General features: G+C 58.5%; 47 protein-coding genes and 2 pseudogenes. 14 read left to right on the top strand and 35 right to left on the bottom strand.

What is annotated here, in order from left to right:
• Positions 1-433: pseudogene (locus tag KMP13_RS20535) on the bottom strand (IS481 family transposase); the annotation flags it as partial.
• Positions 434-780: 347 nt separating this feature from the next.
• On the opposite strand from KMP13_RS20535, the gene KMP13_RS12865 reads away from it, so the two are divergent.
• Positions 781-1,971, top strand: a complete 1,191-nt coding sequence (locus tag KMP13_RS12865) for a 50S ribosomal protein L11 methyltransferase (RefSeq protein WP_215266250.1) — start codon at positions 781-783, stop codon at positions 1,969-1,971.
• A gap of 75 nt (positions 1,972-2,046) precedes the next feature.
• Here the strand turns inward: KMP13_RS12865 and KMP13_RS12860 are convergent, their stop codons facing one another.
• Positions 2,047-2,955, bottom strand: coding sequence for a hydrogen peroxide-inducible genes activator (locus KMP13_RS12860; RefSeq protein WP_215266246.1), 909 nt, complete (start codon positions 2,953-2,955; stop codon positions 2,047-2,049).
• A 136-nt stretch (positions 2,956-3,091) separates the two neighbouring features.
• Here KMP13_RS12860 and katG point away from each other — a divergent pair, with 136 nt between their 5' ends.
• Entirely contained in the window at positions 3,092-5,260 is a 2,169-nt protein-coding gene (katG, locus tag KMP13_RS12855; RefSeq protein ID WP_215266245.1) for a catalase/peroxidase HPI, read from the top strand.
• 74 nt (positions 5,261-5,334) lie between these two features.
• Here the strand turns inward: katG and KMP13_RS12850 are convergent, their stop codons facing one another.
• From KMP13_RS12850 to KMP13_RS12825, 6 genes are all read right to left on the bottom strand, one after another.
• Positions 5,335-5,811, bottom strand: coding sequence for a GNAT family N-acetyltransferase (locus KMP13_RS12850; RefSeq protein WP_215266244.1), 477 nt, complete (start codon positions 5,809-5,811; stop codon positions 5,335-5,337).
• 251 nt (positions 5,812-6,062) lie between these two features.
• Positions 6,063-6,527 carry a globin family protein gene (locus tag KMP13_RS12845; RefSeq protein ID WP_215266243.1) on the bottom strand — a complete coding sequence of 155 codons (465 nt, stop codon included), beginning with the start codon at positions 6,525-6,527 and terminating at the stop codon, positions 6,063-6,065.
• Between the two features lie 44 nt (positions 6,528-6,571).
• Positions 6,572-6,871: a c-type cytochrome gene (locus tag KMP13_RS12840; RefSeq protein WP_215266242.1), complete on the bottom strand. Its 300-nt coding sequence runs from the start codon at positions 6,869-6,871 to the stop codon at positions 6,572-6,574.
• 158 nt (positions 6,872-7,029) lie between these two features.
• Positions 7,030-7,602, bottom strand: a complete 573-nt coding sequence (locus KMP13_RS12835; RefSeq protein ID WP_215266241.1) for a Tll0287-like domain-containing protein — start codon at positions 7,600-7,602, stop codon at positions 7,030-7,032.
• A 51-nt stretch (positions 7,603-7,653) separates the two neighbouring features.
• A complete protein-coding gene (locus tag KMP13_RS12830) occupies positions 7,654-9,144 on the bottom strand; it encodes an ammonia-forming cytochrome c nitrite reductase subunit c552 (RefSeq protein ID WP_215266240.1) in 1,491 nt (496 codons plus the stop codon).
• A 10-nt stretch (positions 9,145-9,154) separates the two neighbouring features.
• Positions 9,155-11,158: an FAD-dependent oxidoreductase gene (locus KMP13_RS12825; RefSeq protein WP_215266239.1), complete on the bottom strand. Its 2,004-nt coding sequence runs from the start codon at positions 11,156-11,158 to the stop codon at positions 9,155-9,157.
• Between the two features lie 57 nt (positions 11,159-11,215).
• Here KMP13_RS12825 and KMP13_RS12820 point away from each other — a divergent pair, with 57 nt between their 5' ends.
• A complete protein-coding gene (locus KMP13_RS12820) occupies positions 11,216-11,449 on the top strand; it encodes a hypothetical protein (protein WP_215266238.1) in 234 nt (77 codons plus the stop codon).
• Positions 11,450-11,462: 13 nt separating this feature from the next.
• Here KMP13_RS12820 and KMP13_RS12815 read toward each other — a convergent pair whose 3' ends face one another.
• From KMP13_RS12815 to KMP13_RS12780, 8 genes are all read right to left on the bottom strand, one after another.
• Positions 11,463-12,287 (bottom strand): Pnap_2097 family protein, encoded by an 825-nt coding sequence (locus KMP13_RS12815; protein ID WP_215266237.1) that lies wholly within the window; start codon positions 12,285-12,287, stop codon positions 11,463-11,465.
• Positions 12,287-13,543 (bottom strand): MSMEG_0569 family flavin-dependent oxidoreductase, encoded by a 1,257-nt coding sequence (locus KMP13_RS12810; protein ID WP_215266236.1) that lies wholly within the window; start codon positions 13,541-13,543, stop codon positions 12,287-12,289. The genes KMP13_RS12815 and KMP13_RS12810 overlap by 1 nt, the downstream gene beginning before the upstream one ends.
• 11 nt (positions 13,544-13,554) lie before the next feature.
• Positions 13,555-13,833: an MSMEG_0570 family nitrogen starvation response protein gene (locus KMP13_RS12805; protein ID WP_215266235.1), complete on the bottom strand. Its 279-nt coding sequence runs from the start codon at positions 13,831-13,833 to the stop codon at positions 13,555-13,557.
• Positions 13,826-14,809, bottom strand: coding sequence for a sll0787 family AIR synthase-like protein (locus KMP13_RS12800; protein ID WP_251363839.1), 984 nt, complete (start codon positions 14,807-14,809; stop codon positions 13,826-13,828). The genes KMP13_RS12805 and KMP13_RS12800 overlap by 8 nt, the downstream gene beginning before the upstream one ends.
• Complete coding sequence (locus tag KMP13_RS12795; protein WP_215266234.1) at positions 14,809-15,360, bottom strand: MSMEG_0567/Sll0786 family nitrogen starvation N-acetyltransferase; 552 nt, start codon at positions 15,358-15,360, stop codon at positions 14,809-14,811. The genes KMP13_RS12800 and KMP13_RS12795 overlap by 1 nt, the downstream gene beginning before the upstream one ends.
• The gene (locus KMP13_RS12790; RefSeq protein ID WP_215266233.1) at positions 15,357-16,487 is read right to left on the bottom strand and encodes an MSMEG_0568 family radical SAM protein; all 1,131 of its coding nucleotides are present in this window, start codon (positions 16,485-16,487) and stop codon (positions 15,357-15,359) included. Before KMP13_RS12790 ends, KMP13_RS12795 begins: the two co-directional genes overlap by 4 nt.
• Positions 16,480-17,466, bottom strand: coding sequence for a Nit6803 family nitrilase (locus KMP13_RS12785; protein WP_215266232.1), 987 nt, complete (start codon positions 17,464-17,466; stop codon positions 16,480-16,482). The genes KMP13_RS12790 and KMP13_RS12785 overlap by 8 nt, the downstream gene beginning before the upstream one ends.
• A 132-nt stretch (positions 17,467-17,598) precedes the next feature.
• Positions 17,599-18,081, bottom strand: coding sequence for an MSMEG_0572/Sll0783 family nitrogen starvation response protein (locus tag KMP13_RS12780; RefSeq protein ID WP_215266231.1), 483 nt, complete (start codon positions 18,079-18,081; stop codon positions 17,599-17,601).
• 270 nt (positions 18,082-18,351) lie between these two features.
• Between KMP13_RS12780 and KMP13_RS12775 the strand changes: the two genes are divergently transcribed.
• A complete protein-coding gene (locus tag KMP13_RS12775; protein ID WP_215266230.1) occupies positions 18,352-19,728 on the top strand; it encodes a PLP-dependent aminotransferase family protein in 1,377 nt (458 codons plus the stop codon).
• 187 nt (positions 19,729-19,915) lie between these two features.
• Positions 19,916-20,455 carry a hypothetical protein gene (locus tag KMP13_RS12770; protein WP_215266229.1) on the top strand — a complete coding sequence of 180 codons (540 nt, stop codon included), beginning with the start codon at positions 19,916-19,918 and terminating at the stop codon, positions 20,453-20,455.
• Position 20,456: 1 nt separating this feature from the next.
• Here the strand turns inward: KMP13_RS12770 and KMP13_RS12765 are convergent, their stop codons facing one another.
• The 4 genes from KMP13_RS12765 to KMP13_RS12750 form a co-directional block, all read right to left on the bottom strand.
• The gene (locus KMP13_RS12765; RefSeq protein WP_215266228.1) at positions 20,457-21,398 is read right to left on the bottom strand and encodes an MYG1 family protein; all 942 of its coding nucleotides are present in this window, start codon (positions 21,396-21,398) and stop codon (positions 20,457-20,459) included.
• Between the two features lie 135 nt (positions 21,399-21,533).
• Positions 21,534-22,157, bottom strand: coding sequence for a ferric reductase-like transmembrane domain-containing protein (locus KMP13_RS12760; RefSeq protein WP_251363838.1), 624 nt, complete (start codon positions 22,155-22,157; stop codon positions 21,534-21,536).
• The gene (locus KMP13_RS12755) at positions 22,154-22,651 is read right to left on the bottom strand and encodes a twin-arginine translocation signal domain-containing protein (protein WP_215266227.1); all 498 of its coding nucleotides are present in this window, start codon (positions 22,649-22,651) and stop codon (positions 22,154-22,156) included. Before KMP13_RS12755 ends, KMP13_RS12760 begins: the two co-directional genes overlap by 4 nt.
• A 249-nt stretch (positions 22,652-22,900) precedes the next feature.
• Complete coding sequence (locus KMP13_RS12750) at positions 22,901-23,212, bottom strand: ETC complex I subunit (RefSeq protein WP_215266226.1); 312 nt, start codon at positions 23,210-23,212, stop codon at positions 22,901-22,903.
• 228 nt (positions 23,213-23,440) lie between these two features.
• Here KMP13_RS12750 and uvrB point away from each other — a divergent pair, with 228 nt between their 5' ends.
• Entirely contained in the window at positions 23,441-25,633 is a 2,193-nt protein-coding gene (gene uvrB, locus KMP13_RS12745) for an excinuclease ABC subunit UvrB (protein WP_215266225.1), read from the top strand.
• 45 nt (positions 25,634-25,678) lie between these two features.
• Here the strand turns inward: uvrB and KMP13_RS12740 are convergent, their stop codons facing one another.
• Positions 25,679-26,455, bottom strand: a complete 777-nt coding sequence (locus KMP13_RS12740) for a hypothetical protein (RefSeq protein ID WP_215266224.1) — start codon at positions 26,453-26,455, stop codon at positions 25,679-25,681.
• A gap of 301 nt (positions 26,456-26,756) precedes the next feature.
• On the opposite strand from KMP13_RS12740, the gene KMP13_RS12735 reads away from it, so the two are divergent.
• Together KMP13_RS12735 and KMP13_RS12730 are read left to right on the top strand one after the other, a co-directional pair.
• Entirely contained in the window at positions 26,757-27,068 is a 312-nt protein-coding gene (locus KMP13_RS12735; RefSeq protein WP_215266223.1) for a hypothetical protein, read from the top strand.
• A gap of 114 nt (positions 27,069-27,182) precedes the next feature.
• On the top strand, positions 27,183-27,821 hold the full coding sequence (locus KMP13_RS12730) for a hypothetical protein (protein WP_215266222.1): 639 nt from the start codon (positions 27,183-27,185) through the stop codon (positions 27,819-27,821).
• A 25-nt stretch (positions 27,822-27,846) separates the two neighbouring features.
• On the opposite strand, the gene KMP13_RS12725 is transcribed toward KMP13_RS12730, so the two are convergent.
• Positions 27,847-28,167: an antibiotic biosynthesis monooxygenase family protein gene (locus KMP13_RS12725; RefSeq protein WP_215266221.1), complete on the bottom strand. Its 321-nt coding sequence runs from the start codon at positions 28,165-28,167 to the stop codon at positions 27,847-27,849.
• Between the two features lie 201 nt (positions 28,168-28,368).
• On the bottom strand, positions 28,369-28,947 hold the full coding sequence (locus tag KMP13_RS12720; protein ID WP_215266220.1) for a 2OG-Fe(II) oxygenase: 579 nt from the start codon (positions 28,945-28,947) through the stop codon (positions 28,369-28,371).
• A 374-nt stretch (positions 28,948-29,321) separates the two neighbouring features.
• Here KMP13_RS12720 and KMP13_RS12715 point away from each other — a divergent pair, with 374 nt between their 5' ends.
• Positions 29,322-29,801, top strand: coding sequence for a HugZ family protein (locus tag KMP13_RS12715; protein WP_215266219.1), 480 nt, complete (start codon positions 29,322-29,324; stop codon positions 29,799-29,801).
• Between the two features lie 3 nt (positions 29,802-29,804).
• On the opposite strand, the gene KMP13_RS12710 is transcribed toward KMP13_RS12715, so the two are convergent.
• Both KMP13_RS12710 and KMP13_RS12705 read right to left on the bottom strand, forming a co-directional pair.
• Positions 29,805-32,090: a glycosyl hydrolase family 28-related protein gene (locus KMP13_RS12710; protein ID WP_215266218.1), complete on the bottom strand. Its 2,286-nt coding sequence runs from the start codon at positions 32,088-32,090 to the stop codon at positions 29,805-29,807.
• Between the two features lie 372 nt (positions 32,091-32,462).
• Positions 32,463-34,106 carry a lysine--tRNA ligase gene (locus KMP13_RS12705; RefSeq protein WP_215266217.1) on the bottom strand — a complete coding sequence of 548 codons (1,644 nt, stop codon included), beginning with the start codon at positions 34,104-34,106 and terminating at the stop codon, positions 32,463-32,465.
• Positions 34,107-34,370: 264 nt separating this feature from the next.
• Here KMP13_RS12705 and KMP13_RS12700 point away from each other — a divergent pair, with 264 nt between their 5' ends.
• Together KMP13_RS12700 and KMP13_RS12695 are read left to right on the top strand one after the other, a co-directional pair.
• Entirely contained in the window at positions 34,371-34,793 is a 423-nt protein-coding gene (locus tag KMP13_RS12700; protein WP_215266216.1) for a tellurite resistance TerB family protein, read from the top strand.
• Positions 34,774-35,451, top strand: coding sequence for a GntR family transcriptional regulator (locus KMP13_RS12695; protein ID WP_215266215.1), 678 nt, complete (start codon positions 34,774-34,776; stop codon positions 35,449-35,451). The genes KMP13_RS12700 and KMP13_RS12695 overlap by 20 nt, the downstream gene beginning before the upstream one ends.
• A gap of 41 nt (positions 35,452-35,492) precedes the next feature.
• On the opposite strand, the gene KMP13_RS12690 is transcribed toward KMP13_RS12695, so the two are convergent.
• From KMP13_RS12690 to KMP13_RS12675, 4 genes are all read right to left on the bottom strand, one after another.
• The gene (locus KMP13_RS12690; protein WP_215266214.1) at positions 35,493-36,308 is read right to left on the bottom strand and encodes a sulfite exporter TauE/SafE family protein; all 816 of its coding nucleotides are present in this window, start codon (positions 36,306-36,308) and stop codon (positions 35,493-35,495) included.
• A 1-nt stretch (position 36,309) separates the two neighbouring features.
• Positions 36,310-37,629 carry a TRAP transporter large permease gene (locus tag KMP13_RS12685; protein ID WP_215266213.1) on the bottom strand — a complete coding sequence of 440 codons (1,320 nt, stop codon included), beginning with the start codon at positions 37,627-37,629 and terminating at the stop codon, positions 36,310-36,312.
• 3 nt (positions 37,630-37,632) lie between these two features.
• A complete protein-coding gene (locus KMP13_RS12680; protein WP_215266212.1) occupies positions 37,633-38,142 on the bottom strand; it encodes a TRAP transporter small permease subunit in 510 nt (169 codons plus the stop codon).
• A gap of 83 nt (positions 38,143-38,225) precedes the next feature.
• Positions 38,226-39,305 carry a TRAP transporter substrate-binding protein gene (locus tag KMP13_RS12675; RefSeq protein ID WP_215266211.1) on the bottom strand — a complete coding sequence of 360 codons (1,080 nt, stop codon included), beginning with the start codon at positions 39,303-39,305 and terminating at the stop codon, positions 38,226-38,228.
• A gap of 244 nt (positions 39,306-39,549) precedes the next feature.
• Here KMP13_RS12675 and KMP13_RS12670 point away from each other — a divergent pair, with 244 nt between their 5' ends.
• Complete coding sequence (locus KMP13_RS12670) at positions 39,550-40,428, top strand: polysaccharide deacetylase family protein (protein WP_215266210.1); 879 nt, start codon at positions 39,550-39,552, stop codon at positions 40,426-40,428.
• A gap of 7 nt (positions 40,429-40,435) precedes the next feature.
• Here the strand turns inward: KMP13_RS12670 and KMP13_RS12665 are convergent, their stop codons facing one another.
• From KMP13_RS12665 to KMP13_RS12655, 3 genes are all read right to left on the bottom strand, one after another.
• Entirely contained in the window at positions 40,436-42,010 is a 1,575-nt protein-coding gene (locus tag KMP13_RS12665) for a gamma-glutamyltransferase family protein (RefSeq protein ID WP_215266209.1), read from the bottom strand.
• A 136-nt stretch (positions 42,011-42,146) separates the two neighbouring features.
• Positions 42,147-43,637 (bottom strand): D-alanyl-D-alanine carboxypeptidase/D-alanyl-D-alanine endopeptidase, encoded by a 1,491-nt coding sequence (gene dacB / locus KMP13_RS12660; RefSeq protein WP_215266208.1) that lies wholly within the window; start codon positions 43,635-43,637, stop codon positions 42,147-42,149.
• A gap of 61 nt (positions 43,638-43,698) precedes the next feature.
• A complete protein-coding gene (locus KMP13_RS12655; protein ID WP_353055712.1) occupies positions 43,699-44,343 on the bottom strand; it encodes a nicotinate-nucleotide adenylyltransferase in 645 nt (214 codons plus the stop codon).
• A 117-nt stretch (positions 44,344-44,460) separates the two neighbouring features.
• Between KMP13_RS12655 and KMP13_RS12650 the strand changes: the two genes are divergently transcribed.
• Entirely contained in the window at positions 44,461-45,336 is an 876-nt protein-coding gene (locus KMP13_RS12650; RefSeq protein WP_215266207.1) for a bifunctional helix-turn-helix transcriptional regulator/GNAT family N-acetyltransferase, read from the top strand.
• Positions 45,337-45,427: 91 nt separating this feature from the next.
• Here KMP13_RS12650 and KMP13_RS12645 read toward each other — a convergent pair whose 3' ends face one another.
• Entirely contained in the window at positions 45,428-45,895 is a 468-nt protein-coding gene (locus tag KMP13_RS12645) for a DUF1203 domain-containing protein (RefSeq protein WP_215266206.1), read from the bottom strand.
• A 56-nt stretch (positions 45,896-45,951) separates the two neighbouring features.
• Positions 45,952-46,821, bottom strand: coding sequence for a hypothetical protein (locus KMP13_RS12640; protein ID WP_215266205.1), 870 nt, complete (start codon positions 46,819-46,821; stop codon positions 45,952-45,954).
• Positions 46,822-47,003: 182 nt separating this feature from the next.
• Between KMP13_RS12640 and ettA the strand changes: the two genes are divergently transcribed.
• Entirely contained in the window at positions 47,004-48,671 is a 1,668-nt protein-coding gene (gene ettA, locus KMP13_RS12635; RefSeq protein ID WP_215266204.1) for an energy-dependent translational throttle protein EttA, read from the top strand.
• A 227-nt stretch (positions 48,672-48,898) separates the two neighbouring features.
• Here ettA and KMP13_RS12630 read toward each other — a convergent pair.
• A pseudogene (locus KMP13_RS12630) lies at positions 48,899-49,485 on the bottom strand (IS5 family transposase); the annotation flags it as partial.
• Positions 49,486-49,651 lie beyond the last annotated feature (166 nt).

Here is a 49,651-nt window from a genome sequence, read left to right as displayed (position 1 = left end):
AGATACAGCTTACCCTCCGCAGTCTGCACCTCGGCAATATCGATATGAAAAATCCGATCGGGTAGCGCTTGAACTGCTGCCGCTTAGGCTTGTCGCCCTCGACATCCGGCAAGCGCGAGATGCTATGCCGCTGAAGACACCGACGCAGCGCTGACCGCGTCAGATGCGGGATCGAGGGCCGGAGCGTATAGAGGCAATCATCCAACGGCAGCAGCCTATGCCGCCGAAATGCGACGATCATTGCCTCCTCGGCTTGGCTGAGAGTGGTTGAGCGCGGCTCTTTCGGGCCTGTTTTGCGATCCTCAACGGTCTCGCGCTTTCGCCACTTGGCAACCGTCTTCGGGGTGATCCCGGGTTCCGTGCTCAGCGCCGCGATCAAAGCTTGCGATCGCTGTATTGCTGCTCTGACCGCGTGCGTGCCCTCCCGGCAGATTTGCGGTGCAAATCGCCTGCCGGGCAACAGTGCGTGGCACGCCCGTGAAGCACTTGTCCCACAATGCTTCCTTCGATTCCAAAAACAGATCGCACCATCAAATTATGGGATCAAACACCTAATCTCGGGTGAATGGTTCTGTCGTTTCTTAATTTCGGATCGCTTCTTTCGTCATGCGATCCACCTTAACAATTGACCGAATTTCCGCGACCACCTCTGTCAATGTTTCTGGACCAAGCTTTACCGTTTCTTAGAAGGGGATCCGCAATATGCGCCTTAAATGTATTTTCTTAAAATGAGGAAGATCCGAATTGTTCGAAGAACATTCCCCTAAGGACGCAGCCAAGATCTCCGCCCTCCCCACGTTTGACGAACAGGCGGAATCAGATAAACAAAAGGCACAAAAGCTCGTCGCCCTTGCAGAAGCCGCGCCGTTGACGGACGGCGGATTGCGCACGGGTGAGCTTTTGTCAGAGGCGCTTGCGCTTGACCCGACCAACCATCAGGCGCAGATTTTTCGCGAACGCCTCTATCAAACCTTTGTCCCGCGGTGGCACTTTCCGATGTTGGCCGATACCGCGCGCAACACCGCCTATGCGCGCGCGATCGAGGCCAAGGTGCAGCCTGGCGACATTGTTTTGGACATTGGTTGCGGCGCGGGTCTGACCGCCATGCTGGCCGCACGCGCTGGGGCCAAACATGTCTATACCTGCGAGTGCCAACCTTTGATCGCTGAGGCCGCCAAACAGGTGATTGCCGACAATGGATTGAGCGATCGCATCACCGTCATTTCAAAGTGGTCGCATGACATCGTTGTGGGCGTTGATATCCCGGAGGCGGCTGATCTTGTGGTGTCGGAAATCGTCGATGCCATGCTGCTCGGCGAAGGCGCGCTTGCGACGCTGACCCATGCGATGAAGGCTCTGGCCAAGCCTGATGCCCGTGCGATCCCGGAACGCGGCACGCTGATGGCGCAGCTGGTCCAAAGCGACAAATTGCTGGAAATCTGGCACCCGGAACAGGCCGAAGGCTTTGATTTGAAATCCTTTCACCGGCTGGCGAATATTGCACAAGTGACGCCGAATGATCTGACGGCCTGTGGCATGCAGCCCCTCGGCCCGACCCAAGATCTGTTCGACTTTGACTTCACCAATCCAAACATAAACCCCGCGCATACGGTTGAGCAGCTCACTTGTACGACAACCGGAACACTGCATGCGGTGTTTGTCAGTTTCGAGATGGATTTGGCCGACGGCATCAAGGTCGACAATGAAATTCATTCCGGCGGCCATTGGGGTCGGTCGGCCTTTATGTTGGAGCGTCCCTGTGTGGTCACGCCTGGCGAGCAATGGACGATCACTGCGCAGCATGACGCTTCACGGCTGAGCGTGCATGTTCATGACGAACAACCGCCGGCAGCCAAATCGTCCTGGGTGGCTGATACATGGGCCCCAACTGCCGCCAAGGAAGAGCCCGCGCCTCTTCCACAGGCAGCGATCGCCAAACAGGGCCCGACACAGACGCACCGTCTGCACTGACCTCGTTTTGAAACGGTTCTGGCGTCGGGGTCCCAGATCGCGCGGCGCCAGAGCAGCTCCAGCAATCAGGCAGCGTTACCGGCCGTCTGGCTTTACGCAGTCCAGAATATCGGCAATATCCGCCGCCAGCCCGGCCAATTTGTCGCCCATCGGATTGGTCCTGCGCCAGACCATTCCGATTTTACGGCTGGGGCGTAGGCTGACGAAACGCGCGATGGAGACATCGGCAGAACGGGTTTCCACCGGCACCGCCATTTCTGGCAATAGTGTCACACCCAGGCCTGCGTTCACCATCTGCACCAACGTCGACAAGGAAGACCCATCCATCACCTCGCGCGACTGGCTCGGACGCAGTTCGCAAAAGCTGAGCGCCTGATCGCGAAAGCAATGCCCCTCTTCCAGCAGCAACAGCTGCATTTCGCGCAGGCTCTCCTGGCTGGGCACCGGGTTTTTGGCGTCCGAGACAGGGCGCACCAGAACGAAATCCTCATCAAACAGCGGGTGTTCGACAAACCCTGTCTCTCCTACGGGCAGCGCCATGATCGCAGTGTCCAACTGACAATCTTTGATCGCGCGGGTCAGGTGTTGGGTCTGGGTCTCGCGGATACGGAACTCAAGCTGCGGATAGCGCGCGCCCAATCCGGTCACCACCTGGGGCAGCAAATAAGGGGCCACGGTGGGAATCACACCCAGACGCAAGCGCCCGGCCAGCCCCTGTTTCGCAGCCCGCGCCAGATCTCCCAACTCATCCACCGCGCGCAGGATCTCTTGGGCACGGGTGCGGAATTCTTCTCCAAAGCTGGTGAGCTGCACGGACCGCGCGGTGCGTTCAAACAGCGACATGCCCAAATTGGCCTCTAACTCTTTGATCTGAACTGAAAGAGCGGGCTGGGACACATTCGCGGCATCAGCCGCACGGCCAAAGTGACCCTGTTGGGCAAGGGCTTCGAAATACTTCAACTGGCGTAGGGTAATGTTCATCATAATCTTTTCCTATTCCATTGATCACTTAATGCAACTTAAAATTATCAATTACCCCTGCTACCACTAAGGAAGGAGAGCGCCGGTCCATGTCGACCTGGCCAAGACACAGCCAATCCAATGTGAGGAGACGACAGCTATGGACGGAAATAAATCAGCGCAGGCAACAGGTTGCCCGGTGATGCACGGGGCCAACACCGGCGATCAGCCCTCGGTAACCGCATGGTGGCCCAAGACGTTGAACCTGGACATTCTGCACCAGCACGACCGCAAAACCGATCCACTGGGCGAAGAATTTGACTATCGCGAAGTGGTCAGATCCCTAGACGTGGACGCGGTGAAATCCGACATCACAGCGCTTTTGTCCGACAGCCAATCCTGGTGGCCTGCGGATTGGGGCCATTATGGTCCGTTTATGATCCGCATGGCGTGGCACTCGGCCGGGACCTATCGCACCGCTGATGGTCGCGGGGGTGGTAACACCGGCAACCAACGGTTTGCGCCGCTGAATTCCTGGCCCGATAACGTCAACCTCGACAAGGCGCGCCGCCTGTTGTGGCCGATCAAAAAGAAATACGGCAATGCGCTGTCCTGGGCCGATCTGATGCTGCTTGCCGGCAACGTGGCCTATGAAAGCATGGGGCTCAAGACCTTTGGCTTTTCCTTTGGGCGCGAAGACATCTGGCACCCCGAAAAAGACGTCTATTGGGGATCCGAGAAAGAGTGGCTGACCTCGACCCGCTATGACGAAGACGAGGATCGCGCCAGCCTGGACAACCCATTGGCCGCGGTTGTGATGGGTCTGATCTATGTCAATCCCGAAGGGGTGAACGGGAAATCCGACCCGCTGCGCACCGCGCAAGATATGCGCGTCACATTCTCGCGCATGGGTATGAACGACGCAGAGACCGTGGCGCTGGTCGCAGGCGGGCACACCGTTGGAAAATCCCACGGCAACGGCGACGCAGCCCTGCTGGAAGCGGACCCCGAAGGCGCGGACATCCACGAACAAGGGTTGGGTTGGAACAACCACACCACCCGCTCGGTTGGTCGCAACACTGTATCGTCGGGCCTTGAGGGCGCGTGGACAACCGATCCGACCAAATGGGACAATGGCTTCTTCAAACTGCTGTTCAAATACGACTGGGAACTGGTCAAATCTCCGGCGGGCGCGACCCAATGGGAACCGATCAACATCGCCGAAGAGGACAAGCCCGTCGACGTCGAAGACGCCTTGATCCGCAACAACCCGATGATGACGGACGCGGATATGGCGTTGAAGGTCGATCCCGGTTTCCGTGAGATCTCTGAACGGTTTGCCAATGACCAGGAGGCATTCTCGGACGCATTTGCCCGCGCTTGGTTCAAACTGTTGCACCGCGATATGGGACCCAACGGCCGCTACATCGGCCCGGAAGCACCTTCCGAGACCCTGATCTGGCAAGATCCCGTTGATGCAGGCCCACAGGATTATGACGTCGACGCGGTAAAGGCCAAGATCGCCGCATCCGGTCTGTCGGTCGCTGATATGGTGTCGACCGCCTGGAACAGTGCACGTACCTTCCGTGGGTCCGACCTGCGCGGTGGTGCCAATGGCGCCCGGATCCGCCTGGCCCCGCAAAAGGACTGGGAGGGCAACGAACCTGACCGTCTGGCGCATGTTCTGTCCGTGCTCGAACCGATTGCCGCCGATGCAGGTGTCAGCGTTGCGGATGTGATTGTTCTGGCCGGGAACCTTGGTGTGGAACAGGCGGCCAAAGCGGCTGGCTTTGACCTCGCCCTGCCCTTTGCACCGGGTCGCGGCGACGCAACCGATGCGCAGACCGATGCCGAAAGCTTTGACGTGCTGGAGCCGCTCGCAGATGGGTTCAGCAACTGGCAAAAGGAACACTATGCCGTTGGTCCCGAAGAGATGCTGCTGGATCGTGCACAGCTGATGGGTCTGACCGCGCCTGAAATGACCGTTCTGATTGGTGGTTTGCGGGTGATCGGTGCCAACCACGGCGGCAGCGCCCATGGTGTATTCACCGACCGTGTTGGACAGTTGAGCAACGACTTCTTTGTCACCCTGACCGATATGGGTTTTGCCTGGGAGCCGACTGGTCGCAACAGCTATGACATCAAAGACCGCACGTCGGGCGATGTGAAATACACCGCCACCCGTGTTGATCTGGTGTTTGGCTCGAACTCGATCCTGCGCTCTTATGCCGAGGTCTATGCTCAGGACGACAATGCCGCGAAATTCGTAACCGACTTTGCGGCGGCCTGGACCAAAGTGATGAACGCGGATCGCTTTGATCTGGACTGATCGGACCGATAAAACACACAAAAGGCGGCTCCCTATGGGCCGCCTTTTTTCGTTTCGGTCTGTCGCGCCGAGATTTACGCCGCTTTGCGCAATGGCAGGCACATAAAGGTGCTGCTTGGGTCGGCGCTATAGTCGCCAAACGGTTCGCAATATTGATAGCCAAGCGATTCATAGAGCCCGCGCGCCGCGTCATAGCCGGGGCATTGCGATGATCCCGTCTCCAGCAACAGTGACATGTGGCCTGCTGCCATCGCCTCTTCTGCCAGATGGATCATGATCTGACGCGCCAAACCGCGCCCGCGCATGTCCTGCAGCACATGCACCGATTTCACCTCGGCCGAGCCATCAGCCAGCACCGAAAGCGCACCACAGCCCACCGCGCGTTCCTCGTGAAAGGCCACCCAGAACTGTAGCCCTTTGTCCCGCATGGCGTGTGGATCAAGCGTATGGTTGCACTCTTCCGGGCTGTTTTCGGCGGAATAGCGTACATGCGCTGCCAACAGGTCCTGCAATTCCGGCGCGACTGGATCAGCCAAGCGAATATCTATCATTTTGTCCGGTCTCCCCCATTGCACACCCCGAGTATGAAGTCGCAAATCTACCATCGAACCGAGCTGTTCTGCTCGCGTTGACCGTGTACCACCGGTCGTAGCTCGTGTCCTATCAGTTTTACGAAAATACCGGGTTTTTCCAGAAGACTTGCAATAAATACGTAAACTTACGCGGCATCTCTGAACAAAATAAGGGCGGTGCATCCCCCTGACGCACCGCCCTATCCGAGCCTGCTGTCACCGTCAGCAGATCAGGCCCAGAATTTCCAAAATGGCTTTTTGCCGCCACCAGCTGCCATGGCGACCGGTGGATAGGCTGCGTCTTTCATGACACCGGCCAATGTGGTGTAGGCTGTGGTCCAGGCCTCAGCGACCTCGGGCGTCCAGGCCTCACCCAGACCTTTTTCCAGGGTGCGCAGCAAGGAGCCGCCAACCTTGTCATAATCCTCGGCCTTTACGCCGTAACCCACGTGGCCAATCGCCAGCTTCTGGGCAACCGGCACGATCTTGTCGAGGTCGCGCAGACCGTTCACCACAACGCCCAACGTCGCCATCAGTTTCGAGCCTTGTTCGCTCATGTCGGTATTGGCGAAATAGGGCTTCACCTCGGGCGCGGTTTCAAACAGATCGTTGTAAAAGATCTCAGCGGCCGCGTCTTTGATGGGCACCACTTTGGCAAAGCTGTCCTGGATCAGAGTGATTTGATTGCTATCCATGTTTTCAGTCCTCCTGTCGGGGTTCGTATATGTGTTTTGCTGCGTTATTCAGTTGCCAGCGTGTCACCGCCGCTGGCCCAGACCATAAAGCGCACCGCTGCCTGAACCTGCGCATCGCTCAGGTCCTCATTGCTGCCGCGCGGTGGCATCTGGGTGTATTTGGGTCCGGTAAATCCGTTGATGGCATGGTCAAACAGCACCGCCAGCCCCTGCTCGATCCGGGGGCTCCATGCATCTGTTGCGGTGATTTTGGGCGCACCGGTCAACCGGTTGCCGCCGTGGCAGGCCTGGCAGGTGTCTTCCCAAACGACGCGTCCGTCTTGCAACACCGCGTCCTGGGGCATGGGCAAACGCTCAACCGAGACAAAGCCCTCGATCCCTTTTGGGGCCAGGAGATCTGCAGGAAAAGGCTCTGCCTGCAGTGGAGTGGCCGCCGCGAAAAACGCGACAGCCCCCACCAGCGGCCAGAGCCGAGATTTATGTGTCGACCCACGCACGGCGATCAGTTGACCGGGATACGGATCACAACACCGCCCATCACGTCGCCGCCTTCAAAGTCGGTACGTGGGCTGTCTTTGTGCTCGTTGTGGCAGGTGTAGCAGGCCGGAGCGACCGCAACATCTGCGTAAACAGCGGTGAAATACTCGTCGCCGCCCAGCTCTTCGACACCATAGAAGTTTTCGCCTGGGTTATCGTTGATATACTGCAGGCCTTCTTCTTCCATTGGGGTCGTTGGTGCGTTCTGCTTGTTGATCGGCCACAGCGACAGCAAGGAGTATGAGAACTCATCGGTGTTCTCTGCCACCATCTCTGCCCCAAAGCGGAACATCTGTGCCGGCAGAACCAGCGCCTTGTCGTCGACAAAGTGTTCAGACGCGGTGATCACGCCTTCTTCATTGGCCAAACGGTTCACAACCATGCGGGTGTAAACCGTACGATCCGAGCTCATGACCAGGTGCAGAAGGTCCGCAACTGTCTCAAACTCCATACCATCGGCCATAGCGCTGGTCGCTGTGGTGCCCATCAGGGCTGCGCCCAGAATTGAGGCTTTGATTTTTCCTATTTTATTTCCCATATGTAAGGTCTCCTGTGCCTTTCGCGGGTTGCAGGGTGCGTGACCAGCCGGTCATTGGTTGGCGCCTTCGGTCGGCTGGGTCACGCGTTTCAACGCCCAATCGAGGCTCTCGATGTGGCGATTTGGCTGGCCCGTAAAGTTGCGGTTCACCAGCTCCGGATCCGCCAAAGCATCGATGGCAAATTCCAGACTGTGGCATTCCAGACAGGTCGGGCGGATCATTTTCTCGTTTGGACGCAGGGTGTCGTTCTGGTTGTGATTGGTGGTGATTACACCGCGTCTCTCGGTTTTGGGCATATGGCAGGTCGCGCAGGTCACGCCGGATCCCGGCGGCAGGTCTCCTGCCAGCTCCCTTTGCCACAGGGCAAAGTGGGGGCTTTGGGTGAAATTCTGACTGTGCTCATCCGCGTGACACGACAGGCAAGCGCCCACGGCTGCAAATTGCAGATCCTGTTCATGCGGGTCGTGACAGGTGGAACAGGTCAGCTCTTCGCCGTGGGCATCCGGCAGCAATGGCACGCGGGCCTCAGCGGTGCTCATCAACGGGGCCGGGGTTGGGTCAACCAAATAGGCCTCAAGGAATGCAATCGCGCCATCTGACGGATCGGACCAGCCCAGACGTTTCAGCATCCGTTTGGCAGGGCGCGGATTGGACACTTCGGGGTGGCGGCGCATGCCGTGACGCCCCAGCGCAAAGGTCTTGGCCTCATCCTTGTGGCAACTGGCGCAGACTTTCTCTTCGGGGTGTTCGATCCACTGGGCGGTAACCTCTTCTTCGGTCTCAGCCTTGGGCGCGTGGCAGCTGGCGCAATTCACATCCGCCAACGCATGGGCAGATCCCGCCCAATGGGCTTCGACCCCTTGATCACGCGCCGAGACAGGGGCCGAGACTTCGGCCAGATAGGCTTCGATATCTGCGATCTCGGGACGGGGTTTCTCGCGTGCAGCGGCCTCTATCGAATGGGTAGGATCTTCCTGCAACCAGGGTTGATCCGAATGTTTCACCAGGAAATCTTCGTACAGCGCGCGGTTGTCGTGGAAATTATGGCAGCCGGCCGTTGCACAGGTTTCAAAGCCCAAACCTTCATGGCTTTCGCGGTTGACCCGCACGTCTTGGTCGCCTTCGCTGTGACAGGCGACGCAGAAATCGCCCGGCTGGGTTACCAGACCTGCTGATGTAATCTCGGGCCGGTGTTCGCTGTGACACGAGGTGCAGAACCGCGCGTCGATCTCATCCCAATAGGCCGCCATACGGGGTGGTTTGAACTTTTTTATCGGGTGGCTGTCGTCCGAGGCCTTCAGCTCATCCTTGTGGCAATTCACACAGGTCTTGTTGATGTCCTTGCGGATTTTCTTTTGTCCGGCAAAGGGTTTGGACGTGTGGCAGGTCTCACAGGCCAGCTCGATCTGGTGGTGCACACCTGCGGTCTGTCCGGGCAACAGATCGGTCCGGTCGCCAGTCACATAGATGCGTGCAAGCCCAACCCCTGCCAGCGCAAAGGTGCCAATTCCCCAGGCCATCCAAAGGAATTTGGTCTTCATCCGCCCACCCTCAAAACGCGTAAGAGGCCAGCACGTGCAGCAAAATCAGCACAGGCAAAGGCCAGATAGTGAGGATATGAACCCAAGTGGGCAGTTTACGCGGAGGGTTGCGGCTGTTGCCAATGCGGCGCGCGCGCAGCTCGTGATCGCCGCCAGTGGTCAGACCGGCAATCGCCCCAAAGGCCGCGGTCAGAATAAAGCCAAGCCCCAGCGCCATGTTTAGATTACTGCCCAGCCGGAACCCGGTATGGGCGACAAAGCCGATGATCGCGGCAATGCCGATCCCCAGATGCACCAGCCGCCAGGCATCAAAACTGCCCAAGCGATCTGTCCAGCGGATCCGTTTGCGCAGACCGATCACCATGGCCGAGACAAACAGCCCCAGCAGGATAAACCCGCTCCATTGTTTGACGATATTGTCACGCCACAACCAGACCCGCAGGCTGTCCGCGTCATAGCTGGTCGGCAGCGGAACATGTCCGGCCAACAGCGGATACAACGCGCCAAGAGCCGCCACGCAGGAAAACCCCAGAACCGGCTTCCACAAAGGCATCGGCTGCGGTTTGCCGCCCACATCGATCAGATCCTCGACCAGCGGACGGCAGGTGCCGCATACGGTGCTGGCCCCGGTTTCAAAGCTGACCTCATCCACTGTGCCGCAGCCATTGTTGATCGCTTTGCGGATCGCGCCACAGGTCACGCCGGTGCAATTGCACACAGTCGCCGTGTCCGGCATCGCATCTACGGCCTGTTCGCCTTCCAACCACAGCTGGCCGGTCTTGCGGAACCGATGCAGCATCCAAGGGTAGACCGTGATCTGTTGTTCAACCCCGTCCTGCAGGCGGCTTGCTTGCGGACAGGGGCCAACGGCAATGGCCCCCACCAGCTTGCCCCGATCCAGAAAGATCCGGCGATAGCCCAGATTGTCTTCCCAGACGTGGCTCTTGATTGCGGCGGAGGCATCAAGCTGTTCGACCGCTCCGGCAGAAAACACGTCTGCGCCAATGACTTTGAGCTTGGTTGCCGGGGTCTGGCCGACAAAGCGCGTGCCCTCTCCGGCTATCTCGGCTGCGGCGACCTCGGCCTGGGCATAGCCCGGTCCCACCAGACCATACATCTGCCCCTGATGCTCGCAGCATTCCCCGACGGCAAAGATATCGGGATCGCTGGTCTGCATCTGGTCGTTGACAACCACACCGCGGCCAAAGGCCAGTTTGGCCTCTTGCGCCAGTGTGATATTGGCGCGCACGCCGGTGCAGACGATCACCGTGTCGCAGGAGATTGTGCTGCCATCGGACAGGGTCAGCCCCGCGACGCGGAACTCTCCATCAATGGTTTTCACCGCGATCCCGGTGCGCACCGCAACGCCGATGTCTTCGATCTGCAAGGCAAGCCGTGCGCCGCCACCGCTGTCCAACTGGCGCGGCATCAGGCGAGCTTCGTGTTCGATCACCGTGACCTCACAGCCACGCGCACGCATCCCCTTGGCCGCTTCCAACCCCAAAAGACCGCCGCCGATGACCGCCACTTTGCGCGCCGACAAGGACCGCGCCAGCAGGGCCGCAGCGTCATCCGCCGTGCGGAACGTAAACACGCCTGGCAGTTCGACACCCGGAATACGCGGCACAAAGGCGTTGGAGCCGGTCGCCACCACCAATTTATCAAAGGGCCATGTGCCGCCATCTGCGGTCACAACCTGTTGCGCATCACGGTCGATCGCCACCACGCGCATGCCTTCGACCAGGGTAAACCCCTCGCCCAGGTTCTCAAGATCCGGCAGAATGATGTCGCCAAATTGCACATCACCCGACAACAGCGGCGTCAGACGCACGCGATTATAGGGAGTGACGGCCTCACCGCTTAGAACTGTGACCTGTTGTCCACGTTGCACCAGCTCTTGTGCGGCACGAATGCCGACAGGACCGCCACCGATCACCACAACCTTCTGGGCTGTTGGTGTCTCGGGGCCTGAAAGATCCGGTCCTGGCGAAGTAAGCTGAGCTTCCGGTTGCAACGTATTTCCCACCTGTCAAAGGGTCACGCACCCCAAATTGATGGGATGCCCTAAGCGATGAGCGACATTGCTCGAAACTGGGTGCCTGCCAAACTTTGGCGGTACCAAATTGATCCATGGACGCCATTGTCCACGATTGTGTTGCCAAAAGCTCATCACCTTGGAGCGCTGCGGTGCAAATCCCCGGCCCGGCTCACGGAAAGTTTTTTAACAAAAGCTCAACAAATGGGCGGCTTTTTCGCCGTTTGCATAGCCGCACCGCAGAAAATGAGCAAAAGGGCAAAAAAATAAAAGCCTATTTTTCCTATCCCTTTTGCTCGTGACGTTGAGAATCACAGGTCGCAAGCAGCCCACCGCCGGTGTTCAGGAGGGCCAGATTGGCGGTCGTTTTGCAGGTCTCAGACCGCACCGCGGACCGAATACCCTCACCGATTTCCACATTTCCGAAGTAGAGCATCAGCCGTGACCGCACTGGTCCCAATCTTTGGCCGTGCGCCGCCTCGGCCTCTGCTGCGATCCGGGTGAAGCTGGGGAAATACAGCAGGCCTACCGCGTTGAAATCCAGGTCCGGCAGCGGCATATGGTGTGCGAGATTTTGCCCATTCAGACCCTGCTCGCGATGGATCGCACGCAATTGGCGGGCCTTTTGCGCGGCCTCTTCGGCAAAATCATCCGGCGCGGCAGGCAGGACCGGTATAATCGCAGGCGGCACCCGGAACACCGATTTATTCACCCCGGCCTCCCCATGGGTCACAAAGGTCGACACCATCCGCAGGCGCAGGACCAGCCTCTCGCCGCAAAAGACCTCGTGATTGGATTGCAACCGGCTGCGCCCCGCCTGCCACAGGGAGGATCGCACGTGTGCCCGCCCCCCCAGCGGCACTGCATCGGGACGGGGCTGTTCGAAATGGGTGGCGCAAAAGGCGGCATAGATCAGCCGCCCCTGCGCATCGCGAAACACCGGCTCGTCTTGTCCCATCGCACGGGCAATCATCTGCCAATGCACATCGCCCAGATGTTTCAGCCACCAATCCTCGGACAGGCCCCGCAGCGACAGCTGCGCCATGCCCAAGGCCACCTCGGCCTCCAGGTGGATCGCCGCCAGCGGCTCGCGTGTATGCAGCGTCATCACGTGGCTTCCAGCACCGGCGTTTTGGCATATTGGGCAATCGCATCGGCGAGGTAACGGGAATCCTCGTTAATCCCAAGGAACCGCCCCGACCCCCAAGTGTTAAGCCAGCCAAGCCCGATGAAATAGAAACCCGGCACATCGCAGACACCGCGCGTGTATTTCGGACGCCCACGCTCATCAAAGACGTCAACCTCGATCCAGCCATAGTTGGGGCGAAAGCCAATCGCCCACAGGACGGATGTGATGCCCTCGTCAGCGCAGTTGATTTCGGTCACCTCAACCTCGGGGTGCCAGACCTTTTCAAATGGCTTCGCTTCGGGGGCGTTGATCCCCTCTTTGGTGATATAGGTGTCGATCGCTTTGCAAATCCCGACATAGCTGGCATCCGCATCATCCAGGTTTTGCGCCAGATCCGGCAGGAATTGAATGGTCTGGCCAGACATGCCGGATACCGATCCATAAAGCCCGACGCCCTCACGCGCGAATTGGCGCAGGTCGATCTCATGCCCGCCGTCGCGCCCGGTCATATAGTGGTTGGTCTTGGTCACCGCATGCACCGGGTCTGGGTGGCGGTCGATGGTGATATGGTAATGCCCCATCTCATAGAGCCAATCGGTAGCGTCGCGGCCGCGGTACTGACGGGGGGAGCGTGGCGCGGGTCCAACCGCAAGCGCAACCTCGCGCCCTTCCAGATGCAGATCCTCCATCAGCTGCACGCCGGACTGGCCAGTGCCGACAACCAAGGTCTTGCCTTCCGGCATCTGCGCCGGGCGGCGGTAGTCCACCGAATGCATCTGCAGGATCGATGGATCCAGATCACCGGCATAGGGCGGCACGATGGGGTTGTCATAACCCCCAGTGGCAATCACCACCTGATCAGCGCTGTAATTGCCTTGGCTAGTGTCCACCAGATAGGAGCCGTCCTCGGTCCGCGTGATCCGGGTCACAGCGCAGTGTTCCACCAGCGGCGGATTGAACTTGGCGGCAAAGGCATCGAGGTAGTCGGTGATCTCTTCCTTGACCATAAACCCATCCGGGTCGCTGCCCTGATAGGGGAAATCCGGCAGGCGGCATTGCCAGTTGGGGGTTACCAGACAAAAGGTGTCCCAGCGGTTCTCGCGCCAGGAATGAAACTTGCCATGGCGTTCCAGCACCACATGGTCGATGCCCTCACCGGTCAGATAATAGCTGGTCGACAGCCCGGCCTGACCGCCGCCAACGATGACAACGGTTTTGTGCTCACGCTCACTCATGAAGGAAATCCTTATCCAATACGCAGACACTGCACTTCGGCACTGTCTTCAAACTCTTTGGCGCGCGCCTCGATCCGGTCGAGCTGCGCTTCCGCCCGACTACAGCGGTAGCCATAAATCGCCGCCACCCGGCCACTTGCCTTGTCCAGCGCCAGACGGGAGCGGATCACAAAATCCCCCAGGGTATAGGTGGTGGCGGGCGCTAGAAACTCGGTCACCACACTAGATGGGGAGTAACAGATCTCCTCCTGACCATCGGGCCACCGAACGGTAAATCGCATCTCAGGCATGCTGGGCCTCTCGTGTTTTCAGATCGATAAAGGGGGTCTTGGCATGGTCCCAGAACAACGCCCGTTTGCCGCGCTGGCTGAGGGTCACAGCGCTGCCCGCCGTCACATCACCACAAACCGCCGCCGTGATACCGCTGGCATGGAAGGCGTCACAGACCGCGTCGGCCTTGTCCGGGGCGACAGACAGCAAAAAGCCAAAGCTCGGGAAGGAGCGCAGCCAACGGTCCAGCGCGACACCATTTGGCAGCGGGATCGCCTCACATTGCAGGTCAATCGCCACGCCGGATGTCTCTGCCAGCATCAAAGCGGTGCCTATGATGCCGCCTTGGCTGATGTCTTTGCCTGCGCGCACCAGTCCAGCTTCGGCGAGATCGGGCAACAGGTTCAAGTTCTTGCGCAACTTTTCCGGGGTCGAGGTCAGCGCCGCGTTCCAATTGTCGAACGGCTCGCGGTAGCTGCCGCTGTGGTCCACCGCCGCAATCACCACGTCACCGGGGCGTGCTGCAAAGCTGGAGATCAGCGCCTTGGCATGGCCAATGATCGACACCGCCAGTTGCAGCTGATCGGTGCGCAGATTGCTGTGCCCGCCGACAATCGGCACGTTATAGGCGCTGGCGGCTGCCTTCATGCCCGCCAGAACCGGCTGCGCGGCCTCGGCACTTGGCGCCCAGAGCGCATTGGTCACCGCGCGGGGGCGTCCGCCCATCGCCAGAATATCAGAGATATTGACCATCACCCCGCACCAACCCGCAAACCAGGGATCGGCCTCGACAAAGGCATTGATGAAACCTTCACCGGCAAACAGATCAAAGCCCGCACCATTCGGCAGCACCGCCGCATCATCACCCGGCTGGCCCGCGCTGTCGCCGGTCAGACCCAGTGCCGCGGTGGCATCCGCAATGTCCAATTTGCCCCGGATCGAAGGGTGCGCCCGCAGGTCGCGCACCATCTGTGAAAGCTGTGCGTCCTGCTGCATCACACCCGTCTCCGCCGTCTGCGCCCCAGTGTTTTCCAACCGCAAGCCGGATCTTTGATCGGGGGATAGGCGTTCAGGTCCGCCGACATCTCCATATGGGGCACACCGTGCAGGTCGACCTCTTGGATCGGGGTCCAATGCAGGCGTTTGAACAGGGGCACATTTTGCACCTGCACATGGGCCAAAAAGCGGTCGCATCCGCGCCCGTTGGCGGTCGACACCGCGAGCCGGATCAGCTCAGCCCCCAAGCTGCCAATGCGGCGATGGCTGGGGGCCACGGCGAGACGCGATCCCCGCCACAGACCCGGAGCATCCTCGTGAATGCGCACGGTGCCGACCACTTGATCCGCCTCGGATGCATAGGTCGAGATTGCCACCAACGGCATCGCAAATTCATCGATTGCATCGCGGTCGTGGTTCTGAAAAATCCCCTGTTCGCGGACAAAGACCTGATGGCGCAGCGCCTCAGCCCCGGCCTGTTCCCAGGCCAAGGTTGCCGCGCGGATAAAGAAGTCGGGCGAGACAAAGACCGATTGGTTCTGAAAGCTCATGATGCGGCCTCCAGCGTTTTGAGACCCAATTTTTCATAGGTCGACAGCGCCGAACACGCACCGCATTTGCCGCAACCTGCCTTGATCTGATCCGCGGCCATGCCCGCGCGCAAAATCATCTGCGACAGGGGCCGCAGGACCGAGGCCATGAATTCAGAACTTGGCGCCGGGTGGCTTTCGAGCGGCGTGCCCGAGACCGGCACAAAAGGCACCACAAACGGGTAGACCCCAATGTCACATAGCTTTTGGGAGGTTTCCAAGATCGCCTCGGCCGTGTCGCCAAGACCTGCCAGAATATAGGTTGAAACCTGACCACGGCCAAAGACCTTTACCGCCGCTTCAAAGCTGGAAAAATACTTCTCAAGGCTCACTTGCGCCTTGCCCGGCATGATACGTTCGCGCACCTCGGGCGTGACCGCTTCCAGATGCATGCCCAGCGCGTCGACGCCTGCGTCATACATTTTCTGATGCCAGGCATCGTCCTCGGGCGGCTCACATTGCGCTTGAATGGGCAGATCCACCGCCGCCTTGATCGCGCGTGCACTGTCGGCCAATACCGCCGCGCCGCGATCCTTACCTGCCGGGGTGCCGGTGGTCAGCACCATGTGCTTGATCCCGTCCAGCTCAACCGCGGCCTTGGCCACTTCGGCCAGTTGTTCGGGTGTTTTGTGGGCAATGGTGCGCCCCGCCGCCAGCGATTGCCCGATGGAGCAGAACTGACAGGTTTTCTTGCGGCTTTCATAGCGAATGCAGGTCTGCAGCACCGTGGTTGCCAGCACATCACGCGCGTGCAGCACTGCGATGTGATTATAGGGCACCCCTTCGGCGGTTTTCAGATCATAGAATTTGGGCCGCGCCGGGAATGAGATTTTGGCCAGCTTCTCGGGCGCGGCGGCACCCAGTTTGGTGACCTCGGCCGTGCCCTCACAGCCATCCGGGGTCACAACATAGGGGCTGTCAAAGGCCGGCGCGGTATGAACCGGCACCATCACCGTCTGATCGCCAATTGTGACCGCCTTGTGATCCGTCGGCCCTGCCCCGCCACGGCGGCTTTCGTGACCGGCGCTGGGGTCCACCAGACGCATGCCACGGGTCTGCAATTCGTTGATCAACTCAGCATCAGACATTTTCAGCCTCCAATTCAGGGGAAAGGGTTTGGGCAAATTCACTGTCGTCTTCGATCCGGTGCACAGGGCGCGCAGGTCGCGCGTCATGCACCAGATGCAGCAATTCGGGGCGCGCATAATGGCCGACGCTGTCCATCATCCGCTTGCGTTTGGTGACCAAACGCATATCGAGATCGGCAATCAGAATGCCTTCGCCTTCGGTCAGAGGCGGCACCACATGGCGGCCTTCGGGAGAGATAATGCAGGTCATGCAGCCATCGCGCAGACCCTTTTGCAGCTTGGGATCATCATGAATGCTGGCGATCTGCTCCTCGGTCAGCCAGCCGGTGGCATTGACCACAAAACAGGCGGATTCCAAAGCGTGGTGGCGCATGGTGACTTCGATCTGTTCGCCAAAGATCGGCCCGACCAGACTGCCGGGGAATTGTGCGGCGTGGATTTCCTCGTGCTGGGTCATCAGCGCATAGCGTGCCAGCGGGTTGTAATGCTCCCAACAGGCCAACGCGCCCATGCGGCCCACTTTGGTGTCGACCACTTTGAGGCCGGAACCATCGCCCTGCCCCCAGATCATGCGTTCATGATAGGTCGGGGTGATCTTGCGCCTTTTCAGCGCCAGCGTCCCGTCCGCGTCGTAAATCAGCTGCGTGTTAAACAGCGAGCCGTGGTCGCGCTCGTTGATGCCCAGAACGATCACCACCCCATGGGTCTTGGCCGCTTTGGCCACCGCTTCGCTTTCGGGAGAGGGCACGGTCATCGCCTCTTCGTACAAGCGCAGATGCTCGGCCCCCTGCTGCATCGGCGGCAGCACGAATGAGAAATAGGGATACCAGGGTACAAATGTCTCGGGAAAGACGATCAGATCGGCGCCTTTTCCGGCGGCCTCGGCAATGGCGTTCAACACGCGGGTCAACGTGCCCTGGCGGCTGGTGAGATCGGGCGCGATTTGCACGGCGGCGGCGCGGACGGTTGAGTTGGACATGGGGTGATCCTGCTGGGACAAATCAAAAGGCAATCAGGTAAAATTGGGGCAACCTCGCTGTTGCCCCGGATGGAATGCGCGCCAGGGTGCGGGAGACGCCGTTGCCTCCCGCGTCTTGTGCGCGCGACCAGATCAGACCGTCCAGGTGTCCAGGATGAAGGCATTGTCCTTGCGGTGCAGTAGAACGATATCCAACACATCCTGAGGCGCGATCGGGGTGATCCCCGGCAACAGCGACGGTTCACCATGACCCATCAGCATTTGCAGCGCGAAACGGCAGGCATAGACTTTGCCGCCCTCTTTCATGAACTTCATCAGGTTGGCAGAGTAGTTCTGCGCGCCGGGAAACGCTTCATCGCCCAGGGTTGGGAAACCGCGTTGCACGCCGAGGGAGACGCCGGGACCATAAAGCAGAACCGAGGTTTCAAAGCCTTTGCGCTGCAGGCGGATCGCTTGCAGAATGTTGACCAGACCGATGGATCCTTCAAAGGCTACGGTGTGAAACGTCACCAGCGCTTTTTCACCTTCGTCGGCCTGTACGTCCTCAAAAACCTTCTCTTCGTAGTTTACAAAATAGTCGCCATCCTTGTGGGCGGGTGTTGTGACTTCGGGCATCTGCGTCCTCTCCTGTGTTCGTCGCGTTGATGTCCCCTCTTTGCTGACCGGTGACGCTGCCCCTGCCCATCACTGCATACAATTTTGCGATCAATAAAATTGTATTGATTGTATGCTTTGCTCATATCTTGGGCGCGAAGGAGGTCCAAACGGCTAAAAAAGTGCCCAAACTTGTTTGAAATCGTGAAATATGCGGAAATTCCCTTGCGATAAATTGTCTGGAAATGATCCATACAATAACCATCAATTTCCATACGAGTCTCCGGGTCCATGCAAAACTGGCGCAGTCGAATCGAACATTCCTCCAATCCTCGCTACCTGGCGATTGCCGATTGCATCGCACAGGACATAAAGGACCGCGTGCTGCTGCCCGGCGATCGCCTGCCGCCACAACGCAAATTGGCGGATCAATTGGGGGTCGATTTCACCACCGTGTCGCGTGGCTATTCCGAGGCGCTGAAACGCAAGCTGGTGGAAACCCATGTGGGGCGCGGCACTTTTGTGTTGGCGCAGCAAGTGGTCACCAATATCAGCGATGACCGGCGCGCCAATGCGTTTGATCTGACCATGAATGCCCCCCCCGAACCCACCGATCCCGAACTTTTGGACCGGATGCGGTCGGGCCTGTCGGCGGTGTCGGATGATCTGATCCACCTGCTGCGCTACCAATCGCCCACCGGCAGCGAACAGGACAAAGAGGCCGCCTCGATCTGGTTGTCGATGCGCGGCATGGTGCCGAGCCTCAACCGGATCATGGTCACCCCCGGCGCCCATGCCACCATGTTGGCACTGCTGTCGGTGCTGGCCGAACGCGGCGATACCATCCTGTGTGAGGATGTGACCTATACCGGGTTTCGCAAGATCGCCCGCCAACTGGGGCTGACGCTGGTCGGCGTGCCCTGGGACAAGGACGGGATCCAGCCCGACGCGCTGGCCGAGCTGATCAAGCAGCACAAGCCCAAGGCGCTGTATCTGAACCCCACCCTGCACAATCCGACCACCCACACGATCCCGCAATCGCGCCGCCTGGAAATCGCGCGTCTGATCCAGCATGAAAACCTGCCGCTGATCGAGGATGACGCCTATGGGTTTATTCCGCCCGACGCGCCGCCCCCGCTGGCGACCAGCGCGCCCGAACAGACCTGGCATATCGGCGGGCTGGCCAAATGCATCGGTGCAGGTCTGCGGCTGGCCTATACGGTCGCGCCCAATGCGCGGGCGGGTTTTGCCTTGGAGAACGCCTTGCGCGCGGTGGCGGTGATGGCGTCGCCCCTATCGATGGCGCTGACCACACGCTGGGTGCTGGATGGCACCGCCGACCAGATCCGCCGTTTCATCCGGTCCGAGACCGCCGCCCGCCAGGAGATCGCCGCCGGCATCCTGACCGAGGCGCATTACACCGCCCAAGACAACGCCTTTAACGTCTGGTTGCAATTGCCGCCGGGGGTGACCTGCGCCGCGCTCATGTCGCAGATGTCCAATTTTGAAATCGGCATTGTGCCCGGCGATAATTTCGCCGTGGGCAGCGATCAATCGCAGATGGCGCGGGTCTGTCTGGGCGGCCGCATTGGCCGCGCGCGCCTTAGCGAGACGTTGACCCATTTGAACAACCAACTGTGGCAACTCTCAGCACCCGCGGGCGGGTAAACGTTGAAACGGCTAAATCTGCAATCCACCCTCGGCCTTGTGACGCTCTTGGATCCTTTTCACGACCTATTGATCACAACACCTTAATTCGGCCCGAAAGTCGCGCGATCAAGCACGTATCCCCGCCTATTTAAACGCTCACAAACCTCAGACCGAGGTCACAAAGATTGGCTCAAATGGTGCTCGCATGCTTCTGACACTTACGTTTCTGTTCGTAACGATTACACCGCCCTTGGTTTCCCACTTCCGGCACCCTGCTCTTGCGATGTTGTTTATGTCTGCTGCAGTTGGATACGGCTGCTTCGCGGTTGGGATAAAGGTCAACGCCTTCCCGACAGACTTATCATTCGGCCTTCCTGAACACGGTGCTAATTTCGCGCTTTACTCCCTTGGCCATAGCCTCTCCCTTATGCAAATCGTAAATGTGATGGTCTTCTGCGGGGCTGTGATCTGGCTCCAGGAGCGACTTGGCGCGATGTATTTCCCGTCGCTGACCAAGCTCTCATTCTGGCTGTTGCACCTGGGTCAAGCCACCTCGATTGGTTCGTTTTTAGCATTGACCATCTTGCCAAGCCCACGCCGATACATTGACCATCCAGTTGCCATAGACAGTTTTCTGATGGCCCAGACTGCTAGCTTCTACCTCAGCTGTATGGCAGCTCTCAGCTTACTTGGGCTGGTGATGCTTTCATGTATGCGCCACCGGTGCAAACGCGCCAGTGGCTAGCTTAGGCCTCCGCCTCTGCAACGGCCAGCTCTGCCATTTTCAACGCAGCTTCGCGGCTGTCGGCAACCGCGATGAAACGGCCGTTGTGGCAGAACTTCGCGCCCTTGACGCCAGAGGCCTCTTCCAATGCGGCGTCGGTCAAACCGGCCCAGGCTTCGGGCAGATCAGCGCGGTTTTCAAAGGTATCGCTGCCCACACGAATGGTGGTCAGCGTCCAGTCCGTGCCCCGCGGATGCACCACAAACCACAGATGATCCGCACCGGTTGCATCCACAGCTGAGCGGAACGGCATGCCCATCGGCAGCTCCAACACGCGCCCCTCACCCGCAGCGGTGATCGCATCGGTCACCATGGCTTCGGCGCGGCGTTTGGCGGCTTTGCGGCGGATCAAAGCCTCAACCAGCCCGCGCGCCATCGTCAGCGCCGCCTGGAACGCACGATCATCGGCCCCCTCAGAGGCGTCATCAAACACCGGCTTCAGGCTTTCGATCAACGCAGGCAAGGTCAGACCGGCGAGCATTGGCCCGGCTTGGCCCGGGTTCATCACCCCATTGTCCATCAGATCGATCGGCAGCACAAAACCGCGATCAAAGGAGGCAAAGATCTCCTCCAGATGCGCCGGATCCACGTCCAGCGCCCGCAGGTAGTCGTGGCCATAATGGGCCCAGATCAGACCAAAGGAGCTATAGGGCTGCGCCTCTTCCGCGTCATCTTCCTGGGGACGCAATGGCACCGGTTTCTGGTGGTGGTCAAAGATCTGGCGCGCAGCATCAAATTCGCGACCTACGTCATAGATAATGCGATCTTCGCCCGGCGTGATCCATTCCGCATCGCGGCTGCGCACCAATTTGGCGTCGGGAAACAGACGCGTCAGGATGACCGAGGACAGGACCTCATCGGCGTGAAAACCACCGGAATGGGTGACAAGGAAAGAGATCGACATGGGGTGCAAACCTTTGGGCGGATGTTTGGGTCGGCGTGATCTATCAGATTACAAAGGACCACGCACGGCCCTCTTGGGATCACAGTTAAGGCCGCCTCTACCGCGCAGCTGCGCGATGTTCAACGCCAGCCACCCTCAGCGCGAGGCAACGTGATGACGGCGCAACAAGGTGCGTCGATCCAGCAACACCTTGATCAAAGCCAGCGCAACCGCGCCGCAAAGCGTCCATTTTGTCAGCACCTCCATCGTGCCTTGGATCAACAGCGCGTGCAGGATGCTGCCCAGGATCACAATCACGCCGAGCCCCAAATGCACTAGCCGCCACAGGCGCACCCGTATCCGCAAACGTTTACGCAGAACCGCCAACGTGGCCGCGACAAACAACGCCCACATGGCCGTCACGCCCCAGACCGAAAACGGCATCGGCGAGCGGTACAACAGCGCATCCACAACATCCGGCGGGCTGGTCAACCACAGGCCCACGACATGCACCACGATCGACAGCACCAGTACAGACCCCACCAGACGGTGAGATCGCCGCCCCGCCGCCAAGGACAGGCCCGGCAAGGCGCCGCTCATCAACAATGGTTGCAGCAGCAACAGCGACATCGCCACAATTCCGGCAAAGCCGGCGGCGATATAGATCCCATCGCGCCAGGCCAACAGCGGGCTTTGCGTGGCAACCAGCATCGGCAACGCCATCAGGAAAACAAGACCGACCCAAATCAGAAAAGCGCGCAGCCGCATAGGTTCGGTCAAGCCGGCTGCAGAACGAAGTCAGCGTTCAAAGTTGTGTCGGACGCACGTTTCATCACTGGACGCATGAACACCGTCTCGAACTCTGCCACGTCACAGGCCAAATGCCCATGCGGTTGACCAAAGGCCGGCACGATCTGCGGCATCTCCAGACGGAAGGTTCCGTCAGCCTGTGTCAGCGTCGCACCGTGGCTTTGGACGTCACGTTCATGGCCTTCGGTGGTATGGGCCCAGACCTGAATGCGGATGCCTTCTAGTGGGGCCCCATCACCAGCACGCAGTACCGTTCCAGTCATCCAGAACCCGCCACCGCCAATTTTATCAACAAGAGGCGCACCGGGGCGATAGTTGTTGGACCCGCCGCGCATCGAAGGCGTCGGCGCAAGGCCTGCCGCACGCGCAGGCGACACCAAACCAGCGACACCGGCGACCAGCCCCGCGCCAGCCGCGCTGCCCGTCACCAGAAATTTGCGGCGGTTTTGATGTTTGAAATCCATATCCGTTTCCCTTCTCGCACGGTTTTTGCGCAGGCGCTACATGCCGCCAAAGATCTCTGCCGTTGGCAATATCTTAGGGCAGCGCGCACGCGTTGCGAGGGGCAGAATGGGGTCCACACGGCTTCGTGACCCCGGACCGGCACAAGACCGCCGAACACCTGCCAACAAAAAAGCCCCACGCGGGCTAACCGATGGGGCGATCTTACATCAATCTGTCATGGGCGCGACGTATATGCGCGCCCGGCTGGATCAGTGGGTCCAAACCGCACGACGGTTGGTCGCAAAATTGTCGCCATAGCCACCGGCGCGGATATTGGTCTTGCGGGACTTGGGCTCATCCACCTGCGCGTCGATACCATTGGCCTCGGCGTAATCCAGCGCGGCTTCCTTGGTTGCGAACTTCAGGCGCACCTGCGCCTGAGTGTCATCCGAGGAGGTCCACCCCATCAACGGGTCCACTTCACGCGCGCTGCTTTGAACGTATTCCAGAACCCAGGTCCGGGTCTTGGCCATGCCCGAGGTCATGGCATTTCTCGCTGGACGGTAAATACGCGCGCGCATGGCTGTCTCCTTGGCCTTGAGAATTCGCTCCTGACTATATGCGACAGGCTACCCCTTGGGCGCAAGATGCCAATTGTCACGCATTGCACCGATTTCACGTGGAAATCCGCACGATCCGCCCCCAATCCCGCCGCAATTCCGTCTCGGCGCTTGAAATCCCCCTTGCAGAAGAACAAAAACGGATCAAAATCGCCGCAAATGCCCCGCCCGGCCCCAAAGGAGTCGCTCATGCCTTACGCAAATTCCGACAATTCCCAGCCGATGATGGCGGATCGCGCAGCTGAGCGCCGCCCCAAGCTGGAAGGCGGCAAGCGATTCGAGATGCACACCACCTTTGCCCCCGCAGGCGACCAACCCACGGCAATTGCCGAACTCAGCCAGGGCATTCTGGACGGAGAGCGCAATCAGGTTCTGCTGGGTGCGACCGGCACCGGTAAGACCTTCACCATGGCCAAGCTGATCGAAGAGACCCAGCGCCCCGCCATTATCCTCGCCCCGAACAAGACCTTGGCGGCGCAGCTTTATGGGGAATTCAAAGGTTTCTTTCCGGAAAACTCGGTTGAGTATTTTGTGTCATTTTATGACTACTACCAGCCCGAGGCCTATGTGGCGCGCTCGGACACCTATATTGAGAAAGAAAGCCAGATCAACGAACAGATCGACCGCATGCGCCACTCGGCCACCCGGTCGCTGTTGGAGCGTGACGATGTGATCATCATCGCCTCGGTCTCTTGCATCTACGGTATCGGCTCGGTTGAGACCTATTCCGCGATGACCCAGGATCTGAAAACTGGCGAGGATTATGAACAACGCCAGGTCATGGCAGATCTGGTGGCCCAGCAATACAAACGCAACGATCAGGCCTTTCAACGTGGCTCCTTTCGGGTGCGCGGCGACAGTCTGGAAATCTTCCCCGCCCACTTGGAAGACCGCGCCTGGCGGCTGTCGTTCTTTGGCGAAGAGCTGGAAAGCATCACCGAATTTGATCCGCTGACCGGTGAGCGTACCGGCACGTTTGACCAGATCCGCGTCTATGCAAACTCGCACTATGTGACACCAAAACCCACGCTTAATCAGGCTGTTATCTCGATCAAGAAAGAGCTACGACAGCGGCTGGATCATCTGGTCGGTGAAGGCAAACTGCTGGAAGCGCAGCGGCTGGAACAGCGCACCAACTTTGACATCGAAATGTTAGAAGCCACCGGTCACTGCAACGGGATCGAGAACTACTCCCGCTATCTGACCGGCCGCGCCCCCGGTGAGCCGCCCCCCACCCTGTTTGAATTCATCCCCGATAACGCCATTGTATTCGCAGATGAAAGCCACGTTTCGGTGCCACAAATTGGCGGCATGTACCGGGGTGACTTTCGTCGCAAATCGACCCTGGCCGAACACGGGTTCCGTCTGCCGTCCTGCATGGACAACAGGCCGTTGAAGTTCGAGGAATGGGACGCCATGCGGTCGCAATCCGTCTTTGTCTCCGCCACGCCCTCAAGCTGGGAGTTGGAACAAGCCGGCGGCGTCTTTGCGGAACAGGTGATCCGCCCCACCGGCCTGTTGGACCCCCAGATCGAAATTCGCCCCGTCGCCACCCAAGTCGACGATTTGCTGGACGAAATCCGCCAGGTCACTGCACGGGGGTTCCGCACGCTCGCCACGGTCCTGACCAAGCGCATGGCCGAAGATCTGACCGAATACCTGCACGAACAGGGGATCAAGATCCGCTACATGCACTCGGACATCGACACACTGGAACGTATTGAAATCCTGCGCGATCTGCGCCTTGGCACCTTTGACGTACTGGTCGGGATCAACCTGTTGCGGGAGGGGTTGGACATCCCCGAATGCGGACTGGTCGCCATTTTGGACGCGGATAAGGAAGGCTTCCTGCGGTCCGAGACCTCATTGGTGCAAACCATTGGCCGCGCCGCGCGAAACGCCGAGGGCCGCGTGATCATGTATGCGGATAAAACCACCGGCTCGATGGAGCGCGCCATTGGTGAGACCGACCGCCGCCGCGAGAAACAGATCGCCTATAACATCGAACACGACATCACGCCGGAGACCGTGAAAAAGAACGTCGAGGACGTCTTGGCCGGCCTCTACAACGGCGACACCGACATGAACCGCGTCACCGCCACCATCGACAAACCGATGCACGGCGCCAACCTGGAGGCCCATCTGGCCGGCCTCAAAGACGAGATGCGCAAAGCGGCTGAGAATTTGGAGTTTGAGGAAGCCGCCCGCCTGCGCGATGAAGTCAAACGCCTGGAAGCGGTGGATCTCGCCATCGCCGACGACCCCTTGGCGCGCCAATCCGCCATCGACGCCGCAGCCGAAAGCGCGGTGAAATCCCGCGGTCGTTCGACGGCGGGCCGTGCGGGTCAGCGCGGCGGGAATGTGAAGCGGCGGGGGCGGTGACCAAGAATTTCCCAGTCCGTGAGACAAGCATTTTATGTATATCGATCATTTCGCCCGGAACAACTTTGCAATTAAGTTGGGATTCTTAGGAGCCGGAAAAATATCTAGCTTCGTCACGCCCGATGCATTAACCCACTTAGCATCTAGAAGTTCTATCGCCACACCGCAAGTTGCCCTTGATGTTGTTTTATTACACTCCCAAAATTTATCATTCGAAATCTTAACGTTCGAAAATTCAATATCATTAATCTGGACATTTATTCCGTTACCGCTTTTTTCAGGTGCTCCATAGGTAACTTTTAGTTTGTCCGCTTCGGTACGGCCAGTAATGAATGCGTAGTAAACTTTTTCGTTGTTTACAACTTTTCGCGCGAACAAAGGCTCTTGACCCACCGAAAACCCCTTGTTCGCTTCTTCTTCATACGCCCCCTCGAGGAGGCTAGAAGCCCTCCTAGCCAAAATCCTTGAAGTGCGAACATTTACCGCGTCAACTTTAGCCTGAAATGCCAAAGTGCCTGAGATATTGGCATCAGATACTTTCACTAGATCCGCTGAAGCCCCGCTAATCTTCGAAGAAGCCAAAGAAGCATCACCATTGCTCTGAACTTCAAGTTCGGGAAAATCTATTTCGACATCTAACTCCTGGATAACTGCCTTTTCCCCAGAGGCGTCAAGTAGAAACACCTGCCCAGGAAGTTCAATTGAAGAAAGATGCGTGCCTGTCACTTCAAGGTAGCTATATGCGCTAGCGACATTGCGTAAGTCAGAACAGGCTGAAAAGGTCGAAAAAGCCACAAAAGCAGCAAATAAAGGAAATCTCATATCAACACCACCACTTTAGATTCACATGCATAAATACACCACACTAACAATAAATAAGATTTCGAAATATCAAAATAAAAATCACCTAGAGTAACGTCGTTGCACAAAAAACACCCAATGCGCGATTAAACTATTACCGTATTCCCACCCTCCGCATCGGCGACACGGAAACATTTTCCCATCGAATGAGATCTCGCGAGCAAGACTTCAGCAACCTTTTACTGCCAGTTTATGGACTCACAGACTAGCCGATTTGACGATCGCCTCACGGGTATTGGGGCAGAAGATTCAGGAATATCTCATGCAGCACATGCAGCGCCCCTTTAATCCGCAACACATGCGGCAGCAGTCCGCACAGCCCGAGGCGCGGCGCCTGACGGCGGAAGACAAGCAGAAAATCGGCGATTGGGTGGCCTCGAAATGCACCAGCCACGATTGCCCTGTCTGCGGCCAGAACACCTGGGCGATTGGTGATTATCTGATCCAGAACGGCTCTTATGTGGCGGGCAGCTCGAAACCCGGTCGTGCGTCTTATCCGGCGGCAATGCTGATGTGTTCCAACTGCGCCTATCTGCGTACCTTTATGGCGGCGCCCATGGGCTTGACCGACTGACGCGGCCAAAGCGTGGAATGCATCATAAATCCTGTGATCATTTCGCCGCAAAACTCTCCCCTGGCACCGAGGCGCATGTTAGGCTGCGCGGAGGTAACGAGGAGAGTTTTATCAATGAGCAGATGGTTTTCTCAGGCAAACGTGGCGCGGATTGCCGCGACCGCATCCCTCATCCTGTGTCTCGGCACGACGGGTGCGATGGCCGATTACGGCGGGGGCAGCGACGACAGCGGCAATGACACCAACCTGAACCGCAGCACCACCCGCGACGTGGTGCGGATCTTGCGCGGCGGACATGATCGCTGTGAGCGGGAGAAAAAGATCTATAAATGGGACTGTTACCGGCTGGTCTACCGCGAAGCCAACCGCAAGATCCGCAACAACTCCGCCTATGACGAAGCTGCTGAGGCGATGGAGCTGATCGAGGACGCCATTGACGCGGCGGTGACCAAAAACATCGACCCCGCCCAGCCCAATCGCCGCCGCCTGGTGCAGACCTATCGCCCGGTGAAACCCGAAGCCATCCCCGAGATCAAACGCGAAACGATCCGCGCCATGGAACAGGCGGAAACCATCCTGCTGCGCGCACCCGAACATAAAGTCCGCCATATGGGCCAGATCGCCGAGGCGGTGAATTCGAACAAGGTTCTGCTGCGCTCTGCCCTGTTGCTGCTGCCCGCACCATTGCAGACCGGCCTGCGCATGGCCACGCTTTATCTTTGGAACCGGGATCCGTTTGGGACCCCGATCTAAGTGGCGTCAGGGCACGTCAAATGTGTCAGTCGAATGTGGCGGTGACGTCATACATGACCGGCTCAAAACTGCGACACAACGCATTAAAAGCCCGGGTGCGTTCACGCATCTCGGGCGTGCGCAACATGGCCATAAAATCCTCACGGCGCGCCCATTGTGAGTAATTGGCAATCCGGGTCTGGGCGTCATTGACGTGCAGGCCCGCCGCCACAAACCCCGGCTGGTGCGAGATAAAGGCGTTCAACGCCTCCTCAAGCGCATCCAGCAGGTCCTGGCACGTGCCCGGCGTGACTTCAAATGTGGTGATGACGGTCTGGATATCGTTGGATGTCTGGATCGTTGGCATCGGTTCCTCCCTTAGACCTCCAGCTTAGGCCGTTTCGCGCATTTGCCGAGCGTTTTTTTTTAACAGCTCCTGTGGAACGTCGCGCAGAATTGGCGTCTGATGTGGGGCTGACTGGTGCAAAAAACTGCGGCGTGTCGGGAAGACGCGACCGGTACGTCGAACCATTCAGACCTAGTGTCGGTTATGCGGGCGAAGCAGTCGTTAGATTTTGGCCCTAAACATAACATCGGTGCGCAATATATACTTTACACCGCTGTTGATTGAATCGCCTCGGTGTGAAAGTGGATGGTGAAACATTAGCGCTTTTCCCACGGCTGGCTCGATTGTGAAGTCCGTAAATACATACGGCGAAAACACATCTGCAAAAGAGGTTCCGCCTCCGTCCACCACATCGTTCAGGTAAATCATCATAGTAAATTTGCTTACAGACCCATCGGTTTTTTGAAATTCACCGTCCTGATGCCAATCAAAGAACTGACCTGCCACGTATCTGTAAACACGAAAGCGTTCATTTATGCCAGTTGCTGTCAGGCCCTTAAACGGCTTCCGGAAGTGAGACGACACCCGAAGCCACACTTCTTCAGCAAAGGCAACGTCATCAAAAATTACACGGTCGTTGTTTCGGATTTCTGGCGCAACCAAAGTTCCATTTTCGGACGTGATGGTCGCAGGTTCAAAACCGATAGCGTTTGCCCGATCAATAACCCGATTACAAAAATCTTTATCGGCGAATTCAGAAATTTCGAAAACAAGGCGCTCAAGCACCGAGGGAATAGTCATGCTTCATCTCCAGCAAACATTTCAATACGTGAGTATATGGGCCGAGTGCAAAGCGCTCAGCGATACCACGCCCGAAGGAGTGTTGAATGGTTTGGCAACCGAGATGATATGCATCGTGTCGTCATGAATGCTTAGTGGCTCATGATACGGGCGAAATCAAGACTTCAGCACTCGAAGACACTTGCCTTGAAACCTTCTGCTTCGGGCTCGTTACGGACCCTCGCGTTTGCTACAAACACGTCCGACCTGTCGTGGCTCTCGTCCTATCTAGCGTAGCGATCAAAACTGCGCAGCGCGCTATATCGGCAATCGGAATTGTGACCTTGGCTCCGCCAAGCCATCATGTCAGTCTGCGGACCAAAAGGACGCCTGCCATGACCAATCCAATCCGTGACACTGATGACGACGCCCGCGAGATGGCGGTGGGTTTTCTGCGCAGTTGTCGCCATGCCGCACTTGGGGTGATGATCACGGATCAACAGCCGCTGGTTACGCGGATTGCCTTTGGTCTGGATCTGGATGGCACCCCGCTCAGCCTGATTTCCGGTCTCTCTGCCCACACCAAAGCGCTGCGCGCACGTCCGCAATGTTCGCTGTTGCTCGGAGAGCCAGGAGAACGCGGTGACCCGCTCTCCCATCCTCGTCTCAGCCTGATGGCCACAGCCCAGATCATGCCCCGCGATGGCGCCGATCATGACGCCCGCGCCGCGCATTATCTGAGTCAGACCCCCAAGGCCAAACTCTATCTCAGCCTTGCGGATTTCACCTTTGTGCGGTTTGCGGTGCAGGAGGCCGCGTTGAATGGCGGTTTTGGCAAAGCCTATCAATTACAGCCCTCCGATTTGGGACTGTGACGGCTATTGATCCATGCGCACCTGGATCATGATCTGGCCGCGCACATTTTCCTGCCAGACCACGTTCACCTGATCGCGGTCGCCGCCTTGGCGCAGCGCCACATAAGGAAAGGCAAAGCGGTCACTGCCGCCCGAGGTCTCAATCGCCCCCAGGGGCACAATACTGTCAACGCCGCGCGCCTCCCCCGCAAACGGCAATTGGCCATCCGTGTCCACCGACCAGGTCCGAGTGGCTGATCCCTGGCTGTGACGCAGGCGCAGCGGGTTGGCGGCGTGGACATCAACGTTGTGATAGGTATTGCCGTCAAAGAACACGTCATTAGCCCGGTTCATATCCAGATCCGCAAAGCTGGTATCCACCCGTTCGGCCCGCTCGATCTTACCATTGGTGGAGCGGAACTTGTTCCCGGTCACCACTAAACCATTAAGAAAATGCCCGGTGCCATAGGGTTTCACCACGATCGGGCTGAACCAGGGCGCGACATCTCCGGACAGAAAGACATTGTCGCAAATCGACAGCGCTGAAAACGAAAACCCACCATCGAAATCCGGCTCCTCGTCGCGTTCATTGGTCCATTCAATGGAGCAATTATCCACGTAATTGTCTGATATCGTTGTAGAACAATAGTTGGACGTCAGGATGATCCCGGCCGACCGCACCCCATCGGCGACATTGTCCCCTTGGAAGAAATGGTTGCCAGTGATGATATTGTTGTCGCCGCCCAAGACGCAGAAATGGCGGAAATTGGTTGCCCTGCAATTGCGCACCTTGGGGTCATTTGCATTGACATTAAAGGCAATCGATGTGCGATCCGACACCTCCATCGCCTCTTCTGCCGACAGGAATTGGCAGTTGTCCAGCAACAGCCCCTGACAGCCGGTATTGAACGAGGTGATGCCGCGATCCATCGGGCGCGACAAAAAGCAATGTTCCAACGAGAATGTCGCACCCGTCTGCGGCAGCCGGATCGCGCTGCACCGGGAATTACATTGCACATCCACATGGTGCATGGCGAATTTCGACAAAAGGTCAAAGCCCGAGAAGTCGAGCAAACATTTGAAATGACGAAATGTGTAATTCTGGGTGCCCACCGCATCATAGAGCGGCTCATTCAACGTCACTTCCCGCGCGCCCACATTGACGGCGGCGACATAGATCTCGCGCCCGACGCCGTTGCCCTCGACCAAGGCGCCGACTTTGATATTGGCGGCATTGCTGACATTGGTCAGTTTGCGCTTGTCCCCCAGCGCATAGGTCCCTTGTGACGTGACGGTCTCTGTATCCCAAGCGCTGTTGCTGGCGGCCGAAAACTGCCCATTGCGGATCACGCGGCGGGTGGAAAAGGTGGTGCGATTGGGCACCGCCGCCTGCATATCTATTGGGCCAGTCACGTTGATCATCCGCCCTTTCAGATCCAGCGTGTCGTGATCCACATTGTTCAACAGGGCTTGAAATGCCTTTTTGAACCCCTCTTCCTCGCTGCCAAAGGCCGCCGCATAGTTGGGCAGATCAAAGGATTTACTCAGCAGCAGCAACGCACTTGTCGGCATCCGCAAAGTGCCCTCAAACACCACGTCGTGGTTCAGCGACACGGTGCTTGCGATGTAAAACTGCCCTTCGGGCACCAGAATACGCCGTCCATCTGCGGCCTGATCTGCCGCTTCAAACGCGGCGGCATTGTTGGTGGAATTGTCCCCCACCGCGCCGAAATCGGTCACATCCACCAGGCTCAGCATGTCGCGCAGATAGAAGGCGGTCACATCTTCGACCACCAGATCCTCAATCCGCACCACCGCACCATTGGCGCCCGTCAGGTCCAATCCGATATGGCCGTATTGGGCACTTCGCCCCCACGGCATATCGACGCCACCGCGTCGACCACTGCCAATAATGGCGCTGACCTCAAACACGGTGCCATATTGATCCAAAGCCACGCTGGGGCCGACCTCCACCACGCCGCCCAGATGGGTATTGCCCCCCGAACTGGCCCAGGCCGCGATCCGCGCCGACGGCAATGCTCCGCTCAGAACCTTCACCCGTGCACGCACCTGCAGATAACAGCCCGGCAGGATCGGCGTCTGCCCCATGTACCGCAGCTTCTGGGTATTTGTGATCTTCTGCACTTCCAAACAGCTGCCAAAATCCGCATCCGCCGCCACCAAGGCCGCATTGGCCGCCCCGTCATAAGTGTCAGATCCTGGCCGCCCATCGCCGCTGGACCATTGATCCAACCCCTCAACAAAGGCAGAGGGCATCAGTTGCAGATCATCTGTAATGGCCTTGTTCATCGGAGGCATCCTTTCCACGCTGAGGTCGGACCGCAAATTACTCCCGCCACCTTAACAAGGCCGATGTGGGGCGCGCGCTGCCCCCGCAACACCTGACCCCAGATGCTTCGCTTCGGAGCCGCCCATCGCCTGCCCCCAAATGGGCCGCGCCCCGTGCCCGCGGGGTCCAGAAAAATTGCGGAGGCTCCGCGCGGGCACCGCGTGGAAACCGTCATTTTACTTGACCCAAGGGTCGGCGCGGTCATGCAGGGGTGCGGGTGATGGGGGGCTTTGAAGCTTCGCTTTGGTGAGCCCCAGAAGCCCTCCTTCAAAACAAAAAAGAGCGCCCATCGGGCGCCCCTTTGTCTTCGCTCCAACCTTGAATGCGAGAGATCAGCCCAGCTCCCCTGCCAGACCTCTTTCGATCAAGGCGATGGTCTCTTCCACCCCGTAAAGAGCGATAAAACCACCAAAACGTGGGCCCTGAGAAGCACCCAACAGAACCTCATAGATCGCCGTGAACCAGGCGCGCAGCGGCTCGAACCCGTGGATCTTGCCGATGGCAAACACCACCGATTGCAGGAAATCTTCGGATGCAAAATCCGCCTCTGGCAGCGCATCGTCGTTGCCGACAATCTCATTCTTCTTGGCAATTGCCGCCAATGCGGCTTCGGGCGTGCGCAGCGCATCGGCCAGATCTTGCAAGGCTGTGCGCTCCTGATCGGTGGGCGCGCGGAATGTCTTGGTCGGCTTCACCTTGTCATTGAAATAGGCCACCGCAAAGCCCGCCGCCTGATCCATGCCGGGATGGGTTTCAGGTGTTGCATCGGGGGCGTATTTGTTGATGAACCCCCACATGTTCAACTTGTCTTCAGCACTGGAAGCCGAGGCCAGGTTCAACAGCATCGAGAAGGGAACAACCATATCCGATTGCGGAACATCACCGCCGTGGATGTGCCAGACCGGGTTGTTCAACTGCTGTTTTGCGTCCTGCGTGTGATAGGCGCGCAGCTGCTGGTGATATTCGTCCACCGCCTTGGGGATCACGTCAAAATGCATCCGCTTGGCGGTTTTGGGCTTTTGATACATGAAATAGGACAGGCTCTCGGTTGACGCGTAGGTCAGCCATTCGTCAATCGACACGCCATTGCCGGAAGATTTCGAAATCTTCTGGCCATTTTCATCCAAAAACAACTCATAGGAGAAGTGCTCGGGCTGGCGTCCGCCCAGCGCACGACAGATCGAGTCATAGATCTTCTCGTTGGTGGCGTGCTCTTTGCCGTACATCTCAAAATCGACACCCAGCGCGGCCCAGCGGGCGCCAAAATCTGGCTTCCACTGCAGTTTCACATTGCCGCCGGTCACAGGCAGGGTCCATTCCTTTCCGTCCTCATCGTCAAAAGTGACGGTATAGGTCTCGGCGCAGACTTTTTTCATCGGCACATACAGCACCCGACCGGTTTCCGGGTGGATCGGCAGAAAGATCGAATAGGTCGCCGCGCGTTCTTCGCGCAAGGACTTCAGCATGATCGCCATCACCGCGTCGTAATTGTCGACGGCGCGTTTCAGGATCTCATCAAATTGACCGGACTGGTAGAATTCCTTGGCCGAGTAGAATTCATACTCAAAACCAAAGGTATCCAGGAACCGGCGCAGCATTGCGTTGTTGTGATCACCAAAGCTCGCATGTGTGCCAAAAGGATCCGGCACTGAGGTCAGCGGCCGTTGCAAATGCTCTTCCAGGGCTTCCGGGTTCGGCACGTTCGACGGCACTTTGCGCAGGCCATCCAGATCGTCCGAAAAGCAAATCATCTTGGTTGGAATGTCCGAGATTTCCTCGAAGGCGCGTTTCACCATTGAGGTGCGCGCCACCTCACCAAAGGTACCGATATGCGGCAGACCCGATGGGCCATAACCGGTTTCGAACAGCACATAGCCCTTTTCCGGCGCGCCCTTGGCGTAACGTTTGGCGATGCGACGTGCTTCTTCAAACGGCCAGGCTTTGCTCTTGAGAGCTTCTTCGCGCAGTTCAGACATTTTATGTGTCTCCAAAGGGTGTCTGTTTGGGAAACCGGCTGCCATTCGGCAAACCGGCGTAACCCTCTATGGCCTGCAGCGGGGGTGAGTCAACCTGATGGCCGCCGCTTGAAGGGAAGAATTCGCGGACCCTCGGTGTTTTACGAGCGTGACATCCGGGGGCAGCGCAGGCAAACACCTGTTCAATAAGCACCATATCTCATTGAACGTACAGGCCAAGATGACTATCCTCTTGATGCAGAACACATCCAAAGGACTCCCTTCATGTCTGACCAAGATCCGCATCTTTTGACCCCGCAGGATTGTCTGGTGGCGCTGATGGTGGCGGTGTCCGCTTCGGATGAGAATATCCGCACCGCGGAACTCGTCAAAATTCAGAATGCCGTCAATATGTTGCCGGTGTTTGCCGACTATGACACCGACCGCACCAATGCGGTGAGCCAGACGGTCTATGATCTGTTTGAACAGGAAGACGGGCTGGACGCGTTGTTTGGTCTGATCCGCGACAACCTGCCCGAACGGCTGTTTGAAACCGCATATGCGCTGGCTTGCGATGTGGCGGCGGCAGACGGGCAATTGCATGAGCCGGAATTGCGCCTGTTGGAAGAGATCCGATACGAGCTGAACATCGACCGGCTGCATGCGGCGGGGATCGAACGGGGCGCCCGTGCCCGGCATATCACCTGAGCCGGATCCGGAAGCACGCCCCTTGAAAGACGTTCACAGCACTATGATCCTGGATGTTCTGGAGGCCGAGATTGTCTCGGGCCAGATCGTGCCGGGCGCCCGCCTGAATGAGGCGGCGCTGGCGGATCGATTTGGCGTGTCGCGCACCCCGATCCGGGAGGTTTTGCAAAACATCGTCTCACGCTCACTGGCCGAACGGGTACCGTTCAAGGGCGTCGTAGTGCGGGCCTTTGACGAAGCGCGGATCCGGTCAATGTTTGAAGCCATGGCCGAGATCGAAGCCACCTGTGGCGGGCTGGCGGCCCTGCGGATGGAAGCGGCGGCGATGGATGCGTTGGAGACCGCACATCTGAGGATGTCCGAACTGGCCTCGTACAAGGCGTCGCGCGAATATGAGGCAATGAATATCGAATATCACAACCAGATCTATCGCGGCTCGGGCAATGATGATCTGGCGCAGATGGCGATGGATATGCGTCTGAAACTGGCACCCTTTCGCAAATCGCAGCTGATGCAGGTCGACCGCATGCTGCAGTCAAACCGCGAACATGGGCTGATCGTGGCGCTCTTGCGGGCGGGCAACAAGGCCGGTGTTGAAACCGCCCTGCGTCAACATCTGGCAGGCGCGGCCGAAACCGTGGTGCAGACCCGGCAGTAGATATGACTGCCCAAGGCTTCTACGCCTTGGACAGCACGGGTTCAGCTCAAAAGCATTCTGATCGATGTGATCCCCAGAAACACCGCAAAGCCGCGTTTGACCCATTTGGGTTCGACCTTGTGGGCCAGTTTGGCACCATAAGGCGCCAGGGCGGTGGTGAAGGGGATGATCACCAGGACCGCAGGCAGGCTGACATAACCCAGTGACAGCGGCGGTCTGCCCGGCACAGACAGGCCCGACAGCACAAACCCCACCACCGCAGGCACCGCAATGATCAGACCAAAGGCCGCGGCAGTGCCCACCGCGCGTTTGATCGGGAACGAAAAGGCCGAGAGCGTGGGCACCCCCAACGTGCCGCCCCCAATCCCCATCAAGGAGGAGACAAAGCCGATACTGCCCGCCATGCCCGCATTGGCGCTACGTGACGCAGGCAACGCTTGGCCCAACACCAGGCTGCGTGGCAGGCAGAAGTTCAGCGACACCAAAACGCCCACCACACCAAAGACCGCGCGCAGTCCGTCCGGGTCGATCCAGCGCGCGGCAAGACCGCCCGCCAACGCACCCAGCCCGATCGGCAGCCCCCACAGGCGCAGCAGGTCCATATCCACCCCGCCGCGCTTGTAATGGGCCCGCGCCGAGGAGATCGCAGTAAAGATGATGGTCGCCAACGAGGTCGCCACCGCCATATGCATGGTCAGATTGGCCGGAAAATCGACCAGGCTGAACATCCAGAACATGGCAGGCACCAGTACAATCCCGCCGCCGACCCCCAGGAACCCTGCCAGAATTCCGGCAAAGACCGAGGCCCCAACCAGCCCGAAGACCAGCGGCAGATAAGTCAGAAGATCTCCGCTCACGTTACCACCCGATCGCTTGGGGCAGCCAGGTTGCGATGCCGGGGAAGCAGAACAACAGGACCAACGCGACGGCTTGGATGCCGATAAAGGGCAAGACACCGCGATAGATCATCGAGGTGGTGATCCCCGGAGGTGCTGCACCTTTTAGGAAGAACAGCGCCCAGCCAAAAGGCGGCGTCAGGAACGAGGTCTGCAAGTTCAGCGCAATCAGCGTCGCAAGCCAGATCATATCGGTGCCCTGCGCCTGAAAGAAAGGCAGCAGTAGGGGCAGCGCGATATAGCTGATCTCGATCCACTCCAGAAAAAAGCCGAGGATGAACAACAGCACCATCAGGAAGATCAACGCGCCGGTTTCACCACCGGGCAACACGGCCAGCATGTCTTTGACGAGATCCTCGCCATGCAGACCACGGAACGCGATGGAGAACACCTGCGAGGCGACAAGAATGAAAAAGATCATCGCCGAAATCCGCAGGGTGCTTTGCGAGGCTTCCCAGATCATCGGTAGGGTCAGACGCCCATAAAGCGCGGCAATCACGATGGAGAACACAGCGCCCACGCTTGCGGCCTCGGTCGGGGCGGCCAGACCGCCGATGATCGATCCCAAGACGCCACCCACCAGGATCAAGGGCGGTGACAGCGCTTTGACCGCCTGCCAGGCCAGGGGCCAGCCGGTAATCTCAGCACGTTCTTCGGCAGGAATTGCAGGCACCATGTCGGGGCGCACCACGCCAAGGATCAGGATAAAGACGATGTAGAACCCCGCCAGCATCAACCCCGGCATCATCGCCGCCGCAAACAGCGTGCCAACGCTTTCGCCCATGATATCGGCCAAAAGGATCAACACCAGCGAGGGCGGGATGATCTGCCCCAGGGTGCCGGATGCACAAATCGCACCAGCCGCGATGCCGCCATCATAGCCGCGCTTCAACAGCACCGGCATGGTCAGCAGCGTCAGCGTCACCACGGTGGCACCAACAATACCGGTCGAGGCCCCCATCAAGACGCCAACCACGATCAGCGCAATCGCCATACCCCCGTTCAAACGGCCCGAGAAGCGGCCCACGACCTCTAACATGTCTTCGGCGGCGCGGGATTTCTCCAACATCACCCCCATAAAGACAAAGAGCGGGATCGCCATAAATTCGTATTTCGTCACCACGCCGTAAATGCGCGCGGGCGACAGGTTAAACAGAAAGTCGCCAAACCCCATCCAGCCAAACAGAAAACCGGCAACTGCGATGCCGATGCCCACCTGCATGCCCAGGAGCAGAAAGCCCATAAAGCCGAGGATCAGCCCAATTGCGAGAATTTGATCCATGGGTCAGCCCTCCTCATTCAAAAAAGCGTCGCCGTGGCGGATCGCATTGGCCAGACATTGCAGCGCCAGAAAGGCAAACCCGACGGGGATGAACCCTTTGAGCAGCCAACGTCCGGGCAGACCGCCGGGATCGGGGGAGCCTTCGAGGATGGTGAAAGAATTCGACACATAACCACTGGCGTATTTGATAAACAGCACAGAGACGCAGACCCCCAGCAGCATGGTGATGCAATCGATGGCGTGTTTGACGCGGGTGGGGAAGCGATCATAGAGCATATCAACCCGCACGTGGCCGCCCTCCATCATCAAAACCGTTATGCCCAACAGGGAGATCGGCACCAGCAGATGCCATTCCAGCTCCTGCATCCAGATCGGGCTGGTGCCAAAGACATAGCGTCCGGCCACATTGAAAAACACCAAAGCAATCATGCCCAACAACAGGGCAGACGCCATTCGACCGATGGCGCGTGTCAGCCAATCGATCCCATCCGCGAGACGAAGCGCGTAACTCATGAGGGTCTCTTTTTAGTTCGGGAGAATAAAAATGGTCAGGAGGTGCACTGCCTCCTGACCTTGGGTGCTGTCGCAAGGGGGTGTTAGCCGTTGCGCAGCTGCTCGTGCCAGACTTCCTCGGAGGCGGCGGCCCAGAAATCATGCTCGGCCTTGAAGGCAAAGTAGTTGTCCATGACCTTTTTGAACAACGGATCGGACGCGCCCAGCTCTGCGTAGACGGCCTTCATCTCAACCCGCAGTGCCTCGACCACTTCGGTCGGCAGGGTGCGGATTTCGGTGCCATTGGCGGCAAACTCTTTCAACGCGGCCGCGTTGTTCGCCTCACCCCAGCTGTGGGAGATCAGGTTACAGGCAGCAGCCGCATTGGTAACCACGGCTTGCAGGCTTGGATCCAACCCGTCCCAGGCAGCTTTGTTGATGCCCAGTTCGGTCACGGTTGTCGGCTCGTGCCAACCGGTGGTGTAGTAGTATTTCGCAGCCTTGTTTAGGCCGAGGATTTTATCCTGTGCCGGACCAACCCATTCGGCGGCGTCGATCACACCACGTTCCAGCGCGGGGAAGATTTCACCGCCCGGCAGAACTTTTACGTCCACACCAATGCGCGCATAGGCCTTGCCCGCCAGACCCGGAATACGCAGGCGCAGGCCGGACATATCTTCGAGGCTGTTGATTTCCTTGTTGAACCAACCGGTCATTTGCACGCCGGTGGCACCGATGGGCATACCCACCAGACCCAGAGGTTCATAGACTTCGTTCCACAGCTTGATGCCATCGCCGATATAGAACCAGGCGTTTTTGCCCTGGGTCGACATGCCAAACGGTGCCGCGCCAAAGAACTGCGCCGCTGGCACTTTGCCCGCGCCGAAATAGGCGATCCAGCTGTTCATCTCGACAATACCCTGACGGGCGGCGTCAAATCCTTCAAAGGCCGGGACCAGCTCACCGGCGTGGTAGACCTGAATTTCCATTTTGCCACCGGACATGGCTTTGACCCGATCGGCGAAATCGGTCAGCGAGCCGGGACCGTTGGAGTAGAAGGGCTGACCGGCTGGAAAGGCTGAGGTGAGCTTCCATTTGACAGGTGCACCTTGGGCAATTGCGGGTGCAGCCAGCGAGGCGGCACCAACGGCACCGGCGGTTGTGATAAAGGAGCGGCGGTCCATGAGGTTCTCCATGTTGTATACGATTTTTGTATTTTTCTTGATTTACTCGCCCCATTTCTTGGATCAATTGCGCTTTTGTACACAAAGGAAAAATTTGGATGTCGTGAAAATTTACCTGAAATGCGGCAGGCTGCTTAATTCTTGACCCGATAACGCCCTCGCGGCGCATATTTCCAGCGCCAAACAGGCGGCCCCACCGTCAGATTGTGTACAAAGGGAAAGCCTGCCCATAGGAACATTGAGTATGAAAATGAATCACCACCACCGCTATTCCTACTCCTCCATCACTGATCGGCCCGATTTTGACTGGCCCGATGGGCGTCGGCTGGCGATCTATTTGGGGATGAACCTTGAGTGTTTCTCCTTTGGAGATGGGCTTGGTGCCGAGCTAGCCCCCGGTGGACCCCAGCCGGATGTGTTGAACTATACTTGGCGCGATTACGGCAATCGGGTCGGCGCGCCGCGTATGTTAGAGCTGTTTGACCGCCTGAACCTGCCCTGCACCGCCCTCATCAACAGTGAATTGTACACAACCGCGCCCGGCCTGGCCGAAGCCTTTGCCGCCCGCGGGGATGAGATCGCAGGCCATGGGCGTACCAATGCCGAGCGTCAGGGCACGCTGGCAGAGGCCGACGAACGCGCGCTAATTGCCGAGGCGACTGAGGTTTTGACCAATCGACATGGGCAAGTTCCCAAAGGCTGGCTAGGTCCGTGGATTTCCCAATCCCCGGTGACACCCGACCTGTTGCAGGAGGCGGGATATGAATATCTGCTAGATTGGTGCCATGATGACCAGCCGACCTGGATGCAAACGCGCCACGGCCACATCCTGTCGGTGCCCTATCCGCAGGAGCTAAACGACATTCCCCAGATCGTCGGGCGCAAGCGCGAGGGGGCGGAGTTTGGTGATATGCTGATCGACGCCTTTGACGTGATGCTGGAAGAAAGCGCGCGTCGCCCGTTGGTGATGGGCATCGCGCTGCATGGTTATCTGATGGGGCATCCGCATCGGTTGAAACATCTGGACCGCGCATTGCGCCATATGTTGGCAGCCGGCGGCGATGCGGTCTGGTGGACCACCGCTGGTGCCATCAACGATCATTTCCGCGCGCTAAAGCTGTAAACGAGCGTTACCGCGCGTAGCCTGCCCCGTCGGAACGCGGATCACTTGCGGCCTCAACCAACCCATCCGCATGGCGCACCACGGCGCCCGCCTGCCCCATAACCCCATGATGCGGTGGCATAACTTCCAAATCGTGACCTGCCGCGCGTAAGGCGTCGATCAGTTCGGGACCAAAATCCGCCTCGACTTTCAAGGTCGTGGACTCCTCGCCCCAGGATTTCCCCAGCAACCAGCGCGGCGCGGTAATCGCCTGTTGCAACGGCATGTCAAACCCGGCGTAACGGGTGAAAATCGCCGCCTGCGTCTGCGGCTGACCTTCGCCGCCTTGTGTGCCATAGGCCATGACACGCCCGTCGTTTAGCTCGGCCAGGGCCGGATTCAACGTGTGGAACGGCACCTTGCCAGGGGCGAGCTGATTGACGCCCGGCGTCAGGGTGAAATCCGCGCCCCGGTTCTGGAACAGAACGCCGGTTGTCGGGCACGTCAGCCCCGATCCGAACTCCCAAAAGATCGACTGGATAAAGCTGACAACGGTGCCATCCGCATCCGCCGCGCCCATCCAGATCGTGTCACCCGGCTGCGCCACCTCGGGCCAGGGCATCGCTTGGGTCATGTCAATCTCAGCCGCGAGCGCATCCAGCCTGTCAGCGGTCAACAGATCCTGCGCCGCCAGACGCATCGACGTGGGATCGCCCAGTTCCGCATTGCGCACGCGGTAGGCGCGTTTGATCGCCTCAACCGCGCCATGTATATGGGCGAAACTCTCACCTTCGGTGACGCCAAGCCGCTCAAAAATCCCGAGAATAGCCAATGAGGCCATGCCCTGGGTCGGCGGTTGGGTGTTAAAAAGACGGCCCCATTTCGTCTCAAGCGTCAGCGGCGTGGCGGATTTGGGCTGATAGGCCGCTAGATCTGCGACCCGCAACGGGCTACCCGTTTCTTCAAGGAAGCCCGCCATCGCATGCGCGATCTCGCCCTCATAGAAACAGCGCACGCCCTCGGTTCCGATCATCTCAAGCGTGGCGGCAAGCGCGGGTTGTTTCAGGATCGCACCCGGTTTCGGCGCTTGGCCATCCACCAGAAACACATCGCCAAAGCCCGGAACATCGCGCAGCTGATCCAGTTTTTCGGCGGCCAATCCAGCCTGATGGCGGCTGGTTGCCACCCCTTCGCGCGCCAGTTTCACGGCGGGTGCCACCAGATCGGCCAGGGGGATATGCCCCTCCGGCAACAGATCTAGGGCCGCCTGCCAGCTGCCAACCGCACCAGGAACAGTCAGCGCGGCCTTTGGTCCCCGGCTGGGGATCACATCAAGGTTTGTATACCATTCTGGCGTTGCCAGTCCGGCGGCCCCACCACAGCCCATGATCGAGACCGGTGCCTGCCCGGGGCGTTTCACCACCCAGAAGGCATCGCCACCAATACCATTCATATGGGGGTAAACCACCGAAATCGCTGCAGCAGCTGCAACCATCGCCTCAATCGCGGAGCCACCTCCCTCCATCACTCCAGCGCCAACTTTGGCGGCAACCCGATGCGGTGCGGTCATTGCGTGCTGGCGTCCCAACGCTGTTTCGATCATAGCGAGCCTCTCTTTGTATACAAAGTTGCGCCTGTGTTCCCCGCCAAACGGCGAAAGTCAAGCGCGGCGATGTCAAAGACGCATCACAAAAGGCCGGTTGTGCGTGGATTGGGCGGGGTGGTCGGCGCAGGAGCAGTTAGGCACCGTAAACCGCGTCCCAACGTTCGATCAGCTTCTGCTGCAGATCCTTGGCCTTGCGATTCCAGGTGCGCGCCCCTTGCGGGCGCTCCCGCTCTGCCCGACTGAGGGCTGCACGCGCGTCCTCATCTGCGGTGAAGATAGCAAAGGCAAGCTCGGTCCCGTCGGCGGCGGTCATAAACCCGCCAAGGCCCGAGACAAAATTCAATGTGCCGGTTTTGGCCGTGACCTTGATCCGGTGGTCCTTGATCACGCGGCGGTTGGCGTCACGCAGGGGAAAATCCTTGAGCAGGGGTTTCAATTGCCCAGCGCGATGCGCCGCAATAAGGGCCGCAACCAGATCGGTCGGAGCCATTTTGGATTTCGAACCCAGCCCAGAGTGATCCACCAGCTTGCTGCGCTTCATACCGTATTTATCGGCGGCCCAGCGGCTCATGACGTCGCCGGATTGGGCCAGTGTTTTCGCAGCCACGCCGCGCGCACGCGTGGCGGACAGCCCGATCATTTCGGCCATCAGATTGTTGGAAAACCGCAGCATCGCCTTGAGCATGACCGACAACGGTGGGCTTTGGTGTACCGCGACCACCTGCCCACGCGGCGCATGTGTGGCCTGTTTCGCGGCCTTCAGCACAATACCCTGCGAACGCGCCATGGTGAGAAAGACATCCGCAGCATAGGCCGCCGGTTTGCGTACCGGCAACCAGCGCGCCCCGCCATTGCCCAACGCGCCGCGCGCAACCGTCCAATGATCCGCACCGCCCTTGTCGGCATAGGTGTAGACCGGCACGCTGCGCTGCGCGACCTGCATCCGCGCCATCGACACCGTCGGGCGATACCGTTCGGTTCGGGCGTCCATCAAGACGTTCCAGCCGCTGCCACCGCGTTTCCATTCAAAATGAACCCGGTTGAAATTCAAAGCGATGCCCGAAATCGCAGGGCTATAGCCCACATGATCCGGCTGGCCCGGATCGATCGTTTTGATCATCGGCAAGGCCCCATCCCAGATCCGGAAGTCGCCGCGCACTTCGCGAATGCCCGCCTCTTTGAGGCTGCGGGCCATTTGCGCCAGATGATCGGTGGTCAGCATGCTGTCGCCGCCGCCCGACAGGACCAGATCGCCCTGCAAAACGCCGCCCGATACGGGGCCTGTCGCCACCAGCTCGGTCGAGAAGCGGTGATTGGCGCCCAGTGTATCGAGCGCGTAAAGCGCCGTCAGCGCTTTGGCGACACTTGCAGGCGGTAAGGTGGACGCGCCCCCCTCCTCCTCCAGCAATGCGCCGGTGGAGACATCGGCAACCGCACAGACCACTTTGCCCGAAAGACCCGCCCGCGCCAGAACGCCCGATAGGCCACCATTGGCGGTGGCGCTGATCGGCCCGCCTGCGCGCGCCAATGGACGCAGGGACACAAGCGGCGCATTGGCCTGCGCCACCCCGGCGGCAACGCCGGACATCAGCCCGGACAAAAGGAAAGAACGGCGGTTCATCATCGCTGCGATATTCTGCTAAAATCCTTGCGAAACGACAAACGATCTTGTGCTGATTTACAAGTCACTCTTGTGTTTTTCGCAGCATTTCGTCTGCATCAGGACTCTCTCTGGCCCAACCGCCGCGCGCGCGAATTTCAGAAGACGACAGATCGACCATCGGGACATTGATAAAACACCAGGCCGGAGCCGGGCGCATCGACAACAGCTGGCTTTGCCGCCCCTTCAACAGTGCGTGGCGATAGATGCGGGCGGCAGGCGAAAGGCGCGCACGAATGCGATCTCCGGGACGGGCCAGCACACCGACGCCGACAGTATTCAGAATCTCGCGCCAGTCCTTCCAGTGATGGAAATGCACCAGATTGTCGGCCCCCATCAACCAGACAAACCGCACCCCTGGATGACGTGCACGCAGACGAAGCAGGGTCTGGGCCGTGTAGCGGGTGCCCATCCGAGCCTCAATATCGCTGACGTGAATGCGCGGATGGGTCAGCAGATCCCGCGCCGCAGCCATACGACGCTCCATTGCAGCAGGCGCATGTACTTTTAATGGGTTGCCCGGAGAGGCCAGCCAGAACAGGTGATCCAGCCCAAACCGGCGCATCGCGGCTTCGCTGATGGCCACATGCCCCGAATGAGGCGGATCGAAGGATCCCCCCAATAGGCCGACGGTCTGGCCCGCCCGGATATGCGGCAGCGTTTGTGTCACCTTGGCACTGATGCACAGAAAATCATGCGGGATCAATCAGAAGCCGATAGAAAAACCGTGCAAGGGGCAGAGACTTTATTAATTGACCAACGTCAACCATTGACGTAAGTCAACCACATGACACTTGAGCCCATTGCCCGCATCCGCCGTTTTAACCGCGCCGTCACGACCGAGGTCGGCGCGCTCGACACATCTTTTCTGGGACGTGGTCGTCCCTTGGGCTATGCACGCGTGCTGCATGCCATTGGCCATTTTGGCAGCGACCTTGGGGTGATCCGGCGCTACCTGAACCTCGACAAAGCGGTGCTGAGCCGGGCGTTAAAGGCCCTGGAACAGGAAGGGTTGCTCCATCTGGAACAGGACCAGCAAGATGCCCGCAAACGCCATGCGCTGCTGACTGAGACCGGCCGACACGAGGCGCAGGCCTATGACGCGCTGTCAGATCTACAGGCACGCGCGATGCTGGAGCGCCACCCACGCCCCGATGCGCTGTTGGCGGCGATGGATCTGGTGGCCTCGGCCCTGGCGGCGGAGCGGATGGAAATCCATCTTTGCGATCCGCGCGCGACCGAAGCCGTGTGGTGTTTACAGGAATTTTACGCCGAATTGGGTCGCCGACTGGACTGCGGATTTGACGTGTCGCTATCGGCCAATCCGGAAGCGGTGGACATGATGGCCCCGCGCGGCGCCTTTTATGTCGCCTTTTCCGACGGGTTGCCGCAGGGCTGCGTGGGGCTGAAAGGTACCGACAAAGGGTATGCTGAGATCAAGCGTCTGTGGGTTGCGCCCTTTGCCCGGGGGCTGGGGCTGGCGCGCCGTCTGATGGATCTGTGTGAAGAAACTGCACGCGACCTTGGCATATCGCGGTTGCGACTGGACACCAATTCCGCCCTGCCCGAGGCCTCAGCGCTGTATCCAAAACTCGGCTGGTCGCAGATCGCGCGCTTCAACGATGACCCCTACCCCGATTTGTTTTTTGAGAAGGTGCTGTGACGGGCATTTTAAAGGGGGCAAGGGCCGCAGCTGTTGTATAGTGCGGCCCCTGTTGGGTTTTAAGTATTTTTGAAAAGATGAAAGCCGGGCGTTACGCGCGATCGATCCGGGCCGAGAAACAGCCGCGTTGCGCGTAATGGGCGTGGATATAGGCGATGTCAGGGTTTTCAAACAGCTGCAGGATTTGTGGCTCGATCCCGTCGCCCGTGGCCAGAACCGCATCGACGATAGAGCCGCCGCTATCGATCCCGCGCAGCGCCAGGGTGCGGCGTTGCATGACATCTGGCACCTCACCGGTTTGAGTGTAGGGCGTGGTCGCGCCCTCTTTGACGTAGATCGCGTGGCGCGATCGATAGGGGCTGTCGACGGGCAGGTGTTCATAGTTCAAAAGCAGCGCGGTCTCCCCCGGTTCCAGATCCACCATGGTTACGCGATCCGGGCAGGCATGGGGTTCGGTCACATGGTGGCGGGTGATGTGTTGTTCCGCCAGTTCAGCATCTGAGAGGCCGAAAAGTGGCGTGAATTGATCGGGTTCGAGACCTGTGATGCGATAGGACATAAGCGCTCTCCTGTGGTTGGGACTGCTTATGGATCTATGGGGTGCAGGCGGTTGGATCAGCCCGGATCTTGCGGAAAACTTGGGCGTCTATGATTTCGCCTCACTGGTAAACTCACAGCGGATCTCGAACAAAATAGTTCCATTGCAATTAGTGCTTCCTCCTCCAAAAAAAATCTTTCTGTCTCACGAAGCATGAAACTCGACAGGTCGCGTTCATAGGGCCCCAGTAGCCCTAGTTGCCCCAACGCTAACTGTCGACGAAATACAAAATCGATTTCAGGCGCATTGGTTATACACAATGCAACGAAGGGTAACATCATAATATTAAAAAAGAAGATTTCTTTATCCGCATACAGCGGATGATAGTTCCAAGAACTAGGCGGGTTTAGTGCAGATCTCGCGTAATCCAACCCTACCAACCTAGGTGGGACACCTAAGTACACTCTAAATCCGGCCGGTAGAATCTGCGTCTCGCGGAACGAATTCATTCGCCTTCCGTGGAAGTTAGCTACACTTTCGAAGCCGCCCATCTTGTCATGCGACTCCGCCATTATTATGTGAGACTTGAGAAAAGCATATCGCGCCAGCGCAAGCTGTTCTTTCTCTCCAAGAACCCAACACATCTCTTTTTTAAACTTTTTGAAGACCTTAAAAGCTTCGTCATCTATTTCGCTCATCCAACCGCTATTGCAAATTTGACACACGCACCTATAGGTGTGACCGAAAGCATGCCCTTTTTTCGCATACCCTCCTTGCATCGTTTGAATTAATTCATCTGCTGAAAGCCCAGTTCTTTCGCTCTTGAGATTGTGCTTTTTGAAATCTAAGTGCGGGTACATTTTTTGAATCTGTTTGCCCCAAATATGTTCTGCCGACATTTTTTCTTTTGAACCGCAAAAAATGCACTGCTTTCGTCTGGGCGCCACCGTAAACCTCCTTCACTAGCCATAAGCACCAACCCATGGTGAGTTAAGCCACTCTACAAATCAATCACCTTGAAGAAGCATAAAGTTGCAGTACGCCAGCCAACAAGCACATCCATTGCCCCCGCCCCCGCCATCCGCTATCACACCTGCCAAACAACTTCCCCCCATGACGGAGCAACCAAATGGCGGCCTATCAATACGTCTACCACATGCAGGGGGTCTCTAAGACCTACCCCGGTGGCAAGAAATGCTTTGAAAACATCCATCTGTCCTTTCTGCCCGGTGTGAAAATCGGTGTGGTCGGTGTCAACGGTGCTGGTAAATCGACGCTGATGAAGATCATGGCCGGTCTGGACAAGGACTTCACTGGTGAGGCCTGGGCGGCCGAAGGGGCCAAGGTTGGCTATCTGCCGCAGGAACCCAAACTGGACGAGAGCCTGAGCGTGCGGGAAAACGTCATGCTGGGTGTGGCCGAAAAGAAAGCCAAGGTCGACCGCTTCAACCAGATCGCGGTTGAGATGGCGGAAAACTACACCGACGAGCTGATGGAAGAGATGACTGTCCTGCAGGACGCGATAGACGCGGACAATCTGTGGGATCTGGACAGCCAGGTTGACGTCTCGATGGAAGCGCTGCGCTGCCCGCCGGATGATGCGCCGATCAAGGATCTGTCTGGGGGTGAAAAACGTCGTGTGGCCCTGTGCAAGCTGCTGCTTGAAGCGCCGGATATGCTGCTGCTCGATGAACCGACCAACCACCTGGACGCCGAGACCATCGCTTGGCTGCAACAGCACCTGATCGACTACAAAGGCACCATCCTCTGTGTGACCCACGACCGGTACTTCCTGGACGATATCACCAGCTGGATCCTGGAGCTGGATCGCGGCAGTGGCATTCCTTACGAGGGCAACTACTCCAGCTGGTTGGAGCAGAAATCCAAACGTCTGTCGCAGGAAGCGCGCGAAGACAAATCCAAGCAAAAGACGCTGGAGCGCGAGTTGGAGTGGATGCGTCAGGGTCAAAAGGCCCGTCAGGCGAAGTCCAAAGCGCGTATTGCCGCCTATAATGATCTGGCCTCGCAGTCCGAGCGTGAAAAGGTCGGCCGTGCCCAGATCGTTATCCCGAACGGTCCACGTCTGGGATCCAAAGTGATCGAAGTGGCCGGCCTCAAGAAAGGCTTTGGCGACTCGTTGTTGGTTGAAGGGCTAGAATTCTCGCTGCCGCCGGGTGGTATTGTGGGCGTGATTGGCCCCAACGGCGCCGGTAAATCGACCCTGTTCAAGATGCTGACCGGTCAGGAACAACCTGATGAGGGCAGTGTTGAATATGGTGACACCGTGAAACTGTCCTATGTGGACCAGTCGCGCGATGACCTGAAAGACAATGAAACCGTTTGGGAAGCAATTTCCGGCGGCGCCGAGATCATTGAACTGGGCGATGCGCAGGTGAACTCGCGCGCCTATTGCTCCTCGTTCAATTTCAAAGGCGGCGACCAGCAAAAACCGCTGAACCTGTTGTCCGGTGGTGAACGCAACCGGGTCCACATGGCGCGTTTGTTGAAAGAGGGCGGCAACGTGCTGCTGCTCGATGAACCGACCAACGATTTGGACGTGGAAACCCTGCGGGCGCTCGAAGACGCGCTGGTGGATTTTGCGGGCTGCGCGGTGGTGATCTCGCACGATCGCTTCTTCCTCGACCGGATCTGTACCCACATCCTGGCCTTTGAAGGCGACGCGCATGTGGAATGGTTCGAAGGCAACTTTGAAGACTATGAAGAAGACAAAAAACGCCGTCTGGGCCCCGATGCATTGGAGCCTAAGCGTTTGAAGCACAAGAAATTCGTGCGCTGATCTCACTTCATTAGTGAAACGACCAAGAGCTCTAACCGGGGCTCTTGGTTAAGCGCCAATTCCCCTCGGCACCGTCAGAAATCAATCAAACAGGCTATCTGTCGGATTGCTCAAAGTCAGTCAGACCTGCGCTTTGCCCGCGTTCAGTCCAAAACCGATTTATGAACGCACGAGGCTTTGTTGCACAAATCCGTTGCTGGGCAGGCTTCCCCTTTCCCCGGACGGGCTTATCCTTCGGGCTCCGTGATGGGTATACCAAGAGCGGTGTACTGGTTGAGGACTGCAACACGGATTTGGATCTCCGCGACCTGCCGGTCGAAGTCCCGCGCCATGAGGCCTTGGCCCATCAGCTTCAAGCAATGCATCTTCGTTTCGACGCGGCTTCTGCGGTGGTATCCGCTCCATCGCCTCCATAGCGCACGGCCCAGGTATCTCGAAGCATTGACCGCTTCGTTTCTGGCGATCGCGCCGGCGCTCGTGGGGTTCCAGAGCTTGGCATTCTTACGCGGTGGAATGATAGCGTGGGCACCACCAGCCGCGATTGTGTCGTGGCATTTGCGGGTGTCGTATGCTCCGTCCGCGGTAACGCTCCCGATGTGCTGATCGGGTGGGATCTGCGCAAGCAATTCCGGCAGCATCGGTGCATCACCGACATTGCTGGTGGTGACCTCGACTGCCCGCACCTCCAGTGTTTCTTCATCGATCCCGATGTGTATCTTGCGCCAACCTCTCGGGATCATGCTTCGCATGACCCTGTCGGTCAGTGGATACGCCGTTTGGAACCACCGTGCTTGCGGGCGTTCCACTCCCCTTCCACTGCCCGGCAGCATAGGTTGATGGTATTTGGCGGTCGTTCGCTCATGCGGCTTGTTCCGTTGGTGGCGCGCGCGACATTGGTTTCTGGCCGCGCCGGAATATCTGGATAATGCGCATGGGGCCGCCGCAACAGGGGCATGGTTCGGGCAGGTGGAAGGGGGTGG

The organism is Epibacterium ulvae, from assembly GCF_018678075.1.
Lineage (GTDB): Bacteria > Pseudomonadota > Alphaproteobacteria > Rhodobacterales > Rhodobacteraceae > Epibacterium > Epibacterium ulvae_A.
The sequence above is the reverse complement of the archived record's forward strand: the minus strand, read 5'-3'. Positions and strand labels throughout refer to the sequence as shown.

Excerpts from the sequence above, each read along its gene's own strand:
- KMP13_RS12860 (WP_215266246.1), bottom strand. The coding sequence starts at position 2,955 with ATGATGAACATTACCCTACGCCAGTTGAAGTATTTCGAAGCCCTTGCC.
- katG (WP_215266245.1), top strand. The coding sequence starts at position 3,092 with ATGGACGGAAATAAATCAGCGCAGGCAACAGGTTGCCCGGTGATGCAC.
- KMP13_RS12850 (WP_215266244.1), bottom strand. The coding sequence starts at position 5,811 with ATGATAGATATTCGCTTGGCTGATCCAGTCGCGCCGGAATTGCAGGAC.
- KMP13_RS12845 (WP_215266243.1), bottom strand. The coding sequence starts at position 6,527 with ATGGATAGCAATCAAATCACTCTGATCCAGGACAGCTTTGCCAAAGTG.
- KMP13_RS12840 (WP_215266242.1), bottom strand. The coding sequence starts at position 6,871 with ATGCCCCAGGACGCGGTGTTGCAAGACGGACGCGTCGTTTGGGAAGAC.
- KMP13_RS12835 (WP_215266241.1), bottom strand. The coding sequence starts at position 7,602 with ATGGGAAATAAAATAGGAAAAATCAAAGCCTCAATTCTGGGCGCAGCC.
- KMP13_RS12830 (WP_215266240.1), bottom strand. The coding sequence starts at position 9,144 with ATGAAGACCAAATTCCTTTGGATGGCCTGGGGAATTGGCACCTTTGCG.
- KMP13_RS12820 (WP_215266238.1), top strand. The coding sequence starts at position 11,216 with ATGAGCGACATTGCTCGAAACTGGGTGCCTGCCAAACTTTGGCGGTAC.
- KMP13_RS12815 (WP_215266237.1), bottom strand. The coding sequence starts at position 12,287 with ATGACGCTGCATACACGCGAGCCGCTGGCGGCGATCCACCTGGAGGCC.
- KMP13_RS12810 (WP_215266236.1), bottom strand. The coding sequence starts at position 13,543 with ATGAGTGAGCGTGAGCACAAAACCGTTGTCATCGTTGGCGGCGGTCAG.
- KMP13_RS12805 (WP_215266235.1), bottom strand. The coding sequence starts at position 13,833 with ATGCCTGAGATGCGATTTACCGTTCGGTGGCCCGATGGTCAGGAGGAG.
- KMP13_RS12800 (WP_251363839.1), bottom strand. The coding sequence starts at position 14,809 with ATGCAGCAGGACGCACAGCTTTCACAGATGGTGCGCGACCTGCGGGCG.
- KMP13_RS12795 (WP_215266234.1), bottom strand. The coding sequence starts at position 15,360 with ATGAGCTTTCAGAACCAATCGGTCTTTGTCTCGCCCGACTTCTTTATC.
- KMP13_RS12790 (WP_215266233.1), bottom strand. The coding sequence starts at position 16,487 with ATGTCTGATGCTGAGTTGATCAACGAATTGCAGACCCGTGGCATGCGT.
- KMP13_RS12785 (WP_215266232.1), bottom strand. The coding sequence starts at position 17,466 with ATGTCCAACTCAACCGTCCGCGCCGCCGCCGTGCAAATCGCGCCCGAT.
- KMP13_RS12780 (WP_215266231.1), bottom strand. The coding sequence starts at position 18,081 with ATGCCCGAAGTCACAACACCCGCCCACAAGGATGGCGACTATTTTGTA.
- KMP13_RS12775 (WP_215266230.1), top strand. The coding sequence starts at position 18,352 with ATGCAAAACTGGCGCAGTCGAATCGAACATTCCTCCAATCCTCGCTAC.
- KMP13_RS12770 (WP_215266229.1), top strand. The coding sequence starts at position 19,916 with ATGCTTCTGACACTTACGTTTCTGTTCGTAACGATTACACCGCCCTTG.
- KMP13_RS12765 (WP_215266228.1), bottom strand. The coding sequence starts at position 21,398 with ATGTCGATCTCTTTCCTTGTCACCCATTCCGGTGGTTTTCACGCCGAT.
- KMP13_RS12755 (WP_215266227.1), bottom strand. The coding sequence starts at position 22,651 with ATGGATTTCAAACATCAAAACCGCCGCAAATTTCTGGTGACGGGCAGC.
- KMP13_RS12750 (WP_215266226.1), bottom strand. The coding sequence starts at position 23,212 with ATGCGCGCGCGTATTTACCGTCCAGCGAGAAATGCCATGACCTCGGGC.
- uvrB (WP_215266225.1), top strand. The coding sequence starts at position 23,441 with ATGCCTTACGCAAATTCCGACAATTCCCAGCCGATGATGGCGGATCGC.
- KMP13_RS12740 (WP_215266224.1), bottom strand. The coding sequence starts at position 26,455 with ATGAGATTTCCTTTATTTGCTGCTTTTGTGGCTTTTTCGACCTTTTCA.
- KMP13_RS12735 (WP_215266223.1), top strand. The coding sequence starts at position 26,757 with ATGCAGCACATGCAGCGCCCCTTTAATCCGCAACACATGCGGCAGCAG.
- KMP13_RS12730 (WP_215266222.1), top strand. The coding sequence starts at position 27,183 with ATGAGCAGATGGTTTTCTCAGGCAAACGTGGCGCGGATTGCCGCGACC.
- KMP13_RS12725 (WP_215266221.1), bottom strand. The coding sequence starts at position 28,167 with ATGCCAACGATCCAGACATCCAACGATATCCAGACCGTCATCACCACA.
- KMP13_RS12720 (WP_215266220.1), bottom strand. The coding sequence starts at position 28,947 with ATGACTATTCCCTCGGTGCTTGAGCGCCTTGTTTTCGAAATTTCTGAA.
- KMP13_RS12715 (WP_215266219.1), top strand. The coding sequence starts at position 29,322 with ATGACCAATCCAATCCGTGACACTGATGACGACGCCCGCGAGATGGCG.
- KMP13_RS12710 (WP_215266218.1), bottom strand. The coding sequence starts at position 32,090 with ATGAACAAGGCCATTACAGATGATCTGCAACTGATGCCCTCTGCCTTT.
- KMP13_RS12705 (WP_215266217.1), bottom strand. The coding sequence starts at position 34,106 with ATGTCTGAACTGCGCGAAGAAGCTCTCAAGAGCAAAGCCTGGCCGTTT.
- KMP13_RS12700 (WP_215266216.1), top strand. The coding sequence starts at position 34,371 with ATGTCTGACCAAGATCCGCATCTTTTGACCCCGCAGGATTGTCTGGTG.
- KMP13_RS12685 (WP_215266213.1), bottom strand. The coding sequence starts at position 37,629 with ATGGATCAAATTCTCGCAATTGGGCTGATCCTCGGCTTTATGGGCTTT.
- KMP13_RS12680 (WP_215266212.1), bottom strand. The coding sequence starts at position 38,142 with ATGAGTTACGCGCTTCGTCTCGCGGATGGGATCGATTGGCTGACACGC.
- KMP13_RS12675 (WP_215266211.1), bottom strand. The coding sequence starts at position 39,305 with ATGGACCGCCGCTCCTTTATCACAACCGCCGGTGCCGTTGGTGCCGCC.
- KMP13_RS12670 (WP_215266210.1), top strand. The coding sequence starts at position 39,550 with ATGAAAATGAATCACCACCACCGCTATTCCTACTCCTCCATCACTGAT.
- KMP13_RS12665 (WP_215266209.1), bottom strand. The coding sequence starts at position 42,010 with ATGATCGAAACAGCGTTGGGACGCCAGCACGCAATGACCGCACCGCAT.
- dacB (WP_215266208.1), bottom strand. The coding sequence starts at position 43,637 with ATGATGAACCGCCGTTCTTTCCTTTTGTCCGGGCTGATGTCCGGCGTT.
- KMP13_RS12650 (WP_215266207.1), top strand. The coding sequence starts at position 44,461 with ATGACACTTGAGCCCATTGCCCGCATCCGCCGTTTTAACCGCGCCGTC.
- KMP13_RS12645 (WP_215266206.1), bottom strand. The coding sequence starts at position 45,895 with ATGTCCTATCGCATCACAGGTCTCGAACCCGATCAATTCACGCCACTT.
- ettA (WP_215266204.1), top strand. The coding sequence starts at position 47,004 with ATGGCGGCCTATCAATACGTCTACCACATGCAGGGGGTCTCTAAGACC.